Here is a 54028-nt window from a genome sequence, read left to right on the forward strand (position 1 = left end):
CGGGAATAGCTCAGTTGGTAGAGCACGACCTTGCCAAGGTCGGGGTCGCGAGTTCGAGTCTCGTTTCCCGCTCCAAAATTTGAATGACACACCACACCAGTCGCAGTTTTCAGGTTGCTACACAGTAGCTTGAATGACGATGATTAAGCGGGAATAGCTCAGTTGGTAGAGCACGACCTTGCCAAGGTCGGGGTCGCGAGTTCGAGTCTCGTTTCCCGCTCCAAATTTTCTTCCATCTCTTATTTATCCACAGTGCAATCCAGCGCCGGGGATGATTTTCGTTTGGTCTGCAGAAATACTGTGAACAGAGTTATCCACAGGTTGTCGTTTCGTCTCTGACGGCGTAAATGCTTCGCTTTGTAAATAATATCTTTATATCTAATTGAAATTTAACAATTAAATTTCATTTCGAAATGTTAATTCGATCACTTGACCTCGGTCTGCGCCTTGAAACGCAATGTGTTTTAGATTTTATTCACAGCCTGTGAATGAATCAGGCGTCGCGCGGCAGCCCTTTCTCTACCACCCTGACCAGACGTAATTTTTTCGGCAGCTGTACTTCAACGGCGTCGGCGCTCCGTTTTTTCAGCTGCTGGGCCATCGCCCACTCAATGTGTTCGTCGAGAAGCGGGTGCTCGCCCAGGCGACTCTCCAGCGCGCGAAGATGGGCTTCATCCCAGGGCGCATTACCCAGCGCGACGGCGATATTACGCAGCCAGCGCAGGTGACCAATGCGACGAATCGCCGACCCTTCGGTCACCTTCAGAAACCACGCTTCGCTCCAGGCGAACAGCTCCACCAGCGGCGGGGCATGCAGTGCCTGGCGCGGACTGAAATCCTCTTCATCGGTGAGCTGTGAGAAACGGTTCCACGGGCAGATGAGCTGGCAGTCGTCACAGCCATAGATCCGGTTGCCGATGAGCGGACGGAATTCCTCCGGGATCGCGCCTTCCAGTTCGATGGTGAGATAGGAGATGCAGCGGCGGGCGTCGACGGTATAGGGCTCGACGATGGCCCCGGTGGGGCAGATGGTCATGCAGGCGACGCAGCGTCCACACTCCTCCGCGACCGGGCTGTCGACCGGCAGGGGCAGGTCAATCAGCAGTTCGCCGAGGAAAAAGAAGGATCCGGCGTCGCGGCTTAAGATAAGTGAGTGCTTACCTGTCCATCCAAGGCCCGCTTTTTCTGCGATGGGCCGCTCCAGAATAGGCGCGGAATCGACAAAAGGTCTAAAATTGAGCGAAGCACACTGTTCCTGAATCTTCTCACCCAGTTTTTTCAGGCGATTACGTAGCAGCTTATGATAATCACGCCCAAGGGCATAACGGCTGACGTAACCCAGCGCGGGATCTTTCAGGGTGCGGGCAAAGGCGGCGTTGGCGGGCAGATAGTTCATCCGCACGCTGATGACGCGTAACGTACCGGGCAGCAGTTCGTGGGGGCGGGCGCGCATCATACCGTGACGGGCCATCCACTCCATTTCGCCGTGGTATTGTTTATCCAGCCATGCCTGCAGTTTGGGTTCACTGGCGCTAAGGTCGGTATCGGCGATACCGACCTGCTGGAACCCGAGCTCTGTGCCCCATTGTTTGATTTGTTGCGCTAACTGAACGAGATCGAGGGGCTGTGACATGATGGACCATACAATGACGAAAAACCCTGACAGTATACCATACAACATTTGGCCTGCGGAGGCGCTGCGCCTGGCCGAACGAGAGGCGGCGGACAGCCTGGGACTGACGCTGTTTGAACTGATGCAGCGCGCGGGCGAGGCGGCGTTCCAGCTGGCCAGCCGCGCTTTTCCTGACAGCGCGCACTGGCTGATCCTCTGCGGGCATGGCAACAACGGCGGCGACGGATATGTCGTCGCGCGTCTGGCCCAGGCCGCCGGGCGGCGGGTGACGCTGCTGGCGGTGGAGAGTGACAACCCGCTGCCGGAAGAGGCGCAGGCGGCGCGGGAGGCATGGCTTAACGCCGGCGGCGTGATCCATGCGGCCACTGTCCCCTGGCCAGACGATATCTCACTGATTATTGATGGCCTGCTTGGCACCGGGTTGCGCAGTGCGCCGCGCGAATCCATCGCGGCGCTCATCCACCAGGCGAACCACCATCCTGCGCCGGTGGTGGCTCTGGATATCCCTTCCGGCCTGAATGCGCAGACCGGCGCGACGCCGGGGGCGGTCATTCAGGCCGACCATACGCTGACGTTTATTGCGCTCAAGCCGGGGCTGCTGACCGGCAAGGCGCGGGATGTCGTCGGGCAGCTCCACCATCATGCGCTGGGGCTTGAGCGCTGGCTCGCCGGACAAAGTACTCCCCTGACGCGATTTTGCGCCGCCCACCTTGCCGACTGGCTGCCGCCGCGCCGGGCTACCTCCCATAAGGGCGATCACGGCAAGCTGGCGATCGTCGGCGGCGATCGCGGCACGGCAGGCGCGATTCGCATGTGCGGTGAAGCGGCTTTACGCGCCGGCGCAGGGCTGGTGCGAGTACTCACTCACCCTGAGAACGTGGCGCCCATTGTCACCGCCCGGCCGGAATTAATGGTGGATGAACTGACGCCGCAGACCCTGAAAGCCGCGCTGGAATGGGCGGATGTGGTGGCGATTGGCCCGGGCCTGGGGCAGAACGAGTGGGGACGCAGCGCCCTGCGCATGCTGGAAAGTGTTAACAAACCGATGGTCTGGGACGCAGACGCGCTGAACCTGCTGGCATTCAATCCCGATAAACGTCACAATCGCGTGCTGACGCCGCACCCCGGCGAAGCGGCCCGTCTGCTGAACGTCAGCGTGGCAGAAATTGAAAACGATCGCTTACTTTCTGCGCAGCGTCTGGTAAAACGGTATGGCGGCGTGGTCGTGCTGAAAGGCGCGGGCACGGTGGTGGCCAGTGAAAGCGGGGCGATGGGCATTATCGACGCCGGCAATGCCGGGATGGCCAGCGGCGGAATGGGCGATGTGCTCACTGGCATTATCGCCGCATTGTTAGGACAGCACCTGACGCCGTATGATGCTGCCTGTGCCGGGTGCGTCGCGCATGGCGATGCCGCCGACCGACTGGCCGCCCGCGAGGGCACCCGCGGCATGCTGGCGACCGATCTCTTTTCCACGCTCAGGCGTGTTGTTAACCCGGATGTGATTGACGTAGACCATGATTAACCGAGTGATTCCTTTACCCGATGAGCAGGCCACGCTGGCCCTGGGCGACCGTATTGCGCAGGCCTGTACCGGCGCCACCGTGATTTACCTGTATGGTGACTTAGGCGCGGGGAAAACCACCTTTAGCCGCGGCTTTTTACAGGCGCTCGGTCACCGCGGCAATGTCAAAAGCCCAACCTATACCCTGGTGGAGCCGTACACCCTCGACAAACTGATGGTGTATCACTTCGATCTCTACCGCCTGGCGGATCCTGAGGAGCTGGAATTTATGGGGATCCGCGATTATTTTGCCGACGATGCCATCTGCCTGGTGGAATGGCCGCAGCAAGGCGCAGGTGTCCTGCCTGACCCGGACGTTGAAATTCACCTTGATTACCAGGCACAAGGGCGTGAGGCGCGCATGACCGCGATCTCCTCACGGGGTGAATCTTTACTGGCGCGTTTAGCCATTTAGCCTGAAGGATGACGGGATGAAGTATCGCATAACCACCTGGCTTGCCGCTGCGCTGATGCTGTCGAGTCTTCACGCCACTGCGGCGAGTTTATCCGATATCCAGGTCTCCAACGGAGACCAGCAGGCCCGTATTACTCTTAGCTTTGTCGGTGAACCGGAGTATTCCTTTACCCCGCAGGGCAAACGACTGGTGGCGCTGGATATCAAGCAGACCGGCGTATTGCAGGGACTGCCGCTGAAATTTAGCGGCAGCAACCTGGTGAAGAGTATTCGCGCCGGTACGCCGCAGGATACGCAGACGCTGCGTCTGCTGGTGGATCTGACGGAAGATGGCAAAACCCGGGCGGTGAAGCAGCAGAACGGGGCGAATTACACGGTGGTCTTTACCATCAACGCCGACGTGCCGCCGCCACCGCCGCCGCCTCCTGTGGTGGTGAAACGGGCCGACCCGCCGCCGGTAATGCCTTCCCGGACGGCGACGGCGGGACGCAATCCGTTTAGCTCGTCGGGCCACGATCGGCAGACGGTGATGACCCCCTCTCAGCCGGCGATGACCAACAATCAGACCGTGACCCGTCCGGCGGCCCGCACGGTGTCGGCGCAGGATAAGGTGATTATCGCCATCGACGCCGGGCACGGCGGTCAGGATCCTGGCGCGATTGGTCCGAATGGCACCAAAGAGAAGAACGTGACTATCGCTATCGCGCGCAAGCTGCGGGCGCTGCTGAACGCCGATCCGCAGTTTAAACCGGTGCTGACCCGTGACGGGGATTACTTTATTTCGGTAATGGGGCGCTCGGATGTGGCGCGTAAGCAAAACGCCAACTTCCTCGTCTCAATCCATGCCGACGCCGCGCCAAACCGCGATGCCACCGGCGCCTCGGTATGGGTGCTCTCGAACCGTCGCGCCAACAGTGAAATGGCCGGCTGGCTGGAGCAGCATGAGAAGCAGTCTGAACTGCTCGGCGGCGCGGGCGATGTGCTGGCGAACAGCCAGGCCGATCCCTACCTGAGCCAGGCGGTGCTGGATCTGCAGTTCGGTCACTCCCAGCGCGTCGGCTACGATGTGGCGACCAACGTGCTCAGCCAGCTGCAGCGGATTGGCAATCTGCATAAGCGCCGTCCTGAGCATGCCAGCCTCGGCGTACTGCGCTCGCCGGACATTCCGTCGATCCTCGTGGAAACAGGCTTTATCAGTAACAACGGGGAAGAACGGCTGCTGGGGAGCGATGATTACCAGGAGCAGATTGCGGAGGCGATTTACAACGGTCTGCGCAACTACTTTATGCAGCATCCGCTGCAGTCGGCGCCTCGCGGCGAGGCGGCGCAGACCGCCAGCGCCGCAGCGCCAGGCGGGATGTTGATTAACTAAGGAGCAGGGGATGCCGATTCAGGTTCTGCCGCCGCAGCTCGCCAACCAGATTGCCGCCGGCGAAGTGGTGGAACGGCCCGCGTCGGTGGTGAAAGAGCTGGTTGAAAACAGCCTTGATGCGGGCGCCACGCGAATTGATATTGATATCGAACGCGGCGGCGCGAAGCTCATTCGCATTCGCGATAACGGCTGCGGCATCAAAAAAGACGAGCTGGCGCTGGCCCTGGCTCGCCACGCGACCAGCAAAATCGCCTCGCTCGACGATCTCGAAGCCATTATCAGCCTCGGCTTTCGCGGCGAAGCGCTGGCCAGTATTAGCTCGGTGGCGCGTCTGACGCTCACCTCGCGCACGGCGGAACAGCAGGAAGCCTGGCAGGCGTATGCCGAAGGCCGCGATCAGGCGGTGACGGTGAAGCCGGCGGCGCACCCGGTCGGCACCACCCTGGAAGTCCTCGATCTGTTCTACAATACCCCGGCGCGGCGCAAATTTATGCGTACCGAAAAGACTGAGTTCGGCCACATTGACGAGGTGGTCCGCCGCATTGCGCTGGCGCGCTTCGACGTCACCATCAACCTCAGCCATAACGGCAAGGTGATGCGCCAGTATCGGGCAGTCGCTCAGGATGGCCAACGGGAGCGGCGGCTGGGAACCATCTGTGGCGCCGCCTTTCTTGAACATGCCCTGGCGATTGAGTGGCAGCATGGCGATCTGACCCTGCGCGGCTGGGTCGCCGATCCGCTGCATACCACCCCTGCGCTGGCGGAAATTCAGTATTGCTATGTTAACGGGCGGATGATGCGCGACCGGCTGATCAACCACGCTATCCGCCAGGCCTGTGAAGACAAACTGGGGGCCGATCAGCAGCCGGCGTTTGTGCTGTATCTGGAGATCGATCCCCATCAGGTGGATGTGAACGTCCACCCGGCTAAGCATGAGGTGCGTTTCCATCAGTCGCGCCTGGTGCATGACTTTATCTACCAGGGCGTACTGAGCGTGCTGCAGCAGCAACTTGACGCGCCGCTGGCGGAAAAAGACGACCCGCCGGCGCCCCGTGCGATGCCGGAGAACCGGATCGCGGCGGGCGGCAACCAGTTTGCGCGGCCGTCGGAAGCGCGTGAACCGGCAACCCGTTTCAGCATCACGCCATCGCGTGAGTCTGCGGCCTCCAGCGGCAGGCCGGGCGGCGCGAGCTGGCCGCACGCGCAGCCGGGTTACCAGAAGCAGCAAGGGGCGCTTTATCGTCAGTTGCTCGACACGCCAACGGCGCCAAAGCCCGCGTTACAGACTCCGGCCACGGCGGAACTGGCCGGTCACAGCCAGAGCTTTGGCAGAGTGCTGACGATTGTGAGCCGCGACTGCGCGCTGCTGGAGCGCGAGGGCGGCCTGGCGCTGCTGTCGTTGACCGTTGCCGAGCGCTGGCTGCGCCAGGCGCAGTTAACCCCGGGAGCAGAGGCCGTCTGTGCCCAGCCGCTGTTGATCCCCCTGCGGTTAAAAGTGACGGAAGGGGAAAAACAGGCGCTGGCCGCCGCGCAGTCGGCGCTGACGCAGCTGGGGATCGATATGCATACCGATGCCCTGCACGTGACGGTGCGCGCGGTCCCTTTACCCTTAAGACAACAAAATTTACAAATCTTGATTCCTGAACTGATAGGCTACCTGGCGCAGCAAAACGCATTCGACGTCGGCAATATCGCCCAATGGATGGCGCGTAATCTGACGAGCGAACAGACGTCATGGAATATGGCGCAGGCGATTGCGCTGCTGGCGGACGTTGAGCGTCTTTGCCCGCAGCTGGTGAGAACGCCGCCGGGTGGCCTGTTACAACCTGTAGATCTCCATTCGGCGATGAATGCCCTGAAAGATGAATGATGTAACCGAGGCGAGCCTGCCCAAGGCAATTTTTTTAATGGGCCCGACGGCCTCCGGCAAAACCGCGCTGGCGATAGCCTTACGTAAAGTTTTGCCAGTAGAGTTGATTAGTGTTGATTCCGCCCTCATTTATCGGGGAATGGATATTGGCACCGCCAAACCGGATGCCGCAGAGCTGAGCGCCGCGCCGCACCGGCTGCTGGATATTTTGGATCCTGCAGAGGCCTATTCCGCGGCGGATTTTCGCCGCGATGCGCTGGCGGCGATGGCGGAAATTGTCGCCGCCGGGCGAATTCCGCTGTTAGTCGGCGGGACGATGTTGTATTTCAAAGCGTTGCTGGAAGGATTGTCGCCCTTACCGTCCGCTGACCCAGAGGTCAGAGCGCGGATTGAGCAACAGGCCGCAGAGCAGGGGTGGAACGCGTTACATCAGCAGTTACAGGAGATCGATCCCGTGGCGGCTGCGCGTATTCATCCAAATGATCCGCAAAGGCTTTCCCGGGCACTGGAAGTTTTTTTCATTTCGGGTAAAACTTTAACGGAACTGACGCAAACGTCAGGAGACGCTCTGCCATATCAGGTGCATCAGTTCGCCATCGCCCCGGCGAGCCGTGAACTGCTCCATCAACGCATAGAACAGCGTTTTCATCAGATGTTAGCTTCAGGTTTTGAAGCAGAAGTACGGGCGCTTTTTGCCCGCGGAGATTTGCATACGGATATGCCTTCCATCCGTTGTGTCGGATACCGCCAGATGTGGTCATATCTCAATGGCGAGATCCCATATGATGAAATGGTTTATCGAGGTGTTTGCGCCACGAGACAGTTAGCCAAACGTCAGGTCACCTGGCTGCGCGGTTGGGAAGGTGTGCACTGGTTAGACAGTGAACAACCTGAACAAGCGCTCAACAAAGTATTACAGGTTGTTGGTGCGAGCCAGAACTGAACGTGTACAATTAAACGGTATCGTGCGTAATTTTTTTTGAGAATCGTAAGGTTCTGAGTACAAAACAAGCATACATATAAGGAAAAGAGAGAATGGCTAAGGGGCAATCTTTACAAGATCCGTTCCTGAACGCTTTGCGTCGGGAACGCGTTCCGGTTTCTATTTATTTGGTGAATGGTATCAAGCTGCAAGGGCAAATTGAGTCTTTCGATCAGTTCGTGATCCTGTTGAAGAACACGGTCAGCCAGATGGTCTATAAGCACGCAATTTCTACTGTTGTCCCGTCTCGCCCGGTGTCTCACCACAGCAACAATGCTGGCGGCGGTTCCAGTAACTATCACCACGGTGGTAGCGCGCAGGGCTCTTCTGCGCCACAACAAGACAGCGACGACGCCGAATAAGGCTAGTGCTGTTTTTCCACGCCGGGGAGCCAGGTTTTCTGCGTTCCCCGCTGGTATTTTATAAGGGGTTTACGCTTGTTTGACCGTTATGACGCCGGTGAGCAGGCGGTACTGGTACACATCTATTTTTCGCAAGACAAAGATATGGAAGACCTCCAGGAGTTTGAAACTCTGGCCTCTTCCGCCGGTGTCGAAGCAATGCAGGTGATTACCGGTAGCCGTAAAGCACCGCACCCGAAGTATTTTGTTGGTGAAGGTAAGGCAGTCGAAATTGCGGAAGCCGTTAAAGCGACCGGCGCTTCGGTCGTGCTCTTCGATCATGCCCTGAGTCCGGCGCAAGAACGCAACCTGGAACGCCTGTGCGAATGCCGGGTTATCGATCGTACCGGTCTTATTTTAGATATTTTCGCTCAGCGCGCGCGCACCCATGAAGGGAAACTGCAGGTCGAGCTGGCGCAGCTGCGCCATATGGCGACCCGCCTTGTCCGCGGCTGGACCCACCTTGAAAGACAAAAGGGCGGGATCGGTTTGCGTGGCCCGGGTGAAACCCAGCTCGAAACTGACCGTCGTTTATTGCGTAACCGCATCATGCAGATCCTGTCGCGGCTGGAAAAAGTCGAAAAACAGCGTGAGCAGGGGCGGCGGTCGCGCGCGAAAGCCGATATTCCAACCGTGTCGCTGGTGGGCTACACCAACGCCGGAAAATCAACGCTCTTTAACCAGATCACCGCCGCCGAGGTCTATGCCGCGAACCAGCTGTTCGCGACCCTGGACCCGACGTTGCGCCGCATTGACGTCCCTGACGTCGGCGAAACGGTGCTGGCCGATACCGTCGGCTTTATTCGCCACCTGCCGCACGATCTGGTGGCCGCGTTTAAAGCGACGTTGCAGGAGACGCGTCAGGCGACGCTGCTGCTGCATGTGATTGACGCGGCGGATGTCCGCGTGCAGGAAAACATTGATGCGGTAAATACGGTTCTCGCTGAAATTGAGGCCGATGAGATCCCGGCGCTGCTGGTGATGAACAAAATCGACATGCTGGACGATTTTGAACCGCGCATCGATCGCGACGATGAAAATAAACCGATTCGGGTCTGGCTTTCCGCTCAGACCGGGGTTGGCGTACCACTGCTTTTTCAGGCGTTAACGGAGCGCCTTTCCGGTGAAGTGGCCCAGCATACGCTGCGCTTACCGCCGAAAGAAGGGCGACTGAGAAGCCGTTTCTATCAGCTTCAGGCGATAGAAAAAGAGTGGATGGAGGATGACGGCAGCGTGAGTCTGCAGGTGCGCATGCCGATCGTTGACTGGCGGCGCCTCTGTAAGCAAGAGCCAACGCTTGTTGACTATGTGGTTTGACCTTGCAGCTTGCCTGAAGATATTGACCCCTGTGGGGATATCAAAAACAAATATGGAGCATATACATGGCGTGGAATCAGCCCGGTAATAACGGACAGGACCGCGACCCGTGGGGGAGCAGCAAACCTGGCGGCAACTCTGAGGGAAATGGCAACAAAGGCGGTCGCGAGCAGGGGCCGCCGGATCTGGATGATATCTTCCGCAAGTTAAGTAAAAAACTTGGCGGGCTCGGCGGCGGCAAGGGCGGACTGGGCGGCGGCAATAGCGCGCAGGGACCTCGCGGACCGATGGGCGGGCGTATTGTCGGCATCGTTGCCGCGGCGGCAGTGATTATCTGGGCGGCCAGCGGTTTCTATACTATTAAAGAAGCCGAACGCGGCGTGGTCACCCGTTTTGGTAAGTTCAGCCATCTGGTTGAGCCGGGCCTGAACTGGAAGCCGACCTTTATCGATAACGTGCAGGCAGTAAACGTGGAGTCGGTACGTGAACTGGCGGCGTCCGGCGTCATGTTGACCTCTGACGAAAACGTGGTGCGCGTTGAGATGAACGTGCAGTACCGCGTCACCGATCCGGAGCGCTATCTGTTTAGCGTCACCAGCGCGGACGACAGCCTGCGTCAGGCCACCGACAGCGCGCTGCGCGGGGTGATCGGTAAATACACCATGGATCGCATTCTGACCGAAGGTCGTACCGTGATCCGTAGCGATACTCAGCGTGAGCTGGAAGAGACGATTCGCCCGTACAACATGGGCATCACTCTGCTGGACGTCAACTTCCAGACGGCACGTCCGCCGGAAGAGGTGAAAGCCGCGTTTGACGATGCCATTGCCGCGCGTGAGAACGAACAGCAGTACATTCGTGAAGCGGAGGCTTACACCAACGAAGTCCAGCCGCGCGCGAATGGTCAGGCGCAGCGTATCCTCGAAGAGGCACGCGCCTATAAGACCCAGACCGTCCTGGAAGCCCAGGGTGAAGTGGCTCGCTTTGCTAAGATCCTGCCGGAATACAAAGCCGCGCCGGAGATTACCCGCGAGCGTCTGTACATCGAAACGATGGAAAAAGTGCTGAGCCACACCCGTAAAGTGCTGGTTAATGACAGCAAAAACGGCAATCTGATGGTTCTGCCGCTGGACCAGATGCTGAAAGGCGCCGCTGCGCCGGCAGCAAAGAGCGATAGCAGTGACGCCAGCGATCTGCTGCGTCTGCCGCCTGCATCCAGCACTGGCAGCGCCAGCACCTCATCAACCTCGAGCTCAACCGGGGGTAGCATTATGGACCAACGCCGCGCTAACGCGCAGCGTAACGACTACCAGCGTCAGGGGGAATAACGATGCGTAAATCTGTTATCGCGATCATTGTCATCGTGCTGGTAGTGCTCTACATGTCAGTCTTTGTCGTGAAGGAGGGCGAGCGCGGTATCACGCTGCGTTTCGGTAAAGTTCTGCGCGACGACGAAAACAAGCCGCTGGTATACGCGCCAGGCCTGCACTTCAAGATCCCGTTTATCGAATCGGTGAAAATGCTGGATGCGCGTATTCAGACCATGGATAACCAGGCTGACCGTTTTGTCACCAAAGAGAAGAAAGACCTGATCGTCGACTCCTATATTAAATGGCGCATCAGCGACTTCAGCCGTTACTACCTGGCCACCGGCGGCGGCGACGTCTCCCAGGCAGAGGTGCTGCTGAAGCGTAAATTCTCGGACCGTCTGCGTTCTGAAATCGGCCGTCTGGATGTGAAAGACATCGTCACCGACTCCCGTGGCCGCCTGACGCTGGAAGTGCGTGATGCGCTGAACTCAGGGTCGGCCGGTACGGAAGACGAGGTTAGCACGCCGGCAGCTGACGACGCGATTGCCAAAGCGGCAGAGCGCGTGGAAGCTGAAACCAACGGCAAAGTGCAGGTGATCAACCCGAACAGTATGGCGGCGCTGGGTATTGAAGTCGTCGACGTGCGTATCAAGCAGATCAACCTGCCGGCGGAAGTGTCGGAAGCGATCTACAACCGTATGCGCGCGGAGCGTGAAGCGGTTGCTCGTCGCCACCGTTCACAGGGTCAGGAAGAGGCGGAAAAACTGCGCGCGACCGCGGACTATGAAGTCACCAAGACGCTGGCGGAAGCCGAGCGCCAGGGCCGTATCCTGCGTGGTGAAGGCGATGCGGAATCGGCAAAACTGTTTGCCGACGCGTTCAGCCAGGATCCGGGCTTCTATTCCTTTATTCGTAGCCTGCGCGCCTATGAGAAGAGCTTCCAGAGCAATCAGGATGTCATGGTCCTGAGCCCGGATAGCGATTTCTTCCGCTATATGCGTTCACCGGATTCGGTGCGTAAATAAGTCGAAGATGACAGTAACCTACAGTGGTTAATGCAAAAAGGCGCCTGAGACAGGCGCCTTTTTTTATGCTACGACGGCGTGAATTAGTTGCCGAGCAGCTTGTTCAGCAGGCCACCGATCACCGGCAGGCTCGCCAGCGTACTCTCGATGGTGCCGCCGATAGATGAGCCAACGCTTTCGCCCAGGGTTTTGCCCAGGTCCGGCGCCAGATCGGCCAGATTAATGGTGCCAAGCAGCGGCAGGTTGATGCTCAGGGCATCGGTGCCCATCGTCCATACGGCGGCGCCGACCTTACTACCTAAGGAGGCCAGGCCATCCTGTAACCAACCTGCGCCGCTCACATTTTCGATTTCAAATGCGGTTAATTCTCTCATGATAATCTTCCTGATTATGTAGACGTACCGGGTTGTAGTACGCGACGGCATAGTTACAGTTTAAAAAATATCCATCAATACAATTGGTTGTGAATTATGTTTCACTTTGCTGGTTCATAATGAAGCTGAAATACGGGACAATGTGAAATGAGTGAATGAATTCACTGTGCTGGCCGATGACGCCTGCGAAGGCGGCGATGATACTTTTCAATTAGGGTTGACGATGAACTCCACCATTTGGCTGGCGCTGGCGCTGGTTTTAGTACTCGAAGGGCTTGGCCCGCTACTTTATCCGCGCGCCTGGCGCAAGATGGTCGCCAGCCTGAGCCAGCTCCCGGATAATTTATTGCGGCGCTTTGGCGGCGGACTTGTGGTTGCCGGGATTGTGATCTACTACATGTTGAGGAAATCGATTGGCTGATCAAAAAGTGGTCGGATTTGCCTTATTTTGGATGCAAAAAGTGCTGTAACTCTGAAAAAGCGATGGTAGAATCCATTTTTAAGCAAACGGTGATTTTGAAAAATGGGTAACAACGTCGTCGTACTGGGCACCCAATGGGGTGACGAAGGTAAAGGGAAGATCGTCGATCTCCTGACAGAACGGGCTAAATATGTTGTGCGCTACCAGGGTGGTCACAACGCCGGCCATACTCTCGTAATCAACGGTGAAAAAACCGTTCTCCATCTTATTCCATCAGGCATTCTGCGTGAAAACGTCACCAGCATCATCGGTAACGGCGTCGTGCTGTCTCCGGCTGCGCTGATGAAAGAGATGAAGGGCCTGGAAGACCGTGGTATCCCGGTTCGCGAGCGTCTGCTGCTCTCTGAAGCCTGCCCGCTTATCCTTGACTATCACGTGGCGCTGGACGTGGCACGTGAAAAAGCGCGCGGCGCGAAGGCTATCGGCACCACCGGTCGCGGCATCGGCCCGGCTTACGAAGATAAAGTCGCTCGTCGCGGTCTGCGCGTTGGCGATCTGTTCGATAAAGCAACCTTCGCCGATAAACTGAAAGAAGTGATGGAATATCACAACTTCCAGCTGGTGAACTTCTACAAAGCAGAAGCCGTTGACTACCAGAAAGTGCTGGACGATGTGATGGCGATTGCCGACATCCTGACCGGCATGGTGGTGGACGTTTCCGACCTGCTGGATCAGGCGCGTAAACGTGGCGACTTCGTGATGTTCGAAGGCGCGCAGGGCACGCTGCTGGATATCGACCATGGTACTTATCCGTACGTAACCTCTTCCAACACCACCGCCGGTGGCGTGGCGACCGGCTCCGGCCTGGGCCCGCGTTATGTGGATTACGTTCTGGGTATCATCAAAGCTTACTCGACTCGCGTAGGCGCGGGTCCGTTCCCGACCGAGCTGTTTGATGAAACCGGCGAGTTCCTCTGCAAGCAGGGTAACGAATTCGGCGCCACCACCGGTCGTCGTCGTCGTACCGGCTGGCTGGACGCCGTCGCGGTTCGTCGCGCGGTGCAGATTAACTCCCTGTCCGGCTTCTGCCTGACTAAACTGGACGTCCTCGACGGCCTGAAAGAAGTGAAAATCTGCGTTGGCTACCGTATGCCGGATGGCCGCGAAGTGACCACCACTCCGCTGGCAGCCGACAACTGGGAAGGTATCGAGCCTATCTACGAAACCATGCCGGGCTGGTCTGAAACCACCTTCGGCGTGAAAGAGCGCAGCGGCCTGCCGCAGGCAGCGCTGAACTACATTCAGCGTATTGAAGAGCTGACCGGCGTTCCGGTTGATATCATCTCTACCGGTCCAGACCGTACCGAGACCATGATTCTGCGCGACCCGTTCGACGCATAATCACTCGCAAGGGGCGCCGTTCGGGCGCCCTTGTTTTTGCTGTTCGCCCGCCCCATTTTAAATAAATTAGCGGCCTGAGCGCTGGCTGGTTTATCATCAATAATAATGATGTCGCTCGACATACCCTGTTTTCTTTTCCCTGAGGTTTATGTGCAGTTAACGAGTTTCACCGATTACGGACTACGGGCGCTGATTTATATGGCGTCGCTGCCGGAAGGACGGATGACCAGTATCTCGGAAGTGACCGAGGTCTATGGCGTCTCCCGTAATCATATGGTTAAAATAATCAATCAGTTAAGTCGCATGGGCTACGTAACTGCCGTGCGGGGGAAGAACGGGGGCATTCGCCTCGGCAAACCAGCAGGACAGATCCGCGTCGGTGACGTGGTGCGCGACCTTGAACCCTTATCGCTGGTCAACTGCAGCAGCGAGTTTTGCCACATTACACCAGCCTGTCGTTTGAAACAGGCGCTAGCTGAAGCCGCGCAGAGTTTTCTCAAGGAACTGGATAACTATACGCTGGCTGATTTGGTTGAGAAGAATCAACCGCTTTATAAATTATTGCTGGTGGAGTGACGCCACTCTGCCGGAGATGACAACGGAGGAACCGATATGTCACAAGATCCATTCCAGGAACGCGAAGCTGAGAAGTACGCGAACCCAATCCCGAGCCGGGAATTTATCCTCGAACATTTAACCAAACGGGAAAAGCCTGCCAGCCGCGATGAGCTGGCCATCGAGTTAAATATCGAGGGCGAAGAGCAAACCGAAGCGCTGCGCCGCCGCCTGCGCGCGATGGAGCGCGACGGTCAACTGGTCTTCACCCGCCGTCAGTGCTATGCGCTGCCGGAGCGCCTTGATCTCCTCAAAGGAACCGTTATCGGCCACCGTGATGGCTATGGTTTCCTGCGCGTTGAAGGGCGCAAAGACGATCTCTATCTGTCGTCAGAGCAGATGAAAACCTGTATTCATGGCGACCAGGTGCTGGCCCAACCGCTGGGCGCGGACCGCAAGGGCCGCCGCGAAGCGCGCATTGTCCGCGTCCTGGTGCCGAAAACCAGCCAGATTGTTGGCCGCTACTTTACCGACGCTGGCGTCGGTTTCGTCGTCCCGGACGACAGTCGCCTGAGCTTCGATATCCTGATCCCGCCGGAAGAGATTATGGGCGCGCGGATGGGCTACGTGGTGGTGGTCGAGCTGACCCAGCGCCCGACCCGTCGCACCAAAGCCGTGGGGAAAATCGTCGAAGTGCTGGGCGACAACATGGGTACCGGCATGGCCGTCGATATGGCGCTGCGCACCCATGAAATTCCATACGTCTGGCCGCCGGCGGTAGAAAACCAGGTTTCCGGCCTGAAAGAGCAGGTGCCGGAAGAGGCGAAAGCCGGGCGCGTCGATCTGCGCTCCCTGCCGCTGGTCACCATTGACGGCGAAGATGCCCGCGACTTCGATGACGCGGTGTACTGCGAGAAGAAACGCGGCGGCGGCTGGCGCCTGTGGGTAGCCATTGCCGACGTCAGCTACTACGTGCGTCCGGGGACGCCGCTGGACGCTGAAGCGCGCAGCCGCGGAACCTCGGTCTACTTCCCGTCGCAGGTGGTGCCGATGCTGCCGGAAGTGCTGTCTAACGGTCTGTGCTCGCTGAACCCGCAGGTCGATCGCCTGTGCATGGTGTGCGAGATGACGATTTCGTCAAAAGGCCGTCTGACCGGTTATAAATTCTATGAAGCGGTGATGAGTTCACATGCTCGCCTGACCTATACCAAGGTGTGGCATATGCTGCAGGGCGACCAGGAGCTGCGTGAGCACTACGCGCCGCTGGTGAAGCATATTGAAGAACTGCATAACCTCTACAAGGTGCTGGATGGCGCCCGCGAAGAGCGCGGCGGTATCTCATTTGAAAGTGAAGAAGCTAAATTCATCTTCAACGCCGAGCGCCGTATCGAGCGTATCGAACAGACCCAGCGTAACGATGCGCACAAGCTGATTGAAGAGTGCATGATCCTGGCGAACATCTCCGCTGCGCGCTTCGTTGAGAAGGCGCAGGAGCCGGCGCTGTTCCGTATTCACGATAAGCCGAGCACCGAGGCGATTACCGCGTTCCGCAGCGTGCTGGCGGAGCTGGGTCTGGAACTGCCGGGCGGCAACAAGCCGGAGCCGCGCGATTACGCCGAACTGCTGACCTCCATCGCCGATCGCCCGGATGCGGAAATGCTGCAGACGATGCTCCTGCGGTCGATGAAGCAGGCGGTCTACGATCCGGAAAACCGCGGCCACTTTGGCCTCGCGCTGCAGTCCTATGCCCACTTCACCTCGCCGATCCGTCGTTACCCGGATCTGTCGCTGCACCGCGCCATCAAATATCTGCTGGCTAAAGAGCAGGGGCATAAAGGCAATAGCACGGAGACCGGCGGCTGGCACTACAGCATGGAAGAGATGCTGCAGCTGGGCGAGCACTGCTCGATGACCGAACGTCGCGCCGATGAAGCGACGCGCGAAGTCTCCGACTGGCTGAAGTGTGACTTCATGCAGGATCAGGTAGGCAATATCTTCTCCGGGGTTATCGCCAGCGTGACCGGCTTTGGCTTCTTTGTTCGTCTCAACGATCTGTTTATCGACGGCCTGGTGCATGTTTCCTCCCTGGATAACGACTACTATCGTTTCGACCAGGTGGGGCAGCGTCTGATCGGCGAGTCCGGCGGGCAGACCTATCGCCTGGGCGACCGCGTGGAAGTCCGTGTGGAAGCGGTCAACATGGACGAGCGTAAAATCGACTTTACCCTGATCTCCAGCGAGCGCGCGCCGCGTAATGTCGGCAAAACCGCCCGTGAGAAAGCGAAAAAGAGCACCTCCGGCAAACCGGGCGGCCGTCGTCGTCAGGTTGGTAAGCAGGTGAACTTCGAGCCGGACAGCGCGTTCCGCAAAGAAAAAGACCAGGCGAAAGCGAAGCCGAAAGGCGAGAAGAAAGCGAAAAAACCGTCGGCGAAAACGCAGAAAATCGCCGCCGCGACCAAAGCCAAGCGCGCGGCAAAGAAGAAGAGCGCCGAGTGATTGACCACCCTTCACTCTGAAGTCTGCTGACGCAGGACGGGGTGAAGGGCGGATAACAGAACCTAAAACGAGTACATCAATGAGTGAAATGATTTACGGCATCCATGCGGTGCAGGCACTGCTGGAGCGCGCACCTGAGCGTTTTCAGGAAGTTTATATTCTGAAAGGCCGTGAGGATAAGCGCCTGCTGCCGCTGATCCACGCGCTGGAGGCGCAGGGCGTGGTGATTCAGCTGGCCAACCGCCAGTTCCTCGATGAGAAGAGCGAAGGCGCGGTACACCAGGGGATCATTGCCCGCGTGAAGCCGGGGCGTCAGTATCAGGAGAACGATCTGCCGGATCTACTGGCGCAGCTCGATCAGCCGTTCCTGTTGATCCTTGACGGCGTGACCGATCCGCATAACCTCGGCGCCTGCCTGCGCAGCGCCGATGCTGCCGGCGTGCACGCGGTGATTGTGCCGAAAGATCGTTCCGCGCAGCTGAATGCGACGGCGAAGAAAGTGGCCTGCGGCGCGGCGGAGAACGTCCCGCTGATCCGCGTCACCAACCTGGCGCGCACCATGCGCCTGCTGCAGGAGGAGAACGTCTGGATCGTCGGAACCGCAGGTGAAGCCGACCATACGCTGTTCCAGAGCAAAATGACCGGGCCGATGGCGCTGGTGATGGGCGCGGAAGGTGAAGGTATGCGCCGCCTGACCCGCGAGCACTGTGATGAGCTGATCAGCATCCCGATGGCGGGCAGCGTTTCCTCGCTGAACGTCTCGGTGGCCACTGGCATCTGCCTGTTTGAGGCGGTACGCCAGCGCAGCTAAGCTGATCCGCTGACGGAACTGAAAAGCCATCCTCCGGGATGGCTTTTTTGTGACCGCTCTCGCGGGCGAGTATCTCCCTGGATAACCATACTTATGGTTATCGCCATTGATGGAGGGAGACACGATGCACTGGCAAACGCACACCGTTTTTAATCAACCGACCCCGCTGAATAACAGCAATCTGTTCCTGTCTGATACCGCCCTACGTGAAGCGGTGGTCCGTGAAGGCGCCGGCTGGGATGGCGATCTGCTCGCCAGCATTGGCCAGCAGCTGGGGACCGCAGAATCGCTGGAGCTGGGACGCCTGGCCAACAGCAACCCGCCGGAGCTGCTGCGCTATGACGCCACCGGCGCCCGACTGGACGACGTTCGCTTCCACCCCGCCTGGCACCTGCTGATGCAGGGGCTGTGCGCGAACCGGGTGCATAATCTCGCCTGGCAGGAGGAGGCCCGTGAAGGCGCGTTTGTCGCGCGCGCCGCTCGCTTTCTGCTCCACGCCCAGGTAGAGGCCGGAACGCTGTGCCCGATTACCATGACCTTCGCCGCGACGCCTCTGCTGCAGCACGCCCTGCCTGCGCCTTTTGGCGACTGGCTGTCGCCGCTGCTGAGCGACCGTTACGATCCCCACCTCGCGCCGGGCGGCCAGAAGCGCGGCCTGCTGATTGGCATGGGGATGACCGAGAAGCAAGGGGGCTCCGATGTGCTGAGCAATACCACCCGCGCGGAGAAAACGGCCGAAGGGTTTTACCGGCTGGTGGGACACAAATGGTTCTTCTCGGTGCCGCAGAGCGATGCCCACCTGGTGCTGGCCCAGGCGCCTGCGGGCTTGTCGTGCTTCTTTGTGCCGCGCCTGCTGCCCGACGGACAGCGCAACGGCGTGCGGCTGGAGCGCTTAAAAGAGAAGCTCGGCAACCGCTCCAACGCCAGTAGCGAAGTGGAGTTTTATGACGCCTGCGGCTGGCTGGTGGGCGATGAGGGCGACGGCGTGCGGCAGATCCTCAGGATGGGCGGCCTGACCCGCTTTGACTGCGCGCTGGGTAGCCATGCCCTGATGCGCCGGGCCTTCTCGGTGGCGCTGTATCATGCGTTACAGCGCCAGGCGTTCGGTAAAAATCTGGTCGATCAACCGATGATGCGCCAGCTGCTGGGGCAAATGGCGCTCCGTCTTGAAGGACAAACCGCGTTCCTGTTTCGTCTGGCGCGGGCCTGGGACTGTCGGGATGATGCCCGGGAAAGCGCCTGGGCGCGTCTGTTTACGCCTGCGGCCAAGTTTGCCATCTGCAAGGCCGGCATCCCGTTCGTCGCTGAGGCGATGGAAGTCCTGGGAGGGATCGGCTATTGCGAGGAGAGTGAGCTACCGCGGTTGTATCGCGAGATGCCGGTCAACAGCATCTGGGAAGGCTCCGGCAATATTATGTGCCTCGATGTGATGCGGGTGCTGAGCAAGCAGCCGGCGGCGATGGAGCTGCTGGCCGCGGAGTGTGCGGAGGTGAAAGGACAGAACCGCCATCTCGACCGCGCATGGCGTCAGCTGCAGCAATTGCTGAAACGACCCGCAGAAGAGCAGGGCAGAGAGATTGCCCGGCTGGTCTATCGTCTGGGGGCGGGAGCGCAGATGTTGCGTTTCGCTTCGCCGCCGCTGGCCGAAGCCTGGTGCCGGATGATGCTCGACACGCGCGGCGGCATACGTCTTGACGCGCCGACCCTCGACGACCTGCTGCTGCGGGCCATGGGGCGGGGGCGCCAGGCGCCTCAGGCGTAGAGAATGGCCTGCACGCGCCAGCTGTCCGGCTGTTGTTCCTCGTACATCTGAATAATGCGATACCAGGAGGCGCCTTGCTCGTCCGCTTTGCGGGCAATGGCGTGCTCCACATCCTGTTGGCTGCCGGAAAGATTAGCGACGGAGATCAGACCGATTTCATTCAGGCCGGTGACGCAATCCGCGCTGGCGAATTCGGCTGACTGCGCGGAGGTGTTGGCCGTCGCAGTGGTTAACAGCAGGCTGGATAGGGTAAAAGATCGTTTCATCGTCAGCTCCATTTCACGTAGTCCCAAGGGCAGTCCGTTGCTAACGTCCTGCCAGGTGGCTGGCCGAACGTTATTATGCACAGGAGAACGTGAATGGACGCAAAGCTGTGTAAAGCAGATTTAAAGACGCCGTCTCGTCATCGACGATAGAGGATCGCCTGCGAATACCACTGGCCGGGTACCATGGTGTCATCGATCATAATGATGACGTAGTAATCGGCTTTGGCCGCTTCTGCTTTGGCCTTCAGCGCCGCTTCGACATCCATCGGCGAACCGTACATCAGTACGCTCACCGTGGCCATTTTCTGCAGGCCAGCCGTCTGGTTGCGCTGGATCTCCTGCGGATGGTCGGTGGCGGGCGGCGGGGCTTCCGGCGTTCCCTGCAGAGCGCTACACCCGCTGAGGACGATAGCCAGTAACCACGGACAAAACCTGCGCATAACCATATCTCGTTTCCTGATAGTGATAGTGTAGTGGTAGCCTTAACAAGATTTCCGGGGAATGTTCCCGAACTGTTATCTCTGACGCGATTTTCGAATGAAAATGTTGTGAAAGCGTAACCGGGTTCTCAACATTATGAATCGTAGCAAACGGGGTTGCCTGGTGAATGCATTTTCCCATGCCGCCTAACCACAATAGAGAAGGGAGACGATAAATGATTGCACTCGAAATGCGCAACCTCGGCGGTGGCGAAATTTTGCATGCCTGCCCGCAGGAGAGTCTGGATAAGCCACTGCCCTGTATCGTCTTTTATCATGGCTTTACCTCGTCAAAACTGGTTTACAGCTACTTTGCGGTGGCGCTGGCCCAGGCGGGTTTCCGGGTGATTATGCCGGACGCGCCGGAGCATGGCGCGCGCTATCACGGTGATGATACCGGGCGGATGCAGCGCTTCTGGCCGATCCTGCAGCAGAATTTCAGAGAGTTTCCCGCGCTGCGCGAGGCGATTATCACCGAAGGCTGGCTGGAAGGAGAGCGACTGGCGGTGGCGGGGGCGTCGATGGGGGGAATGACGGCCCTGGGTATCATGACGCATCATCCCGAGTTGAACAGCGTCGCCTGCCTGATGGGGTCGGGCTATTTTCGTTCGCTGTCGCAAACCCTGTTTCCCTCGCCTGGCTTTGATGGCGACAGCCTCAGCGAGTGGGATGTCAGTCATCAGCTGGCGTCGCTCGCCCGGCGGCCGCTGCTGCTCTGGCATGGCGATGCCGACGACGTGGTGCCGCCGGCAGAGACCTTCCGGCTTGAGCAGGCGCTCAGGCAGGGCGATCTTGCCGCCAGGCTGACCTGCGTCTGGCAGAAAGGCGTCCGCCATCGCATCACCCCGGAGGCGCTGGCCACGACGGTCGCCTTTTTCCAGCAGCATCTTTAAACGCGGATCACGCTGACGCCCTGGTCCTCAAGCTGCTTGAGGATCGCGGCATCGGCCTGTTTGCCGGTGATCACTACGTCAATTTGCCCGGCCTGGCTGAATAACATCCCGGCGCGCTCGCCGATCTTGCTACTGTCGACCAGCACCGCCAGCTTGCCGACCACGCTGAGCATTTTCTGCTCGGCCATGGCGGTCAACATATCGGTTTTGTATAACCCCTCGGCGGTTAACCCCTTGCCGCTGGTAAACATCCAGTGCCCGGCATAGAGGCTGTTTTCGCTGCCGTGGGGGCTGAGGGTGATGGCGTGGCTGCGGTTGTACTGCCCGCCCATGATAATCACGCTGTCGTGTTCCTGGTCGATCAGGTAGTTGGCCAGCGGCAGATAGTTAGTGATGATCTGCACCGGTTTGCCGCACAGTTCACGCCCCAGCAGAAAGGCGGTGGAACCGCAGTTGATGACGATGCTCTCACCCGGGGCGATCAGCTGCGAAGCGGCGCGCGCAATACGCACTTTTTCATCCAGATTCTGCGCCTGGTGGATGTTCATCGGCGTCCAGCGGGGGCGCTGCTCGCTAATGGCTTCCGCGCCATTGCGTACCTTTTTCAGTTTGCCGCTTTCATCCAGCTTGTTGATATCACGTCGGGCCGTTGCGGGTGAGATCCCGAGCCGCGACATCACCTGCTCTACGGTAACAAACCCCGTTTGGGCGAGCAGATCCAGCAGAATTTGGTGCCTTTGCGCTTCCGTCATGAGCGAATCCGATTAAAAGTGAACGGCAAAGATGATATTTGAAATCATGTGAAAATACTAACCCTCAGGCGGGGTATTTCCGGCAGGCAGGGCCTGCCGGAGGCGGTTTACAGGAAGGATTTGAACGGCAGATCCGGCTCGATGGTGAAGCAGTCGTCGAAGCCGCGCGGGTAGTGATATTCGAAATTGTCTTTATCCAGCGGCCAGGTAAATTTGCCGCCGACCTGCCAGATAAACGGCTTGAAGCCGTACTTCAGACGATCTTTTTTCATCTCCCACAGGACGCGGATCTCCTGCGGATCGGCCTGAAAGTTCGACCAGATATCATGGTGGAACGGGATCACCACCTTCGCGCTGAGCGACTCTGCCATGCGCAGGATATCGGCGCTGGTCATTTTGTCGGTGATCCCGCGCGGGTTCTCGCCATACGAGCCGAGGGCGACGTCAATCTGATGCTCGTTGCCATGCTTCGCGTAGTAGTTGGAGTAGTGGGAATCGCCGCTGTGGTACAGGTTGCCGCCCGGTGTTTTAAACAGATAGTTGACCGCGCGCTGGTCCATCCCGTCCGGCAGCACGCCGGCGGCTTTTTGATCCGCCGGGAGGGTGATCAGCGCGGTACGGTCGAATGCGTCGAGCGCGTGGATCTCGATGTCCTTAATTTTCACGACATCGCCGGGCTTCATGACGATACAGCGCGCTTTCGGCACGCCCCAGCCGATCCACATATCGACGCAGGTTTTCGGGCCGATAAATGGCACATTGGCCGGGCAGTTCTGCATGACGGCGGCGGCGACGTTGACGTCAATATGATCGTTGTGATCGTGGGTCGCAAGGACCGCGTCAATCTGGCGAATGGCGAACGGATCGAGCACGAACGGGGTGGTGCGCAGATTGGGCTGGAGCTTCTTCACCCCTGCCATCCGCTGCATCTGATGGCCGGTTTTCATCAGCGGATTGCCGTGGCTCTGCTTGCCGGTGCCGCACCAGAAATCGACGCAGACGTTGGCGCCGCCTTCGGATTTCAACCAGATGCCGGTACAGCCCAGCCACCACATGGCGAAGGTGCCGGGCGCAACCTGCTCCTGCTCAATCTCTTCATTCAGCCAGCTGCCCCATTCCGGAAAGGTGTTCAGGATCCAGGATTCACGGGTGATGGTCTGTACTTTACTCATCGCGGTCTTCCTCATGCATTTTCAAAAGTAATCAGTATTTGATTGGTTTTGATTTATGTTGTCACTGTCCTTCCAGGATTGCAATCATGTTTTCCATTGGTTTTGCGAGCTGACGCGCATATTCTCCCGCCTTTTCCGCAGCTTACGCGCCTTGATTTAATTTTTATCTCTATGATTTGAAATGTTTATTTGTGTTTCGATATAAATGAATAGAAATAACCTGAGTGAAGGAAAGGTTTATTGCGGCGTGCGTCACATTTAATCAAATTCAATCTTGTTGTGATTATTTTTGATTATTAGAGTGGGCAACGAGAAATGCTGAGCGTAAGGCGCGTTCAGCGCCTTCACCATCGGGAGTGTGTTATGGCAATCCTCTACAACATCTTTACCGTTTTCTTTAATCAGGTGATGACCAATGCCCCGCTGCTGTTGGGTATCGTGACCTGCCTGGGCTATATCCTGCTGCGTAAAAGCGTCAGCGTGATTATCAAAGGCACCATCAAAACCATTATCGGTTTCATGCTGTTACAAGCCGGCTCCGGCATCCTCACCAGCACCTTTAAACCGGTGGTGGCGAAAATGTCAGAGGTGTACGGCATTAACGGCGCCATCTCTGACACCTATGCCTCGATGATGGCGACCATCGACCGGATGGGCGAGGCCTATAGCTGGGTGGGCTACGCGGTGCTGCTGGCGCTGGCCCTAAACATCTGTTACGTCCTGCTGCGCCGGATTACCGGCATCCGCACCATCATGCTGACGGGCCATATCATGTTTCAGCAGGCGGGGCTGATTGCGGTCTCGTTGTTTATCTTCGGCTACTCCATGTGGACCACCATCATCTGCACGGCGGTGCTGGTGTCACTCTACTGGGGCATTACCTCCAATATGATGTACAAGCCTACTCAGCTGGTCACCGACGGCTGCGGCTTCTCTATCGGGCACCAGCAGCAGTTCGCCTCGTGGATAGCCTACAAAGTGGCGCCCTGGCTGGGGAAAAAAGAGGAGAGCGTCGAAGACCTCAAGCTACCTGGCTGGCTGAACATCTTCCACGACAACATCGTTTCCACCGCGATTGTGATGACCGTCTTCTTTGGTGCGATCCTGCTCTCTTTCGGCATTGACGTGGTGCAGGCGATGGCGGGTAAAACCCACTGGACGGTCTATATCCTGCAAACCGGTTTCTCCTTCGCGGTGGCGATTTTCATCATCACTCAGGGCGTGCGGATGTTCGTCGCCGAGCTGTCCGAAGCCTTCAACGGTATCTCGCAGCGCCTGATCCCTGGGGCGGTGCTGGCGATCGACTGCGCCGCCATCTATAGCTTCGCGCCGAATGCGGTGGTGTGGGGCTTTATGTGGGGCACCATCGGTCAGTTGATTGCCGTCGGCATTCTGGTCGGCGTCGGCTCCCCGATTCTGATTATTCCAGGCTTTATCCCGATGTTCTTCTCCAACGCGACGATTGGCGTCTTTGCCAACCACTTTGGCGGCTGGCGCGCGGCGCTCAAGATCTGCCTGGTGATGGGCATGATTGAAATTTTCGGTTGCGTATGGGCAGTGAAGCTCACCGGCATGAGCGCCTGGATGGGAATGGCGGACTGGTCGATTCTGGCGCCGCCGATGATGCAGGGCTTCGCCACCGTCGGACTGGCGTTTATGGCCGTCATCATCCTGATTGCACTGGCTTATATGTTCTTCGCCGGCCGCGCGCTGCGTGCCGAGGAAGACGCGGAAAAACAACTGGCAGAGGCCTCTGCCCAATAAGGAGTTCTGATTATGACCGTACGTATTCTGGCTGTGTGTGGTAACGGGCAAGGCAGTTCCATGATCATGAAAATGAAGGTGGACCAGTTCCTGACGCAATCCAACATCGACCACACGGTAAATAGCTGCGCGGTAGGTGAATACAAAAGCGAGCTGAACGGCGCGGATATCATCATCGCTTCAACCCATATCGCGGGGGAGATTACCGTCTCCGGTAATAAACATGTGGTGGGCGTGCGTAACATGCTTTCGCCGGCGGATTTCGGTCCCAAGCTGCTGGAGGTGATTAAAACTCACTTCCCGCAGGACGTGAAATAAGGAGCGGCCATGAAACTCCATGAATCGCTGGCGCAGAACCACTCCATCCGCCTGCAGGCGGAAGCGGAAACCTGGCAGGAGGCGGTAAAAATCGGCGTCGATCTGCTGGTGGCCGCCGACGTCGTGGAACCGCGCTATTACCAGGCCATTCTCGACGGCGTGGCCGAGCACGGCCCCTATTTTGTGATCGCCCCCGGGCTGGCGATGCCGCACGGGCGGCCGGAAGAGGGCGTCAGGAAAACCGGTTTTGCGCTGGTGACCCTGAAAAAACCGCTGATTTTCAACCATGAAGATAACGACCCGGTCGACATTCTGATCACCATGGCGGCGGTTGACGCCACCACCCACCAGGAGGTGGGGATCATGCAGATCGTTAACCTGTTTGATGATGAAGCCAATTTCGACCGTTTACGCGCCTGCCGCAGCGAGCAGGAAGTGCTGGATTTAATTAAAAACGCCACCGCGGCGGCTGTTTAAAAGGAACACTATCATGTCATTACCTATGTTGCAGGTCGCACTGGACAACCAAACGCTGGCCAGCGCCTACGAGTCCACCCGTCTGATCGCCGAAGAGGTGGATATCATTGAAGTCGGCACTATCCTTTGCGTCGGGGAAGGCGTGCGCGCGGTGCGCGATCTGAAAGCGCTGTATCCGCATAAAATCGTGCTGGCGGACGCCAAAATCGCCGACGCCGGCAAGATCCTGTCGCGGATGTGCTTTGAAGCCAACGCCGACTGGGTCACGGTGATCTGCTGCGCCGATATCAACACCGCCAAAGGGGCGCTGGATGTCGCCAAAGAGTTCAACGGCGATGTGCAAATTGAGCTAACCGGCTTCTGGACCTGGGAGCAGGCGCAGGCATGGCGCGAGGCGGGCATTCAGCAGGTAGTTTACCACCGCAGCCGCGACGCGCAGGCGGCGGGCGTGGCGTGGAGCGAGGCGGATATCAGCGCGATTAAGCGTCTGTCCGATATGGGCTTCAAAGTAACCGTCACCGGCGGCCTGGCGCTGGAAGACCTGCCGCTGTTCGCCGGCATCCCCATCCACGTCTTTATTGCCGGGCGTAGCATCCGCGATGCCGCTTCACCGGTGGAAGCGGCGCGCCAGTTTAAACGCTCTATCGCCCAGCTGTGGGGTTAAGGAGCGGCTATGTTGGCGAAACAAATTCCGCTCGGCATCTATGAAAAAGCGCTCCCCGCCGGGGAGTGCTGGCTGGAGCGGCTGCAGCTGGCGAAAGCGCTAGGCTTTGATTTTGTGGAAATGTCTCTCGATGAAACGGACGCTCGTCTTGCGCGGCTGGACTGGAGCCCGGAGCAGCGTCTGGCGCTGGTCAAGGCGGTGGCCGAAACCGGCGTCCGGGTGCCATCAATGTGCCTGAGCGCCCATCGCCGTTTTCCTCTGGGTAGCGAAGACGACGCGGTGCGTCGTCAGGGGCTGGAAATCATGCGCAAAGCCATCCAGCTGGCGCAGGATGTCGGGATCCGGGTGATCCAGCTGGCAGGTTACGACGTCTATTACCAGCAGGCGAACGATGAGACGCGGCGTCGCTTTCGCGATGGTCTGAAAGAGAGCGTCGAACTGGCCAGCCGGGCCCAGGTAACCCTGGCGATGGAAATTATGGACTACCCGCTGATGAACTCGATCAGCAAAGCGCTGGGCTACGCCCATTACCTGAATAATCCGTGGTTCCAGCTTTATCCCGACATCGGCAATCTGTCGGCGTGGGATAACGACGTCCAGATGGAGCTGCAGGCCGGCATGGGGCACATCGTGGCGGTGCACGTCAAAGATACCCGGCCCGGCGTCTTTAAAAACGTGCCGTTCGGCGAAGGGGTCGTCGATTTTGAACGCTGCTTCGAAACTCTCAAACAGACCGGCTACTGCGGCCCGTATCTGATTGAGATGTGGAGCGAAACCAGCGCGGATCCGCTAGCGGAAGTGGCGAAGGCGCGCGACTGGGTGAAAGCGCGGATGGTCCGCGCCGGACTGATGGAGGCGGCGTAATGCAACAACTGAAACAGCAGGTGTTCGAGGCCAACAGGGATCTGCCCCGATACGGCCTGGTGACCTTCACCTGGGGCAATGTCAGCGCGATTGACCGGCAGCGCGGGCTGGTGGTGATCAAACCCAGCGGCGTGGCCTACGACGCCATGACCGTCGATGACATGACGGTGGTCGATCTGCAGGGCAACGTGGTGGAAGGGCGCTGGCGTCCCTCCTCTGATACCGCTACCCATCTGGCGCTCTATCGCCGTTATCCCGGCCTTGGCGGGGTGGTGCATACCCATTCGACGCACGCTACCGCCTGGGCGCAGGCGGGGCTGGCGATCCCGGCGCTCGGCACCACCCATGCGGACTACTTTTTCGGTGATATCCCTTGCACCCGGGCGCTTAGCGCGCAGGAGGTGGATGAGGCCTACGAGCTGAACACCGGGAAGGTGATTATCGAAACCCTGGGCGAGGCAAACCCGTTGCATACGCCGGCGATCGTCGTCTATCAGCACGGGCCGTTCTCCTGGGGGAAAGACGCCCACGAGGCGGTGCACAATGCGGTTGTGATGGAAGAGGTGGCACGCATGGCGTGGATTGCCCGCGGCATTAATCCGCGGCTGCAGCCGATTGACAGCTGGCTGATGGAAAAACATTTTCTGCGTAAACACGGGCCGAACGCCTACTACGGGCAGAAGTAAACGACGCGCTCCGGGGCTTTCACCGTCACGGTGAAGCAACTGGTCTGGCCCCGGAGCCGTTTTTTAGCCCTGACGATAAGCCGACGGCATAGCGCGCATGCCGATGAGCGTGACCACGCAAATTATCGCGCCAGCGTAAAACGTCGAAGCGGCGCCGAAGGTTTCCCACAGCACGCCTGCGCCGGTACTGGCCAGCAACAGCGCCAGACCGCTCATCAGGTTGAACATACCGAACGCCGTGCCGCGTAGCGCCGGCGGCGCCGTATGGGCGACCATCGCCGCCAGCAGCCCCTGGGTCATCCCCATGTGAATTCCCCACAGCGCGACCCCGACCAGCAGCGTGCTCCAGTGGGCGCTGAGGGCCAGCACGATATCGGCGAGGATCAGCACCAGCAGTCCCCACTGCAGCAGTTTGCTGTGGCTCATGCTGTCAGAGAGCTTGCCGAACGGGTAGGCCGTAACGCTGTAGACCAGGTTCATCGCCACCATCACCAGCGGAATGGTAAACAGCGGGATCTCCATCTGCTGGGCGCGCAGCACCAGAAAGGCTTCGCTGAAGCGGGCGAGGGTGAAGATGCTGCCGATGGCGACCACCCACCAGTAGGCGGCGGAGAGCTTTTGCAGATTTTCGCGCTTCAGCGGATTACTGCGTTGATGGTCGATGGCGGATTTTGGCTCCTGCAGGCCAAAACCCAGCAGGAGAATAGAGAGCACGGCGGGAATAACCGCCACCCAGAATATAGCGTGAAAATCGTTGGCCCACATAAACATCAGCAGCACCGCCAGCAGCGGGCCGAGAAAGGCGCCAACGGTATCCAGCGCCTGACGTAGCCCGTAGGCGGCGCCGCGGATCTCCGGTGGGGTGACGTCGGCGACCAGCGCGTCGCGCGGCGCGCCGCGAATGCCTTTGCCTACGCGGTCGATCATGCGGGCGCTAAACACCACGCCGGCGGTCGGGGCGATGGCAAACAGCGGCTTGCTGAGCGCGCCCAGGCCGTAGCCCAGCAGCGCCAGCCCTTTGCGCTTACCGACGTAGTCGCTGATCGCGCCGGAGAAGATTTTCAGGATCAGGGCGGTGGCTTCCGCCAGCCCCTCGATAAGACCGATGATAATCACGCTGGCGCCGAGGGTGGTGGCCATAAACAGCGGTAAGAGACTGTGGATCATCTCGGACGACACATCCATCAGCAGGCTGACGCCGCCGAGTACCCAAACGCCTTTGGGGATGCGGCCTAAGGTGGCGAAACGCGGAACCATCCATTACTCCTGATTATCAAAAAATAGACTGATGATTAAATCAGGTTGCGATGACGCTGATAAGTTGATTTATAAAATTATTCTCAATTGCGTTTAGCCACTGGCCTTGCTTCGCCCCTCGCGAGGAGAGGCGAAGAATGGGCCCGACATTAGCGGTAAATCACCGCGCTGGCGCGAAGCGGGCCGTTGGTTTCTGGTTCGTGCATCAGGATGGGCTGAAAATATTTCGCCCCCTGCGCATCGCTCAACTGGCTAAGGGCCTGTTCGGCCTCGTGCTCAGTGGCCATATTGTGATTGATATAGATAACGCCGAGGCTCTGCACATCGTCCATGTTGCGGGCCTGTCGTTCGGTGATTTGGATAGCTGCCAACGCGTTGGCGCTGAAGAAAAGCGCAGCCATCATGGCGATGATTTTCAGTTTCATATACTACGCTCCTGACTGACAGTCCTGACGCTGACTCGGGGCTCTCCTGTGGTCATTGGGTTTCTGATTTAAGTGTAATCGCTGATTGAACGGCGTATCGCGACCTTTTCTGATGCAGTTGTTCAAAAAAATGCCGCTTCCTTTGCTGGTTAATTTTAAATCACCCACTTAGCGCCACTTGGCGCTTAGTGCGAATTATTTGTGCAAATGCGCTTGTGTTCCTGGGGGGCCGCCATTAGAATGACGCGTCAATTTTTCAGCCGCCCTTTAACACGTTCCTTGCCTCCATGGGCCGCGGCTGACCCAGACAGGAGGCTGAATAATCCGTAAGGAGCAATTCGATGCGTCATTACGAAATCGTTTTTATGGTCCATCCTGACCAGAGCGAACAGGTTCCGGGCATGATCGAACGTTACACTGGTGCAATCACTGCAGCAGCAGGTACGATCCACCGTCTGGAAGACTGGGGCCGCCGTCAGCTGGCTTATCCGATCAACAAACTGCACAAAGCTCACTACGTTCTGCTGAACGTTGAAGCGCCGCAGGAAGCGATCGATGAGCTGGAAACTAACTTCCGCTTCAACGACGCCGTTATCCGCAGCATGGTAATGCGTACTAAGCACGCTGTTACCGAAGCATCTCCGATGGTTAAAGCGAAAGACGAGCGCCGTGAGCGTCGCGAAGATTTCGCCAACGAAACCGCAGATGATTCTGAAGCTGGGGATTCTGAAGAGTAATCCTGATGACCAACCGTCTGGAGCTGTCCGGCATTATTTGCAGGACTCCACTTCGTAAGGTCAGCCCGTCAGGAATTCCTCACTGCCAGTTCGTGCTTGAGCATCGTTCAGTGCAGGAGGAAGCCGGTTTTCACCGGCAGGCATGGTGTCAAATGCCCGTTATTATTAGCGGTCACGAGAACCAGGCCATTACTCACAGTATAACGGTCGGTAGCGCAGTAACCGTTCGAGGGTTCATCTCTTGCCATAAGGCAAAGAACGGCTTGAGCAAAATGGTTCTGCATGCCGAGCAGATTGAATTGATAGATTCTGGAGACTAGCCATATGGCACGTTATTTCCGTCGTCGCAAGTTCTGCCGTTTCACCGCGGAAGGCGTTCAAGAGATCGACTATAAAGATATCGCTACGCTGAAAAACTACATCACCGAAAGCGGTAAGATTGTCCCGAGCCGTATCACCGGTACCCGTGCAAAATACCAGCGTCAGCTGGCTCGCGCTATCAAACGCGCTCGCTACCTGTCCCTGCTGCCGTACACTGATCGTCATCAGTAATCGGTCACGGTCCATTAATACGACTTTGAGAGGATAAGGTAATGCAAGTTATTCTGCTTGATAAAGTAGCAAACCTGGGTAGCCTGGGTGATCAGGTTAACGTTAAAGCGGGCTATGCTCGTAACTTCCTGGTCCCGCAGGGTAAAGCTGTTCCTGCTACCAAGAAAAACGTTGAATTCTTCGAAGCACGTCGCGCTGAACTGGAAGCCAAACTGGCTGACGTTCTGGCAGCTGCTGAAGCTCGTGCTGCGCAGATCAACGCCCTGGAATCCGTAACCATCGCGTCTAAAGCTGGCGACGAAGGTAAACTGTTCGGTTCCATCGGTACTCGCGACATCGCTGACGCTGTCACTGCAGCAGGCGTTAAAGTTGCTAAGAGCGAAGTTCGCCTGCCGAACGGCGTTCTGCGTAACGTTGGCGAGCACGAAGTGGACTTCCAGGTTCACAGCGAAGTTTTCGCTAAAGTTATCATCAACGTGGTTGCTGAGTAATCGGCCTCTGACGTTCTGGTAACAACAAATCGCCGGCCTTGTGCCGGCGTTTTGCTTTTTAGCGCCTTTCATTTTGCGGCGGCGTAACGCTCGCTGTCGTCTTCGCTGCTAGCGCGCACGCACAAAGCTGCCGTTCGACTGGCGGGTAAACAGCACCTGCTGGCCGTTGCCGGTATCAATAGTGAGCCCGGTGACCACGCCGTTGGCGTTCTGCCGAATCTGCACCGTCTGTCCGCTCTGCAACGTGCTTAATGGTTTACCTGCGCCTTCAACCTGCGCCATGGCGTAAACGTCGGTGGCCGGCAGCCCATGATCGCGGAACAGCTGGGCCAGGGTTTTGCCTGACTCGATGCGATAGGTCCGCCATTGCTGCTCAATGCCCGGCGCGGACTGCTGCGATGAGGATTGATAGGGCTGGGAGGCGGCGGGCTGCTGCGTCTGCGCCTGATCCGGCTGCTCATCCTGAATCGGCTCCGGGGCGACCGGCGCCATCTGGTCGGCATCGCTCACGGTAGGCGTATTGGTGATCGGCGGCAGGGGAACGGCCTGATTGCCGCCAGCTTGCGGCTGGGACTGCGACTGCAGATTCAGGTTTGCTTCACGGCTGGTGGACGCCGGGTTTTGGCTATCGTCTGAGGGAAGCAGAATGCCGATAATCACCAACAGGAAGCCAGCGATAATTCCCCGGCGGTGCATCGGGGGCAGTGGGTCCAGGAGGCGAAAATGATCCGGGGCGTGCCAGATTTTCGCCAGGGTAGATGTCAGTTCAAAGCGCCCGGGCATGGCTTTCCTCCTGCTCCGCATATTTTTATCCTGCCTATGAGTATAGATGGCTAACGTCCTGATGACCGGAACAAAGTGAAGTTAACCTGATGCCGCCTATTGTTTCTTTTTCGCTGAGATTTGTCATCATCCGCCGACAAAGTTTTACCCATTTCGCTATGGCTGTTATGCTTCCGGACGCTTTTCTCTTGATGTTTATCACCCAAAAAAGGAACAAAGATGGCAACCCCAACTTTTGACACTATCGAAGCGCAGGCAAGTTACGGTATCGGCTTGCAGGTTGGACAACAGCTGAGCGAATCCGGCCTGCAGGGGCTGCTGCCGGAAGCGTTGGTGGCGGGTATCGCCGATGCGCTGGAAGGTAACCAGCCGCAGGTGCCGGTAGAAGCCGTCCACCGTGCGCTGCGTGAAATCCACGAGCGCGCCGACGCCGTGCGTCGCGAGCGTTTCCAGGCGATGGCCGCTGACGGCCAGAAATACCTTGATGAAAACCGCGAGAAAGAGGGTGTGAACAGCACCGAGTCCGGTCTGCAGTTCCGCGTGCTGACCCAGGGCGAAGGTCCGATCCCGGCCCGTACCGACCGCGTACGCGTGCACTACACCGGTAAACTGATCGACGGCACCGTCTTCGACAGCTCCGTCGCTCGCGGCGAACCGGCAGAGTTCCCGGTGACCGGCGTAATCGGCGGCTGGATTGAAGCGCTGACCCTGATGCCGGTAGGTTCCAAATGGGAACTGACCATCCCGCACAACCTCGCCTACGGCGAGCGCGGCGCTGGCGCGTCGATCCCTCCGTTCAGCACCCTGATCTTCGAAGTTGAACTGCTGGATATTATCTAAACAGCAGAGGCTTCCTCTTCCCCGGCGGCGGGGGAAGCCACAAAAATAGCGTAAAATCCTTAAGTTAAAAATTAATTGGAATTATGTTTTGCATTCATCGCGTATGGGTGTATTTTTGTGAGCTATTTCGCGTTAGATGAGTGATATAACACTCACTTTAAACATAAAATTAACATTATATCTAAATCATAGTATTCATCCCTCCGATTCTTACCTAATATCGACTAGCCCTTGCTGGGGTTAATGACAGACGACAGGCCATCAGAGCCTGAACAACACAGATAGGTACAACAGGAAGAAATCACATGGTAGATCAGGTTAAAGTCGCTGCTGTCGAGCAGGAGCCGACTGAACAATCGCTACGGCGAAATCTCACAAACCGACATATTCAGCTGATTGCAATTGGCGGGGCGATCGGCACTGGATTATTTATGGGTTCTGGCAAAACCATCAGCCTTGCCGGGCCATCCATTATTTTTGTTTATATGATTATCGGTTTTATGCTGTTTTTCGTTATGCGAGCCATGGGCGAATTACTGCTGTCGAACCTCGAATATAAATCCTTCAGCGACTTTGCGGCCGATCTGCTGGGCCCCTGGGCGGGCTACTTTACCGGCTGGACCTATTGGTTCTGCTGGGTGGTGACGGGGATGGCGGACGTGGTGGCGATCACCGCCTACGCGCAGTTCTGGTTTCCCGGACTCTCCGACTGGGTCGCGTCGCTGGCGGTGATCCTGCTGCTGCTGGGCCTGAACCTTGCCACCGTCAAAATGTTTGGCGAAATGGAGTTCTGGTTCGCGATGATCAAAATCGTCGCCATCGTGGCGCTGATCGTGGTCGGCCTGGTGATGGTCATGATGCATTTCAAATCGCCGACCGGCGTCGAAGCCTCTTTCGCGCATCTGTGGAATGACGGCGGCTGGTTCCCGAAAGGGCTGAGCGGCTTCTTCGCCGGCTTCCAGATTGCGGTATTCGCCTTCGTGGGGATTGAGCTGGTCGGTACCACCGCGGCCGAAACCAAAGACCCGGAAAAATCCCTGCCGCGGGCGATTAACTCCATCCCGCTGCGTATCATTATGTTCTACGTCTTCGCGCTGATTGTGATTATGTCGGTGACGCCGTGGAGCTCTGTGGTGCCGAGCAAGAGCCCGTTCGTTGAGCTGTTCGTGCTGGTCGGTCTGCCGGCAGCGGCGAGCCTGATTAACTTCGTGGTGCTGACTTCCGCAGCCTCATCGGCCAACAGCGGTGTCTTCTCCACCAGCCGTATGCTGTTCGGTCTGGCGCAGGATGGTCAGGCGCCGAAGATGTTCGCCAAGCTGTCGAAGCGTGCGGTGCCGGCGAAGGGCTTAACCTTCTCCTGCATGTGCCTGCTGGGCGGTGTGGTGATGCTGATGGTCAACCCGAGCGTGATCGCCGCGTTCACCATGATCACCACGGTGTCGGCGATCCTGTTCATGTTCGTCTGGACCATTATCCTTTGCTCTTATCTGGTCTACCGTAAAAAGCGTCCGCAGCTGCACGAGAAGTCCAAATATAAGATGCCGCTGGGCAAATTAATGTGCTGGGTGTGCATGGCCTTCTTCGTCTTCGTACTGGTGCTGTTGACCCTCGAAGATGACACCCGTGAAGCGCTGATGGTCACCCCGCTGTGGTTCGTTCTGCTGGGTGCGGGCTGGCTGTTTGCCGGCAAAAAGCGTCTGGCGAAATAAAAGAGCATTTTAACGTTGCTTGCAACGGACCGTCATAAAAAAGGCCACCCGGAGTGGCCAAATAAGACGGACAATGTCGAGGGCGCCTGCGGGCGCCTTTTTCGTTATTCTCCTGCGAGGGCACGCGGGAACAGCACGTTATTTTCCAGGCTGATGTGCTCCATCAGATCGTCAATCATCTCGTTGATACCGTTATACATCGCTTTCCAGGTGGTGCACGCTTCCGGCGGCGGCGTCACGTTATGGGTGATATGTTTGATCACCTCCAGCAGTTCACCCGCTTCGTCATGCTCGCTTTCCATCACGCTGATGGGGCCCCCGGCCTGGGCGCCCATCCCCTGTTTGATCATCGGGAACAGGATCTGCTCCTCTTTCATCATGTGGCTGGAGAGCTCCTGCTGCAGCATGGTCAGGTACTTCGTCAGCCCTTTCGGCACGTTCGGTTTATCGGCATGGACCCGTTCCACCTTGGTGGCCTGCAGGATCAGCTCCGGCAGCTGTTCGCGGTGCCGATCATGATAGCGAACGATGATATGGTCGATAATCTCCGCGAGAGGCGCCGCGCGCCAGTCGTGGGTGACGGGCTGCTCGGCCAGTTTCGCCAGCTCGGCTTCGATCACCGCGACATCCAGCGCTTTACGCGATGCGGCGCGCGCCAGCGTCTGTTTGCCGCCGCAGCAGTAGTCCATATCGTATTGACGGAACAGGGCGGAGGCGCGCGGGATGGTCAGCGCCAGCTCGCCTAAAGGTTGGTCACGGAAAGCCATAGCAGTTACCTCGTCATCAGGAATATAAGATGCATTTTAAATGCATCTTTGTGGCGAGGGAATACCCCTTAAGGAGGCCTGGCTACTTTTTTTCGTCCGTCAGCGGTTGCAACGTCGGTTTGTCCGGCCTGGCGCGTACGGCGGAGACCACGCCGAGCACCAGCATCAGGATACCGCTCAGGGTCAGCAGCGGTGGTAAACTTTGCCGCAACAGAAAGGTATACAGTAGCCCGGCCAGGGTTTCGAAAACGATAAGCGGCCCGAGGATCACCGTCGGCAACCGTTGACTGGCAATATTCCAGCACAGCGCGCCGACCCATGAGCAGAGCACCGCGATGGCCAGCATCAGCATAATGAACACCGCCGGGCGCGGGCCGAAGGGCAGGGGGAACCCGGCCTGCTGACCGTGCAGCCAGGCGCAGGCGGCGAGATAACCGGCCAGCGAAACCGGAAGCGTCACCAGCGCCTGAGCGGTAGCCCACATCATCGGCGGTTGATGCGGATTCTCCCGCAGCCAGCGGGCGTTGCGCAGCGCATACCAGGCCCAGCAGACCACCGACCCCAGCGCCAGCGCAATGCCGGAGCCGTAGCGCCACGGACTAAAATCAGGCAACCCCTGGCGCAGTTCCGCGACGTTAACGCAGATCAGTCCGACGGCGATGCAGACCAGCGCCGGAAACAGGCGCCGCCACGGCAGCTTTCCGTCGCGCTGGCTGTAGAGCAGATTGGCGAAGACCGGCAATACCACCGGCAGCGTGCCGATAATCATGGTGGAGACCGGCGCCCCGGTGCGCTGAATGGCGCTGGCCAGACAGACGTAATAGATAAGATTTCCCATCATCGTCAGACCCAGCGCGGTCCACCAGTCGTTCCGGCTCAGCTGGCGCAAACGCGCGCGCCCGAGCCATGCCAGCGGCAGGGCGATCAGACCCAGCGCCAGATAGCGTCCCATCGACTGGAGCATCGCCGGATACTCGGGCACCAGCAAAGGCCCGACAAAGATTAATCCCCACATCAGCCCCGCCAGCAGGGCGTACAACACACCACTAATCATCATTGCATCCATTGTCATCACTGTTGTCTGCAGTGTAGAAGGAGGGCGGGCGGGAATATTGTATGAGATTGCGCATCAGCGCCTGGCGACCTGCTTCTGATAGCGTACCGGCGTAATGCCGTAACGCTGGGTGAAGGCGCGGGTCAGGTGAGACTGGTCGGTAAGGCCGACGGCTATCGCCACTTCGGCGGCGGGCATGCCGTGGGTGAGAAACGCCTTGGCGCGCCACAGGCGGATGGCCATCAACATCTGATGGGGCGTCACATGATAGTGGGCTTTAAACTGGCGCTGAAAGTGGTACGGGCTAAGCGCCGCCACCTGAGCCAGCTCGTCGAGGGTGATGGGGCGCATATAGTTATCGTGCAGGTAGTCGCGCACGCGGTCGAAGCGATGTCCTGTCTCGCCCTGCGCCGAGGCATGGTGGGCCAGAGGGCGGAAGGTGTCGATGAGGTCGAGCAGCATTCCCTGCTGGGCCAGCGCATCGTCGCTGTGCCACAGGCCATAAATTAGCTGGCCAATCCGCCGGGACCGCAGGGGATCCTCGCGGACCACCTCGCTGAACCACCAGTCGCGCACCCCGGTGATGGCTTCCAGACGGTCCGGCTCCAGATAAATCATCCGGTAGCGCCAGCCGTCGGCGGTTTCCGCTTCGCCGGTGTGCAGCTCGTCGGGATTCATGGTGACAATAGCGTTCGCGGCGGCGATATGCTGGCTGCCACGGTAGCGAAAGCGCTCGGCGCCTTGCTCAATCACGCCGATGCCGAAGGCTTCGTGAGTATGGGGTTCAAAGGCGTAGCGAGAGATATGGGCGTGGTAAAGCTCCACCCCGGGAAGCTGTTCGAGATGGCGAAAGCGCGCACGATCTTTTTCATCACTAAATTGGGGTGGTACGCCCTGCATGCCTGCCTCCCGACGGTTGATCTCTTCAATATGAGAGAGGAACCGCCGGGACGCAACCGCAAAAGCTGAGAGGGACGGTTACAGCATGCCTTTCACGCTTTCGGCAAGGGAAGTGGTCGGACGGCCAATCAATGTACTCAGGGTGTGGCTGTCGTCAAACAGCCCGCCTTTCGAGGCGCCGACGTCGGAGTCCGCCAGCATATCCGCCAGACCCGCCGGCAGGCCGACGCTTTTCAGCGCGGCGGCGAAGTCGGCTTCGCTGAGGTTCTGATAGACCACGTTTTTCCCGCTGTGCGTGCTCAGCTCGGCAGCCAGGTCGCTCAGCGTCCAGGCGTTATCGCCCGCCAGTTCGTAAACTTTCCCTGCATGGCCTTCACCGGCGATAACGCGGGCGGCCGCGGCGGCATAATCCGCGCGGGTAGCGGAGGCAATTTTACCTTCGCCGGCGGCGCCGATAAACACGCCGTGCTCCAGCGCCGGCGGCGCGCTGGCCAGATAGTTTTCGGTATACCAGCCATTGCGCAGCAGGGCGTAAGCGATGCCAGAGTCGGCCAGCATCTGCTCGGTTTCAATATGCTCTGCGGCCAGGCCCAGCGGCGAAGTGTCGGCGTGCAGCAGGCTGGTATAGGCGATGAATGTCACCCCAGCGGCTTTGGCGGCGTTGATGACGTTGCGGTGCTGTACGGCACGCTGGCCGACTTCGCTGGAGGAGATTAACAGCAGTTTATTCACGCCCTGCAGCGCGGCGGTCAATGCCGCTTCGTCGCTATAGTCGGCCTGGCGGACGACGACGCCCTGCTGGCTGAGCGCCTGGGCTTTGGCCGGGTTGCGGACAATCGCCACAATCTGGCTGGCAGGAACGGTTTTAAGCAGGTCTTGCAGAACGTAGTGGCCAAGCTGGCCGGTGGCACCGGTAAGGGCGATCATGGGGCTTCTCCTTCGTGTTTATTGGCAGTTGTGGTAAGCTAACACCTTAACTAACTTTTAGTAAGTACGTACAAAAAGGTAAGTATGAAAATGGCCGAACCGACGCTGAGCGATAAACTGCGCAACGGCAATCTGTTTGCGGAACAGTGCCCGTCGCGCGATGTGCTTAAACATGTCACCAGCCGTTGGGGCGTGTTGATTCTGGTGGCGCTGCGCGAGGGGACCCATCGCTTCAGCGATCTGCGGCGCAAAATGGGCGGGGTCAGCGAAAAGATGCTGGCGCAGTCGCTGCAGGCCCTGGAGCAGGATGGTTTTATCGACCGCGTCTCTTATCCGGTGGTGCCGCCGCACGTTGAATATAGCCTGACGCCGCTCGGTCTGCAGGTGAGCGATAAGGTGGCCGCCCTGGCGGACTGGATCGAGGTTAATCTGCCCGCGGTGCTGGCGAGCCACGGGGAGTGAAAATGTATCACTCCCTGTAGCCCCGCCACCGGGGAGATGTACCCGGATAGCGGCTGGCGCCTTATCCGGGCTACCCGTCAGCTCCGGTTTGTAGCCCCGGTAAGCGCAGCGCCACCGGGGAACAGGCATTACTGACTCAAATCCAGCTGATAAATGGCGAAGCCGATATCATCGGCGGCCACCTGGCGCATCGGATACTGGGCTTTCTCTTTGATAAACGCCGCGGCTTTGTCGCCAGGCGAGGTCTCAAAACGAATATCCAGCGGTGTCTTACTGTGGATCGGCGCCAGGCGCCAGTTGTTATCCGCCGCCGGATGGATCGCGCCATCCTTCTTCGATTGCGCGCCAATCCACGCCGCCAGCACCGAACGGTTTTCATCCGGTGAGGCAAAGGCGATATGGCTTTCGCCGGTGCCGGCGAATTTACCGCCGTAAGCGCGATAGTTATTGGTGGCGACCAGGAAAGTGGCCTGCGGATCGACAGGTTTGCCATTGAAGGTCAGGCCCTTGATGCGCTCTGCCTGCGGATGGATCATCTGGCACTCGCCGTCGTAGCGGGCCGGCTGGCTGACGTCGATCTGGTAGTTCACCCCGTCAATCACGTCGAAGTTATAGGTGCGGAAGCCGTCCCAGTTGATCAGCGACTGCGGCTTGCTGCTGGCCGGGTCTATCTGGTTAAACTGCCCGGCGGAGCACTCCAGCCACTCCTTGACCTCCTTCCCGCTGACCTTCATCACCACCAGGGTGTTGGGGTAGAGATAGAGGTCGGCGGCGTTGCGGAAGGTGAGCTGGCCTTTTTCCACTTCCACGAAGCTCGCCGGATCGTTTTTACGCCCGCCGACTTTAAACGGCGCGGCGGCGGAGAGCACCGGCAGTTTCGCCAGGTCCGGGTCGCCCTGAATGTAGTGTTCGACGTAGGCTTTTTGCGCCATGTTGACCACCTGCACCGTCGGGTCGTCCTGCACCAGCGCCAGATAGCTGTACATGTTGTCGGCGGACTTGCCGATCGGCTGACTGACGAACTCGCGAGTGGCGTCGTGATCGGCTTTCAGCACCGCCACCAGCTTGCCGTCTTCCGCCGCCAGCGATTTCTTCGCCACCGCGTCGTAGATTGGCCGCGCTTCCGCTTTACTCTGAGTCACCTGCCATTTTCCGCTGTCGTTGTTCAGCACCAGATCGACCACCCCGAGGTGATCGCCCCACATTCCCGGCATTACCGCCGGCACGCCGTTCAGCGTCCCTCTGGCGATATCCGCGCCTTTAATGTTGGCGAAGTCTTTGCCGGGGAACACCGCGTGGGCGTGGCCGAACATGATGGCGTCAATGCCGGGCACCTGGCTTAAGTAGTAGACCGAGTTCTCGGCCATCGCCTGATACGGGTCGGCGGAGAGGCCGGAGTGCGCGACCACCACGACCACGTCAGCGCCTTTCGCCCGCATCTCCGGGATATATTTGCGCGCGGTTTCGGTAATGTCGTTGACCGTCACTTTGCCGCTAAGATTGGCTTTATCCCAGGTCATGATCTGCGGCGGCACAAAGCCGATATAGCCGATGCGCAGGGTATGGGATTGACCGTCGCTGTCCTGAACCGGGGTGTCCTGGATCAGGTAGGGGGTGAACAGCGGTTTGCCGGTTTTGGCATCGATGATATTGGCGTTCACGTAGGGGAATTTCGCCCCGGCCAGCGCTCTGTGCAGGAAGTCGAGGCCGTAGTTGAATTCATGGTTGCCCAGGTTGCCGACGGCATAATTCAGGGTGTTCATCGCCTTATACACCGGATGAACATCGCCCTCTTTTAGCCCCTTAGCGGCCATGTAGTCGCCCAGCGGGCTCCCCTGGATCACATCCCCGTTATCCACCAGTACGCTGTTTTTCGCTTCTGCCCGCGCCTGTTCGATCAGGGTGGCGGTACGCACCAGGCCGAATTTCTCCGTGGCGGCATCTTTGTAATAGTCAAAGTCCATCATATTGCTGTGCAGATCGGTGGTTTCCATGATCCGCAGGTCGACCGTTGCGGCGCTGACGCTGGCGGCGATCAGCGTGGCCAGGAGCGTTGCGCTAAACTTAATCATCAGAGGCGTCCTTTTTTTATGAGCGATAGCACAGAAGAAAATGTATTTATATTCTGTTGCTTACAGAAATGTGAATCTTGCCAGAAAAGTGGGCAGCGAAACCGCCATCGTTATCACAGATAGCGGAACTTGCGGTGATGCGATATAAATAAAACAACGAGTTAACGCCACTGTAACCAGACGAGGTGGAGAATGTTAGAACAAGTATGTCAGCTTGCACGGAACGCGGGCGATGCCATCATGGAAGTTTACGATGGAAACCAACCGATCAACGTCGCCAGCAAGAAAGATGATTCTCCGGTCACGGCGGCGGATATCGCGGCGCATAAAGTCATTGTCAGCGGCCTGCAGGCGCTGGATGCCACCATTCCTGTTTTGTCGGAAGAGGACCCGCCGGCCTGGGAAGTGCGTCAGCACTGGCAGCGCTACTGGCTGGTCGACCCGCTGGACGGCACCAAAGAATTTATTAAGCGTAACGGCGAGTTCACCGTCAATATCGCGCTGATTGAAAACGGCAAGCCGACGCTGGGCGTGGTCTACGCGCCGGTGATGAAGGTGATGTACAGCGCGGAAAAAGGCAAAGCCTGGAAAGAAGAGTGCGGCGTGCGCAAGCAGATCCAGGTCCGAGATGCCCGTCCGCCGCTGGTGGTGATCAGCCGCTCCCATGGCAACGATCCGGAGCTGCAGGAGTACCTTGAGCAGCTGGGCGAGCACCAGACCACCTCTATCGGCTCCTCGCTGAAGTTCTGCCTGGTGGCGGAAGGTCAGGCCCAGCTCTATCCGCGCTTCGGGCCGACCAGCACCTGGGACACCGCCGCCGGCCATGCGGTCGCGGTCGCCGCCGGGGCGCATGTTCACGACTGGCAGGGGAAAACCCTCGACTACACGCCGCGTGAATCCTTCCTCAACCCCGGCTTCCGGGTCTCTATTTATTAAGCAGCTTACGCAGCAGGTCGATCACCTGCTGCACCTCCTGCTGGGTGAGCGCGCCGTCTTTGGCCCACTGTACGCGCCCGCTCTTATCCAGCACCACAATCGCGGAGCTCTTCTCGTCCAGCTGCCAGGCTTTCCGCACCAGCCCGTTGCTGTCGACGATAAATTGCGACCACGGGAAGAGCTGTTTATTACTCTCGATACTGTTGCGCACGAACATGCCGGTGCCCGGGATGGCATCGTCGGTATTGACAATGGTGGTGGTCTGATAGCGATCGTGTGGGAAGCTCGCCGCTTTAATCGCCTCGATCAGGTTGGCATTTTTCTCTTTTGCTGACGAGCGTCCAGCGATGTGCTGGATGACTCGCACTTTTCCCACCAGCTGCGAGCTATTCCAGTTTTTATAGCTAAACTTATCATTATCCAGAATAAGTTCGCCCCGATCCGCGACGCCGACCGGCGCCACGCGCTGGCCGTCGACAAAGTTATGCGCTGAGGCCAGCAGCGGGAAGAGGAGTAACGAGGCGGCCAGTATGCTACGTAGGGTCATGCGGAATCCTTAATCATTTTTGTGCAGGTGATCCGACCACTTGGTCTCGTTTAATGATAAGTGCGATTGGCGACGATTACCCGCAATGAGGATGCCAGTTTGCGTGTTGACGCACAAATTAGTCGAAAAACGGCGACTTATACTTACTTCATCGTATGTCCGAAACGAAAATTCTGAATTATTGTCATCAAACGGTAAATAAACTTATACACACTGGGTCCCTCTGAGATTCTGGACTATAGTTTTAGGGCATTAAAATTTGCGCTCCCGATACGTGGGCTAACTGTGGCACCACAGGAGCGTAACCCTGGCAGGAGAGAAGAATGAAAATTTTCCAACGCTACAATCCGCTGCAAGTGGCGAAGTACGTGAAGATCCTGTTTCGTGGACGGTTGTACATCAAGGACGTTGGCGCATTTGAATTTGATAAGGGCAAAATCCTTATCCCGAAGGTCAAGGACAAGCTGCATCTGTCAGTGATGTCCGAAGTCAATCGTCAGGTGTTGCGTCTGCAAACTGAGATGGCATAACCTGACACGTAGCAGTACGTAGTAGGTAAAAGACGGCTCCCGATGGGGGCCGTTGATGTTTTCAGCCCTTCATCTCCGCATAGCGTTTGCGATACTCCCCCGGTGGAATGCCGTTATGTTTACGGAACAAGCGGGTGAAATAGACCGGATCGCTGTAACCCACCGATAAGGCAATCTTGTTAAGCGGGAGTGTGGTGCTCTGAATGAGCCACCTGGCGCGGTTGATGCGCTGAGCTTCCCGCCAAGCGTAAACCGTCTGCCCCAGCTCATTTTTGAAAAGGTGCGCCAGACGTGAAGGAGAGATAAATACCATCGCCGCCAGGGTCTCGATTTTTACCTCTTGCGCGATATGGGCGTTAAGGTAGTCGCAGACGGCGTTAATTCGCGGATCGTGGGCGTGGCGGTTGCTGATGGGCTGTTGCTGAAAACAGCGGAGGATCAACCTTTCCAGGGCGTTCATCGCCAGCGCTTCCGACAGCGGCGCGGAGGCCGAGTGGTGGCGTATCACTTCATGGAACAGATCGCGCAGGTGCTGGAGCTGGTCGGGGTCAGCAACGGTCGTTTTGCCGATGCCGTGTGTGGTTTGGTCCCATTTTAGCCAGTCTATCCAGTAGGGGCGGGGAATAAAGTAGATCCAGAGATGGTCCCAATACTCGCTGTGTTCGTCTCTGCCGTAATGATGAGGCACGCCGGGGGGAAACAGCAGCAGATCGTTTTCCCGACACAGAAGAAAGCCATCGCCCGCTTTCGCCCGCGCCTGGCCACGCAGGGTCAGATTGATGATGTAACCTTTCATCCCCTGCGGACGATTAATGTAGTAGTCCAGTTTGGAGCCGCGGGTTATCGGCGTGAAGCCCGCGACAACCCAGGCATTGAAGGTAAAGGTTTTCATCAATGGCGAGAAATTAAGTAGCTCATTGATATCAAGTTCCATTCTCTCTCCCACCTGAGCGTCGCAGCGTCATTACCTTTCGATGATAGTAAATTCCCATGCCCTGAGGCGCAACGGCTGGCCGCTGCGCACTGTTTCCCCGCTCAGCAGGTCGTTCCCCGCCGTTTCGCTACCGAAATCGAGCGTCTCGCCAGAGTAATTGAACAGGAAGTGGATGGTTTTCCCGGCGCGATTACGCATCTTTTTGACCACTAATGGGTAGCGATAGGCGGAAGTGCGCGAGCGCAATGCGAGATCGGCAGTGAGTACATCAAACAGCTGGCTAATCAATCGCTTCTGCGGCAGGAAGCCAACGTACATCGATCGTCCCCGGCCATAATCCGCTTCGGTGGCGGCCGCGTACTCGCCCCATGCCGGATGTTGATAGCGCAGCAGGGTGCGGGTCCCGGCATCGGGCGTCAGCAGCTCCATCCACAGCTCCGCCTGATTGTCGTTGCGGCAATCAATATCCGCGCAGCATGAGCTTACCGTTATCCCTTCCGGCAGGGTGAACTGGCTGTAGCTGACGCCGCAGCTCTGCCGCAGGATCCCAGGCTGCGCGCTGCGGCGCACTTTGACGTTTTCATCGCTAAAGCCCGATTTAAAGCCGATAAGCGCTCTGCCGCCCTCGGCGATATAGTGGTTGATACGCGCCAGCAGGCCATCATCGGCAGCGTACAGTCCGGGAACGATCAGCACCCGGTAGCGAGAGGTCTCCTCGTTGACGTCGTGGATGATATCGAGGCTGATATTGTGGTCATACAGCGCATCGTGGAAGCGGCGGAAAATATCGTTATAAATATTGCCCTCGGCGTCGCCGGGGCGGAACTGGTTAAGGGCGTCCATTGCCTCATTGCTTATCAGCAGCGCAACGTCGTTTTCGGCCTTCAGCTCCGCCAGCTGCGGCGACAGGCGGGCAAAGTCAGCCCCGATAGTGGTGGCCTCCTGCCAGGTCGGATTACGCGAGAAGTCGTGGCTGAGCAGCCCCTTCCAGTAGGTTTCGAAGGCGTTATGAATCGAATGCCAATGCCAGTAGGAGACCATGGCGGCGCCGGAGGCGACATGGCTGAACGCCTGCAGGCGCAGCTGGCCCGGGAAGGGAGTCCACTGGGCGAAACCCTGCGCCTGCGTTTCCAGCACGAAGTAGTTCTGGCCCGGCTTAAGCGAGCGGGTGATGGCGCCGCCGAAGGCGATTTCCCGCCCGGTCAGGTGCGCCTGGCTCGGGTGATAGATATCAACACCGGCGATATCCAGTGCCTGCGCTGCCGCAAAATGGTCGACCCGCGGCTGCACGCCGTAAGAGTAACCGCGCCATTCAAAATCGAAGTTGTGGGTGACGAACTGGTGCGGCTGGGCGTACTCGCGCACGATCTCCGCCTGCCAGGCCAGATACTCGGTGACCTGCTGGCGCTGATAACGGAAAAAGGCGCAGGCGAGGCTGGCGTTGATGGTATTTTCCACCGGCGGAAAATCCTGCCAGCGGTCAATGCGGTTGCTCCAGTAATCCAGACCGAAATCGTGATTTAGCTGCCGGAGGTCAGGATATTTCTCCTGCAGGCTGCGCACAAAGCCCTCCTGCATATAGCGGCCGATATTGTCGTAATGCTTGGTTTCGTTATCCAGTTGCCAGCCGATAATTGCCGGATGGTGCTGCACATGCGCCATCAGCGTGCGGATAATTTTTTCGGCATAGCGGCGAAAGGTCGGGTTGACGATATCCATGATCTGCCGTGGGCCATACTTTTGCTGCCCTGTGACGGTGGTGACCAGAATATCGGGATGTTTCGCCGCCAGCCAGGCCGGGACCGCGTAGGTCGGCGTCCCGACGATGACCGCGATGCCGGCCTCATGCATCGCCGCCAGCACCCGGTCGATATGGTAGAAATTGTACTGGCCCTCTTCGGGCTCCAGCGTACTCCATGTGGACTCGGCGATACGCACTACGTTAATGCCGGTTTCGCGCATTAAGGCAATATCCTTGGCCAGCCGATCTTCCGGCATATATTCATCGTAATACGCCACGCCATAAAATAACTGAGACATGCAGACTACCTCCTGACATTAATTCGCGGGCACAGGTTGTGAAGAGAACACGCGCGCTTTATCCAGCGTGATAAACGAAATGAGCGTGAAGCACAGGGCGATACTTCCCAGCACGATATAGCTGCTGGTAAAGCCCATTCTCTGGTACATATGGCCGATGCCGGTGGAGAGGAAAATAGAGCTAAAGCTTTTTGAAAACTGAAAACCAATTAAGTAAACCGTCGCTGAAAGCAGGGGGTTAAAGTTAGCGGTAATATATTTAAGCGCCGCGACGAGTAACACCGAGCTTTCAAATCCATGGAGAAGTTTAATCAGGCTGATGGATATCGGGCCAATAGCCCACGCGGAACCGATAATGCGCAAGCTCATAATCAGCCCGCAGTATAACAGCGCATTTTTGGGGCCGATTTTATTCACAAACCACGGCGCAAAGAACATGACGACGGCATCAAGGAAAATCTGCCCTGTCGTTAAATAACCGAAGACTTCTGCGCCCCGGGCTTTACTCTCAAAAAAGTGGCTGTAGTAGATAGCGAACTGCTGGTCATAGGTTTCATAGACCGCGCCCACGCCAATCACATAGAGCGCGAAGAACCAGAATTTTTTAATTTTCAGCAGCGAGGCGGCATCGCGGAGGGTGACCGGAGACGTTTTGCCAGACAGTAGCCCCTGCTGCTGATGGGTGCTGATCTGCATTTTCCAGACAATCACCAGCAGGCAGACACCTGCCGCGCTGGCCAGCCAGAAAATCATGTTCTGATCGATGCCGTAGAGCTTTCCTGCCGCAAAGGTGCCGATCGCGGCGCCGATGCCGCCAAACATCCTCGCCCGACCAAATTCGAAGCCGGAGGCGCGGCTGACCTTATCGATGTAGGCTTCGCAAATCCCGCAGCCTGCGCCGTAGGCCATGCCAATATAGAGGCCGCCAGCCAGTGCGCCGAGGAACACATTTATTTTTAACAGAGGCGCGAAGACATAGATCCAGTATGGGGCGAATAAGGTGATAATGATCGCCAGCATCCACATCAAATTCTTACGATACACCAGCTTATCCGATATAAAACCGAATAATGGCTGAACGCAGACGGCCACAATGGCGGTGAAAGAATAAACCAGACCGACGTCCGTGTAGTTAATACCGATGGTTTCCGTTAACCACAGTGATAAATAGGGGTAGCAGCATCCCCAGCCTATAAAGAAAAACAGGAAAAACAGACAGCTGATAAAGTAATTTTTATTCGACGTTATCATGGTAACCCTCGCTTCCTTTATTCAGGAATATGATCGTGTAGACGCGAGCAACGTTACCTTTTTGCGCACGGGGGAGTCATGAACGTTTCGCTATGGAGCAGTAATAATCTGCTATCGGCAGAGGGGCGTGAGCCGCTTCACATTCGGGCAATAAAAAGGGCGGATGATCATCCGCCCTTAAGAGAGAGAAAAGATGACGCTCAGGCGTTCTGGCTTTCCGCCGCTTCCGACTGCTTGGGCACCAGCACCGTTGGCTTGTTATCGATGCGGGTCACCAGCAGCTGGTCGATACGGTAGTTGTCGATATCCACGACCTCGAACTTATAGCCGGAGAACTTCACCGCGTCGGTGCGCTTGGGGATTTTACGCAGCATAAACATCATAAAGCCGCCGATGGTCTCGTAGTTCCCGGACTGCGGAAACTCGTCGATATCCAGCACGCGCATCACGTCATCAATCGGCGTACCGCCATCGATCAGCCACGAGTTTTCATCGCGAGCGACGATCTGCTCTTCCAGCCCCTGGCCGACGAGGTCGCCCATCAAAGTCGTCATCACGTCGTTAAGGGTGATGATCCCGACCACCAGCGCATATTCATTCATGATCACCGCGAAGTCTTCCCCGGCGGTTTTGAAACTTTCCAGCGCTTCGGAGAGGGTCAGGGTATCCGGGACGATCAGCGTGTTGCGGATCTGCACGCCGCCGGTCAGCACCAGGCTCTGGTTCGCCAGTACGCGGTTCAGCAGATCTTTGGAATCGACGTAGCCGATAATATGGTCGATATCTTCATTACAGACGAGGAACTTCGAGTGCGGATGCTCGGCCACTTTATTCTTCAGGCTCTGCTCGTCTTCATGTAAATCAAACCAAATGACGCTTTCACGCGGGGTCATGGAGGAAGGAACGGTGCGGGACTCCAGCTCGAACACGTTCTCAATCAGCTCATGCTCCTGCTTGCGCAGCACCCCGGCCAGCGCGCCGGCCTCGACCACGGCATAGATATCGTCGGAGGTGATATCGTCTTTCCGCACCATCGGCAGTTTGAAGATGCGGAAGATCATATTAGCCATGCCGTTAAACAACCACACCAGCGGGCGGAAGACTAACAGGCAGAAGCGCATCGGGTTGATGATGCGCAGGGCCACGGTTTCGGGCGCAATCATACCGATGCGTTTCGGAGTCAGGTCAGCAAACAGGATGAACAAGCTGGTGACCAGGGTAAAAGAGATGATGAAGCTCAGCTGCTCGGAGAGCTCCGGTGACATATACCCGCTGAGCAGGCTATAAAACGCCGGGGAGAAGGCCGCGTCGCCCACGATACCGCCCAGAATGGCGACGGCGTTAAGGCCAATCTGCACAACGGTAAAGAAGGTGCCCGGGTTCTCCTGCATCTTCAGCACCCGCTGTGCGTTGACGTTGCCTTCATCGGCCAGCAGTTTCAGTTTGATTTTACGTGAGGCGGCCAGTGAGATTTCCGATATCGAAAAAAAGGCACTGACGGCTATCAGACAGAGTATTACTAAAATACTGTTTAACATATCTTTTCTGACCGTTGAGGTCAGATCCTCGGAAGGGAAGTTGATCGAACTAAAAGGAAGCTACTTGAACACCCGCCCACAGGCGCGGGCTGGCAATTTCAGAGGCTAGTATAGCGTAACAGTCGGTAAAATCGCCAGAGTATTGATTAATCATTGTTAATTACGCGGGTATCTCACCTCCGCACCTCATCGTAAAAGCGTACATATGATGATAAGAGAATGAATAGTTATTTACAGCAGGAAGCGTGCTGATGATCTGGCGAAAGGTGAGGTCTACTCTGGTAATAGAGGGCGCGCATGGATCACAAAAATGCGCAGTGCCTGATGAAAAAACCTGAAAATTTGTGAGGACAATAGCAAGGGTATTTTTAGCGGGTTGACCATTTATATTCGGAAATTGAATCATACCGGCCAATGAAAACGATATAGCAAACGTTCTCACATTAATTTTATAAATATATTAGTGCCGTCATATTATTTTCCGTTTCATTGAATAATGATCAATTTTAGGGATGAAATATGCATAAAAAAATCGGTTTTATCGTATGTTGCGCGCTTGGGATACCTACAGTCAGTCACGCCCTGACTTTTGATGTCAGAGGTGGATATCGGGCAGGGAGTCACTCCTACGAATCTCGCTATAAAGTCAGTCAGGGGTGGCAAAACGGCTGGTGGGCGAGTATGGAGATGGATAATAAAAACAATAAAAATAACCACCAGGGAAAAAATGGTACCGATAAAGCCGATGGGTCCCACTCCTTTGGCGACAGTACGGTCGATTACAATGAAATAGAGGTCAACTATAGTTGGCCATTCGCCGAAAAATGGACGTTGCAACCAGGCGGGATCTATCACTGGAGCAGCAAAGGTACCCAACTGCGGCCTTATCTGCGCGTTAATGTTAAAGCCACGCCAGACCTCACCTTTGGCCTGCGTTACCGCTATGACTACAACACTTACGAAACGGTCAATAGCGCCGGCGAGTCGCATCGGGACAGCGTCAATCGCCTGGATATCTATGTTAACTATAAATTTAACGCGCAATGGAGCGCCTTATATCAAGGCACCGTTTATCGACACGTTAATGACGATTATAAATACAGGAATGACAAATCGTCGGCGACAGAAAATGCCTTTACGCTACGCTATAAATGGAATGACTGGTTCAGTCCCTATATCGAATATGATTATCTCGGGAAACAGGGTTACCATGACGGCCAAAATAAAATTTCAGAGTCCCGTTATCGAATTGGAATGACGTTTACGCTTTAATCTCACCCTGACGCGCAAGAAATAATATTGGTTGCTTCCCCTGGCCCAGTCACGCCTTTGGGCCAGGATTGCGCGCCGTTTAGCGATATGGTCGCGTGGAGGCGCGGGGGATCAGCGTGGGCAGAGAATAGCGCTGGGGATTTTCCGCGTGATTGCTTAGCAGCAGCTCAACGGCATGGCTGGCAAGCTGATCGAGGGGCGTTTTCACCGACGTTAAGGGTATCGGCAGGCGGCTGACCAAAGGAATGTCGTTATAGCCTACCAACGACACGTCGTTGCCAATCTGCAGGCCAAGCCGGTGCGCGGCGGCCATCACCCCGATAGCCAGGTCATCATTGACGGCGAAAATAGCGCTGGGGCGGGAAGGGCTATTCAGTATTTCATAACCGGCGTTTTCACCAGCCACAATGGTAAAGTCGGAATCTCGCCACCAGTGGGGATTCACCTCTGCCTGCGCTTCCTGCATGGCGCGCAGGAAACCTTTTTGCCGGTTTAACGTACTCGATGAGAAATTCGGGCCGGCAATGATGCCGATTTCCCGGTGGCCTAAATCCAGTAAGTGGCGGGTCGCCAGATAGCCCCCCAGTTCGTCATCACCCACCGCTGACGGGCTAATGCCATCGGTCCTTAATGCTAAAACATGGTTGATCTGTTTTTCCCGCAGCTGCTGGGGCAGGCGGTCACCCAGCCGACAAGTGGAAAGGATCAGGCCGTCCACCCGACGATCAAGCAGAGATTGCGTGGCTCGCTCTTCGGTTTCCGGATCGTTGCCGCAGGTTGCTACCACCGTGAAATAACCCTGACGCGCGGCGGCCTGAGAGACCGCTTCATAGAACATCGCCGTGACGGTATCGGTCAATCTCGGGACCAGAACGCCTATCGTGCCCGTATCGCCACGGCGCAAACTGGACGCCACGTAGTCTCGTCGATAGCCCAACTGCTTCGCCGCTTCACGTATTTTCTCAGCGGAGGGGCTACGGGAAGGGGGAAGGCGTTCATCCAGCACGCGCGAAACAGTTGAAACACTCACACCTGCGGCGCGGGCCACATCCTGCATCGTGATTGTTCTTCCGTTTTGTTCTGAAGATGACTGATTTCCCATGGCCCATTCCCTGTTTAAATTCAGCTGAGATTGTATTCGTAGTTATTTCTTCCACGCAACTTAATTGGCGCGAGCGGTGGTAAGTAACAATGTGGGAAATAGATCACGTAATGCAGATTGATAAACATTTAAGCCGCTCATTTTTGTGATTCCAACTGCATTTATTAGCAGAGTCCCCTTGATCTTGGGAGGTAAAGGGAAGACATTTCAATTGACTTGCAATCGTTCCTGCAATCGATTTCAAGAAAGAAGGTTTATCATCTTTATCTATTGTGATTTGAAAGGAGTTAACATGAAAGCACTTGATTTGCGTGGTATTGTTCCAGCCCCCGTTACCCCTTTTACCCGTGATGGCCGCATCGATCATCAAGCGATCAAACGCTTAGGTTCCTGGCTTGGCAGCGTGAAAGGGGTGAAAGGCCTGGTGGTGCTGGGACACGCCGGGGAAGGTACCTTCCTGACTCAGCAGGAGCAGGCCGACGTCATCCGTAGTTTTGTTGACTCGACCGATGGCCGTGTGCCAGTGATCGCCGGTATTACTGGCGAAGGGACGGAAGTGGCGGCGCTGGAAGCGCAGCGCGCCGTCGAAGCTGGCGCCTCGGCGGGTCTGCTGTATCCCTCACACGGCTGGCTGCGTTTTGGCTATCAAAAAGGCGCTCCGCAGGATCGCTATCGCGTAGTATACGAAGAGAGCGGCTTACCCCTTATTCTCTTCCAGTATCCGGATGTCACTAAAGCCACGTATAACCTCGAAACGATGCTGGATATTTCCGCGCAACCCGGGGTCTTTGCGATGAAAAATGGTGTGCGTAATATGCGCCGCTGGGATACGGAAATTCCGGTTATTCGCCGCGAACGCCCTGATTTACAGATCCTCAGCTGTCATGATGAATATCTGCTGCATACCGCCTTTGATATTGATGGTTTCCTTGTGGGGTATGGCAATATTGCTCCGGAACTCCTGCTGGAACTGCTGGAAGCTGGTAAAGCGCAGGATTATGTGAAGGCTAAAGCGGTTCACGATCGCCTGCTACCAGTTACTAAGGCCGTTTATCATCGCGGATCGCATATGGAAGGTACCGTGGCGTTGAAACATGCCCTGGTTGAACGTGGCATTCTGGAACATGCGACCGTTCGTTCACCTCTGCTGCCGCTTGAACCGGGCGCAGAAGAAGAGATCAAAGCGGCTATCCGTGCTGCAGGAATTAAAAAAGCGGTTATTTAATTTATTATTTGAATACCGAGCCCGTATTCATTATGAATACGGGTTGATTTTAATACAGATAATCAGGTTTTATTCAGTATATCAGTGTGGCCGTATAATCTTTTATAAAGATACTATAATGAGGCTGTCATGAGTAATTTAGAAAAAACATCTACCGCTGTACCCGCACAAATAGAAATACTGCCCTTCTCTCAATTAATTCGCCGTATTGGTCCGGGAATTGTTCTCACCGGCGTAGTGGTCGGTCCCGGCGCCATCACCACCGCGTCGATGTTAGGGGCGGACTATGGCTATTCCCTGCTATGGCTGCTGATCCCCATTGCCTTTATGGGGATCACCTTCATGTTGACGACCTATCGTATCTCCATGCTCACCGGGATGCCGTCGATAGAAGCTATCCGTCATTATTATGGCAAAGTCGCCGCAGGCTTTGTCGGCGTCGCCACTTTTTTAGCTTGCCTTTTTTTTACCATGGGGAATATCTCGGGGACCGGAGCGGGCATGAACCTGGTTTTCGGCATCGACTGGAAGCTCGGCGCGCTAATAATGATTGCGGTGATGATCTATTGCTATTTTTCTAAAGGTGTTTATTCCAAAGTCGAGAAGGGGATCACCATTTGTATTGTGGCAATGATTTTTGCCTTTTATATCACGCTGGTGGGAACAGGAGGACCGGACTGGAAAGCCAGTGGCGAAGGATTAACGCACTGGATCTTTCCCGCGGGCAGTTTAGTCGCGGCGTTGGGCTTTATTAGCACCAATGCCTCTCTGACGACCGGGATATACGGTACCTATCTTGGTAAAGAGAAAAAATGGAAGAAAGATGACCTTTTTAATGGCGTGATGGTGGCCGATACCGTCGCCCATATCATCGGCGTACTGCTGATCAGCGGGGCGATTATTCTGGTGGGGGCCATCGTCCTTTTTCCCCAAGGGATATCGATTAATACGCCTGCGCAACTGGCGGATTTGTTGACGCCAAGCATGGGGCGTGCCGCGAAATACATTATGGGGGTGGCGTTATTGGGGGCGGGTTTCTCATCATTGCTGGGAAACACTCAGCGTGGGGTTGTTCTGCTTAATTCGGGGTTCAATAAGTCTACTGCGTTGGAAAGTAAAGCGGTGCAGTGGGGATCCATGGTGGTGCTGGTGGTTGCGGGGTTAATTTGCTTTAGCTTCGGCGGCTCTCCGGTGCAGTTAATTTACTTAGCGAATGTCGCAACGGCGGTGTCGACGCCTGTCGCGGGTCTGTTTATCTGCCTGCTGCTGTGGCGAAAGGATATTAATAAAGGATATAAGACGCCAAGGTTATTACAAATATGTATGGTGATCAGCTATCTCTTTTGTTTGTTACTCACTCTCGTCGCCTTGATTAACACCTTACCTAAATTTATATCCTCTCTTTCTACCATGTTTTGAGGTGGAGTATGACTGATGCCGTCCTGTTAGGTGAAGGCTTCACCCTGATGTGCCTCGGCATGGGGTTCGTGCTGGCGTTTCTGTTTCTGCTGATTTTCGCCATCCGGGGGATGTCCGCCGCCGTCAACCGCTTCTTTCCCGAACCGGCTGCGGCGCCGAAAGCGACGCCACTGCCCGCCGTTGCGCCCGCCGGCGACTTCGCCCGCTTAACGCC

The 54028-nt window shown here is 57.2% G+C and carries 55 protein-coding genes and 1 tRNA gene; 36 read left to right on the plus strand and 20 right to left on the minus strand.

The window, feature by feature from the left end; all coding sequences use genetic code 11:
- Nucleotides 1–147: 147 nt before the first annotated feature.
- Nucleotides 148–223: transfer RNA gene (locus L2I46_RS24635), tRNA-Gly, on the plus strand.
- 270 nt (nucleotides 224–493) lie between these two features.
- Here L2I46_RS24635 and queG read toward each other — a convergent pair.
- Nucleotides 494–1633: a tRNA epoxyqueuosine(34) reductase QueG gene (gene queG / locus L2I46_RS24640; RefSeq protein WP_032454627.1), complete on the minus strand. Its 1140-nt coding sequence runs from the start codon at nucleotides 1631–1633 to the stop codon at nucleotides 494–496.
- Nucleotides 1634–1646: 13 nt separating this feature from the next.
- Between queG and nnr the strand changes: the two genes are divergently transcribed.
- The 9 genes from nnr to hflC all read left to right on the plus strand — a co-directional run bounded on the left by nnr (nucleotide 1647) and on the right by hflC (nucleotide 11889).
- Nucleotides 1647–3158 (plus strand): bifunctional ADP-dependent NAD(P)H-hydrate dehydratase/NAD(P)H-hydrate epimerase, encoded by a 1512-nt coding sequence (gene nnr, locus L2I46_RS24645; RefSeq protein ID WP_236948291.1) that lies wholly within the window; start codon nucleotides 1647–1649, stop codon nucleotides 3156–3158.
- Complete coding sequence (gene tsaE / locus L2I46_RS24650) at nucleotides 3151–3612, plus strand: tRNA (adenosine(37)-N6)-threonylcarbamoyltransferase complex ATPase subunit type 1 TsaE (RefSeq protein ID WP_032454629.1); 462 nt, start codon at nucleotides 3151–3153, stop codon at nucleotides 3610–3612. The genes nnr and tsaE overlap by 8 nt, the downstream gene beginning before the upstream one ends.
- Nucleotides 3613–3628: 16 nt before the next feature.
- On the plus strand, nucleotides 3629–4984 hold the full coding sequence (gene amiB / locus L2I46_RS24655) for an N-acetylmuramoyl-L-alanine amidase AmiB (RefSeq protein WP_236948292.1): 1356 nt from the start codon (nucleotides 3629–3631) through the stop codon (nucleotides 4982–4984).
- A 10-nt stretch (nucleotides 4985–4994) separates the two neighbouring features.
- Nucleotides 4995–6854, plus strand: a complete 1860-nt coding sequence (gene mutL, locus L2I46_RS24660) for a DNA mismatch repair endonuclease MutL (protein WP_049014177.1) — start codon at nucleotides 4995–4997, stop codon at nucleotides 6852–6854.
- Nucleotides 6847–7797: a tRNA (adenosine(37)-N6)-dimethylallyltransferase MiaA gene (gene miaA / locus L2I46_RS24665; RefSeq protein WP_004206442.1), complete on the plus strand. Its 951-nt coding sequence runs from the start codon at nucleotides 6847–6849 to the stop codon at nucleotides 7795–7797. Before mutL ends, miaA begins: the two co-directional genes overlap by 8 nt.
- Nucleotides 7798–7889: 92 nt before the next feature.
- A complete protein-coding gene (gene hfq, locus L2I46_RS24670) occupies nucleotides 7890–8198 on the plus strand; it encodes an RNA chaperone Hfq (protein WP_002885659.1) in 309 nt (102 codons plus the stop codon).
- A 75-nt stretch (nucleotides 8199–8273) separates the two neighbouring features.
- A complete protein-coding gene (gene hflX / locus L2I46_RS24675) occupies nucleotides 8274–9554 on the plus strand; it encodes a ribosome rescue GTPase HflX (RefSeq protein ID WP_004146725.1) in 1281 nt (426 codons plus the stop codon).
- 65 nt (nucleotides 9555–9619) lie between these two features.
- The gene (gene hflK, locus L2I46_RS24680) at nucleotides 9620–10882 is read left to right on the plus strand and encodes an FtsH protease activity modulator HflK (RefSeq protein ID WP_004206443.1); all 1263 of its coding nucleotides are present in this window, start codon (nucleotides 9620–9622) and stop codon (nucleotides 10880–10882) included.
- Between the two features lie 2 nt (nucleotides 10883–10884).
- The gene (gene hflC / locus L2I46_RS24685) at nucleotides 10885–11889 is read left to right on the plus strand and encodes a protease modulator HflC (protein ID WP_004192484.1); all 1005 of its coding nucleotides are present in this window, start codon (nucleotides 10885–10887) and stop codon (nucleotides 11887–11889) included.
- Between the two features lie 83 nt (nucleotides 11890–11972).
- Here the strand turns inward: hflC and L2I46_RS24690 are convergent, their stop codons facing one another.
- The gene (locus L2I46_RS24690) at nucleotides 11973–12263 is read right to left on the minus strand and encodes a hypothetical protein (RefSeq protein ID WP_023291715.1); all 291 of its coding nucleotides are present in this window, start codon (nucleotides 12261–12263) and stop codon (nucleotides 11973–11975) included.
- 223 nt (nucleotides 12264–12486) lie between these two features.
- Between L2I46_RS24690 and L2I46_RS24695 the strand changes: the two genes are divergently transcribed.
- From L2I46_RS24695 to L2I46_RS24720, 6 genes are all read left to right on the plus strand, one after another.
- Entirely contained in the window at nucleotides 12487–12684 is a 198-nt protein-coding gene (locus tag L2I46_RS24695; RefSeq protein ID WP_002885664.1) for a DUF2065 domain-containing protein, read from the plus strand.
- 102 nt (nucleotides 12685–12786) lie between these two features.
- On the plus strand, nucleotides 12787–14085 hold the full coding sequence (locus L2I46_RS24700; protein ID WP_012543110.1) for an adenylosuccinate synthase: 1299 nt from the start codon (nucleotides 12787–12789) through the stop codon (nucleotides 14083–14085).
- Between the two features lie 150 nt (nucleotides 14086–14235).
- A complete protein-coding gene (nsrR, locus tag L2I46_RS24705) occupies nucleotides 14236–14661 on the plus strand; it encodes a nitric oxide-sensing transcriptional repressor NsrR (protein WP_002885667.1) in 426 nt (141 codons plus the stop codon).
- 36 nt (nucleotides 14662–14697) lie between these two features.
- Nucleotides 14698–17136, plus strand: a complete 2439-nt coding sequence (gene rnr, locus L2I46_RS24710) for a ribonuclease R (RefSeq protein ID WP_023291716.1) — start codon at nucleotides 14698–14700, stop codon at nucleotides 17134–17136.
- 79 nt (nucleotides 17137–17215) lie between these two features.
- A complete protein-coding gene (gene rlmB, locus L2I46_RS24715) occupies nucleotides 17216–17947 on the plus strand; it encodes a 23S rRNA (guanosine(2251)-2'-O)-methyltransferase RlmB (RefSeq protein WP_002885669.1) in 732 nt (243 codons plus the stop codon).
- Between the two features lie 124 nt (nucleotides 17948–18071).
- Complete coding sequence (locus tag L2I46_RS24720; RefSeq protein WP_101862388.1) at nucleotides 18072–19709, plus strand: isovaleryl-CoA dehydrogenase; 1638 nt, start codon at nucleotides 18072–18074, stop codon at nucleotides 19707–19709.
- On the opposite strand, the gene yjfN is transcribed toward L2I46_RS24720, so the two are convergent.
- The gene (yjfN, locus tag L2I46_RS24725; protein ID WP_004206450.1) at nucleotides 19700–19975 is read right to left on the minus strand and encodes a DUF1471 family protease activator YjfN; all 276 of its coding nucleotides are present in this window, start codon (nucleotides 19973–19975) and stop codon (nucleotides 19700–19702) included. The genes L2I46_RS24720 and yjfN overlap by 10 nt on opposite strands.
- Before the next feature lie 137 nt (nucleotides 19976–20112).
- The gene (gene bsmA, locus L2I46_RS24730; RefSeq protein WP_023291718.1) at nucleotides 20113–20421 is read right to left on the minus strand and encodes a biofilm peroxide resistance protein BsmA; all 309 of its coding nucleotides are present in this window, start codon (nucleotides 20419–20421) and stop codon (nucleotides 20113–20115) included.
- A 209-nt stretch (nucleotides 20422–20630) separates the two neighbouring features.
- Between bsmA and yjfP the strand changes: the two genes are divergently transcribed.
- A complete protein-coding gene (gene yjfP, locus L2I46_RS24735) occupies nucleotides 20631–21347 on the plus strand; it encodes an esterase (protein ID WP_236948293.1) in 717 nt (238 codons plus the stop codon).
- Here yjfP and ulaR read toward each other — a convergent pair.
- Both ulaR and ulaG read right to left on the minus strand, forming a co-directional pair.
- Nucleotides 21344–22099 carry an HTH-type transcriptional regulator UlaR gene (ulaR, locus tag L2I46_RS24740; RefSeq protein ID WP_004206453.1) on the minus strand — a complete coding sequence of 252 codons (756 nt, stop codon included), beginning with the start codon at nucleotides 22097–22099 and terminating at the stop codon, nucleotides 21344–21346. The genes yjfP and ulaR overlap by 4 nt on opposite strands.
- Before the next feature lie 107 nt (nucleotides 22100–22206).
- Nucleotides 22207–23271 carry an L-ascorbate 6-phosphate lactonase gene (ulaG, locus tag L2I46_RS24745; RefSeq protein ID WP_236948294.1) on the minus strand — a complete coding sequence of 355 codons (1065 nt, stop codon included), beginning with the start codon at nucleotides 23269–23271 and terminating at the stop codon, nucleotides 22207–22209.
- Nucleotides 23272–23634: 363 nt separating this feature from the next.
- Between ulaG and ulaA the strand changes: the two genes are divergently transcribed.
- The 6 genes from ulaA to L2I46_RS24775 are packed head-to-tail and all read left to right on the plus strand — an operon-like array spanning nucleotide 23635 to nucleotide 28044.
- Nucleotides 23635–25035 (plus strand): PTS ascorbate transporter subunit IIC, encoded by a 1401-nt coding sequence (gene ulaA / locus L2I46_RS24750; RefSeq protein WP_023291722.1) that lies wholly within the window; start codon nucleotides 23635–23637, stop codon nucleotides 25033–25035.
- A gap of 12 nt (nucleotides 25036–25047) precedes the next feature.
- On the plus strand, nucleotides 25048–25353 hold the full coding sequence (gene ulaB / locus L2I46_RS24755; protein WP_023291723.1) for a PTS ascorbate transporter subunit IIB: 306 nt from the start codon (nucleotides 25048–25050) through the stop codon (nucleotides 25351–25353).
- A 9-nt stretch (nucleotides 25354–25362) separates the two neighbouring features.
- Complete coding sequence (gene ulaC / locus L2I46_RS24760; RefSeq protein ID WP_023319570.1) at nucleotides 25363–25830, plus strand: PTS ascorbate transporter subunit IIA; 468 nt, start codon at nucleotides 25363–25365, stop codon at nucleotides 25828–25830.
- A gap of 13 nt (nucleotides 25831–25843) precedes the next feature.
- Entirely contained in the window at nucleotides 25844–26494 is a 651-nt protein-coding gene (gene ulaD / locus L2I46_RS24765; protein ID WP_023291725.1) for a 3-keto-L-gulonate-6-phosphate decarboxylase UlaD, read from the plus strand.
- 9 nt (nucleotides 26495–26503) lie between these two features.
- The gene (locus L2I46_RS24770) at nucleotides 26504–27358 is read left to right on the plus strand and encodes an L-ribulose-5-phosphate 3-epimerase (RefSeq protein WP_048336491.1); all 855 of its coding nucleotides are present in this window, start codon (nucleotides 26504–26506) and stop codon (nucleotides 27356–27358) included.
- Nucleotides 27358–28044, plus strand: a complete 687-nt coding sequence (locus tag L2I46_RS24775) for an L-ribulose-5-phosphate 4-epimerase (RefSeq protein WP_085551705.1) — start codon at nucleotides 27358–27360, stop codon at nucleotides 28042–28044. The genes L2I46_RS24770 and L2I46_RS24775 overlap by 1 nt, the downstream gene beginning before the upstream one ends.
- Nucleotides 28045–28107: 63 nt before the next feature.
- On the opposite strand, the gene L2I46_RS24780 is transcribed toward L2I46_RS24775, so the two are convergent.
- The gene (locus L2I46_RS24780) at nucleotides 28108–29301 is read right to left on the minus strand and encodes an MFS transporter (protein WP_072421240.1); all 1194 of its coding nucleotides are present in this window, start codon (nucleotides 29299–29301) and stop codon (nucleotides 28108–28110) included.
- 149 nt (nucleotides 29302–29450) lie between these two features.
- Entirely contained in the window at nucleotides 29451–29726 is a 276-nt protein-coding gene (locus L2I46_RS24785) for a DUF1471 domain-containing protein (RefSeq protein ID WP_004206463.1), read from the minus strand.
- Nucleotides 29727–30067: 341 nt separating this feature from the next.
- Between L2I46_RS24785 and rpsF the strand changes: the two genes are divergently transcribed.
- Genes rpsF through rplI form a run of 4 tightly spaced genes read left to right on the plus strand, consistent with a single transcriptional unit; the run spans nucleotide 30068 to nucleotide 31506 of the window.
- Nucleotides 30068–30463 (plus strand): 30S ribosomal protein S6, encoded by a 396-nt coding sequence (gene rpsF / locus L2I46_RS24790; protein WP_008807174.1) that lies wholly within the window; start codon nucleotides 30068–30070, stop codon nucleotides 30461–30463.
- A 5-nt stretch (nucleotides 30464–30468) separates the two neighbouring features.
- Nucleotides 30469–30783 carry a primosomal replication protein N gene (priB, locus tag L2I46_RS24795; protein WP_002885722.1) on the plus strand — a complete coding sequence of 105 codons (315 nt, stop codon included), beginning with the start codon at nucleotides 30469–30471 and terminating at the stop codon, nucleotides 30781–30783.
- A 4-nt stretch (nucleotides 30784–30787) separates the two neighbouring features.
- Complete coding sequence (gene rpsR, locus L2I46_RS24800; RefSeq protein WP_000135199.1) at nucleotides 30788–31015, plus strand: 30S ribosomal protein S18; 228 nt, start codon at nucleotides 30788–30790, stop codon at nucleotides 31013–31015.
- A gap of 41 nt (nucleotides 31016–31056) precedes the next feature.
- Nucleotides 31057–31506 (plus strand): 50S ribosomal protein L9, encoded by a 450-nt coding sequence (gene rplI, locus L2I46_RS24805; RefSeq protein ID WP_004206464.1) that lies wholly within the window; start codon nucleotides 31057–31059, stop codon nucleotides 31504–31506.
- 108 nt (nucleotides 31507–31614) lie between these two features.
- On the opposite strand, the gene L2I46_RS24810 is transcribed toward rplI, so the two are convergent.
- Nucleotides 31615–32289 carry a LysM-like peptidoglycan-binding domain-containing protein gene (locus L2I46_RS24810; RefSeq protein WP_023291729.1) on the minus strand — a complete coding sequence of 225 codons (675 nt, stop codon included), beginning with the start codon at nucleotides 32287–32289 and terminating at the stop codon, nucleotides 31615–31617.
- Between the two features lie 219 nt (nucleotides 32290–32508).
- Here L2I46_RS24810 and fklB point away from each other — a divergent pair, with 219 nt between their 5' ends.
- Nucleotides 32509–33129 carry an FKBP-type peptidyl-prolyl cis-trans isomerase gene (gene fklB, locus L2I46_RS24815; RefSeq protein ID WP_002886687.1) on the plus strand — a complete coding sequence of 207 codons (621 nt, stop codon included), beginning with the start codon at nucleotides 32509–32511 and terminating at the stop codon, nucleotides 33127–33129.
- Nucleotides 33130–33434: 305 nt separating this feature from the next.
- The gene (gene cycA, locus L2I46_RS24820) at nucleotides 33435–34838 is read left to right on the plus strand and encodes a D-serine/D-alanine/glycine transporter (RefSeq protein WP_023291730.1); all 1404 of its coding nucleotides are present in this window, start codon (nucleotides 33435–33437) and stop codon (nucleotides 34836–34838) included.
- Between the two features lie 104 nt (nucleotides 34839–34942).
- Here cycA and ytfE read toward each other — a convergent pair whose 3' ends face one another.
- From ytfE to L2I46_RS24840, 4 genes are all read right to left on the minus strand, one after another.
- Nucleotides 34943–35605, minus strand: coding sequence for an iron-sulfur cluster repair protein YtfE (ytfE, locus tag L2I46_RS24825; protein ID WP_032454637.1), 663 nt, complete (start codon nucleotides 35603–35605; stop codon nucleotides 34943–34945).
- A gap of 82 nt (nucleotides 35606–35687) precedes the next feature.
- On the minus strand, nucleotides 35688–36659 hold the full coding sequence (locus L2I46_RS24830) for a DMT family transporter (RefSeq protein ID WP_151819874.1): 972 nt from the start codon (nucleotides 36657–36659) through the stop codon (nucleotides 35688–35690).
- Between the two features lie 75 nt (nucleotides 36660–36734).
- Nucleotides 36735–37559, minus strand: a complete 825-nt coding sequence (locus L2I46_RS24835; RefSeq protein ID WP_023291733.1) for an AraC family transcriptional regulator — start codon at nucleotides 37557–37559, stop codon at nucleotides 36735–36737.
- A 78-nt stretch (nucleotides 37560–37637) separates the two neighbouring features.
- Nucleotides 37638–38486: an SDR family oxidoreductase gene (locus L2I46_RS24840; RefSeq protein WP_023291734.1), complete on the minus strand. Its 849-nt coding sequence runs from the start codon at nucleotides 38484–38486 to the stop codon at nucleotides 37638–37640.
- 90 nt (nucleotides 38487–38576) lie between these two features.
- On the opposite strand from L2I46_RS24840, the gene L2I46_RS24845 reads away from it, so the two are divergent.
- A complete protein-coding gene (locus tag L2I46_RS24845; protein ID WP_032429258.1) occupies nucleotides 38577–38948 on the plus strand; it encodes a winged helix-turn-helix transcriptional regulator in 372 nt (123 codons plus the stop codon).
- A gap of 128 nt (nucleotides 38949–39076) precedes the next feature.
- Here the strand turns inward: L2I46_RS24845 and cpdB are convergent, their stop codons facing one another.
- Nucleotides 39077–41020: a 2',3'-cyclic-nucleotide 2'-phosphodiesterase gene (gene cpdB, locus L2I46_RS24850; protein WP_101862391.1), complete on the minus strand. Its 1944-nt coding sequence runs from the start codon at nucleotides 41018–41020 to the stop codon at nucleotides 39077–39079.
- Between the two features lie 192 nt (nucleotides 41021–41212).
- Between cpdB and cysQ the strand changes: the two genes are divergently transcribed.
- Complete coding sequence (cysQ, locus tag L2I46_RS24855; RefSeq protein WP_023291737.1) at nucleotides 41213–41956, plus strand: 3'(2'),5'-bisphosphate nucleotidase CysQ; 744 nt, start codon at nucleotides 41213–41215, stop codon at nucleotides 41954–41956.
- On the opposite strand, the gene L2I46_RS24860 is transcribed toward cysQ, so the two are convergent.
- Complete coding sequence (locus L2I46_RS24860) at nucleotides 41946–42503, minus strand: YtfJ family protein (RefSeq protein ID WP_023291738.1); 558 nt, start codon at nucleotides 42501–42503, stop codon at nucleotides 41946–41948. The genes cysQ and L2I46_RS24860 overlap by 11 nt on opposite strands.
- A 323-nt stretch (nucleotides 42504–42826) precedes the next feature.
- On the opposite strand from L2I46_RS24860, the gene L2I46_RS24865 reads away from it, so the two are divergent.
- The gene (locus tag L2I46_RS24865) at nucleotides 42827–43033 is read left to right on the plus strand and encodes a DUF1107 domain-containing protein (RefSeq protein ID WP_002886707.1); all 207 of its coding nucleotides are present in this window, start codon (nucleotides 42827–42829) and stop codon (nucleotides 43031–43033) included.
- Nucleotides 43034–43094: 61 nt separating this feature from the next.
- Here the strand turns inward: L2I46_RS24865 and araC are convergent, their stop codons facing one another.
- From araC to L2I46_RS24885, 4 genes are all read right to left on the minus strand, one after another.
- Nucleotides 43095–43967 (minus strand): arabinose operon transcriptional regulator AraC, encoded by an 873-nt coding sequence (gene araC / locus L2I46_RS24870; protein WP_023291739.1) that lies wholly within the window; start codon nucleotides 43965–43967, stop codon nucleotides 43095–43097.
- A 30-nt stretch (nucleotides 43968–43997) separates the two neighbouring features.
- On the minus strand, nucleotides 43998–46007 hold the full coding sequence (locus L2I46_RS24875; RefSeq protein WP_085551698.1) for a beta-galactosidase: 2010 nt from the start codon (nucleotides 46005–46007) through the stop codon (nucleotides 43998–44000).
- Between the two features lie 18 nt (nucleotides 46008–46025).
- Nucleotides 46026–47258: an oligosaccharide MFS transporter gene (locus tag L2I46_RS24880; RefSeq protein ID WP_032454642.1), complete on the minus strand. Its 1233-nt coding sequence runs from the start codon at nucleotides 47256–47258 to the stop codon at nucleotides 46026–46028.
- Nucleotides 47259–47458: 200 nt separating this feature from the next.
- Nucleotides 47459–48796: a hemolysin family protein gene (locus L2I46_RS24885; RefSeq protein ID WP_023291742.1), complete on the minus strand. Its 1338-nt coding sequence runs from the start codon at nucleotides 48794–48796 to the stop codon at nucleotides 47459–47461.
- Nucleotides 48797–49315: 519 nt separating this feature from the next.
- Here L2I46_RS24885 and L2I46_RS24890 point away from each other — a divergent pair.
- On the plus strand, nucleotides 49316–50068 hold the full coding sequence (locus L2I46_RS24890; protein WP_102002712.1) for an oligogalacturonate-specific porin KdgM family protein: 753 nt from the start codon (nucleotides 49316–49318) through the stop codon (nucleotides 50066–50068).
- A 79-nt stretch (nucleotides 50069–50147) separates the two neighbouring features.
- Here L2I46_RS24890 and L2I46_RS24895 read toward each other — a convergent pair whose 3' ends face one another.
- Complete coding sequence (locus tag L2I46_RS24895; RefSeq protein ID WP_032454644.1) at nucleotides 50148–51170, minus strand: LacI family DNA-binding transcriptional regulator; 1023 nt, start codon at nucleotides 51168–51170, stop codon at nucleotides 50148–50150.
- A 292-nt stretch (nucleotides 51171–51462) separates the two neighbouring features.
- On the opposite strand from L2I46_RS24895, the gene L2I46_RS24900 reads away from it, so the two are divergent.
- The 3 genes from L2I46_RS24900 to L2I46_RS24910 all read left to right on the plus strand — a co-directional run.
- A complete protein-coding gene (locus tag L2I46_RS24900; protein ID WP_032454645.1) occupies nucleotides 51463–52395 on the plus strand; it encodes a dihydrodipicolinate synthase family protein in 933 nt (310 codons plus the stop codon).
- Between the two features lie 129 nt (nucleotides 52396–52524).
- Nucleotides 52525–53814, plus strand: coding sequence for an Nramp family divalent metal transporter (locus L2I46_RS24905; protein WP_032454646.1), 1290 nt, complete (start codon nucleotides 52525–52527; stop codon nucleotides 53812–53814).
- Nucleotides 53815–53822: 8 nt separating this feature from the next.
- Nucleotides 53823–54028: oxaloacetate decarboxylase subunit gamma (locus L2I46_RS24910; RefSeq protein WP_236948295.1), on the plus strand; the 206-nt coding region annotated here is incomplete at its 3' end.

Origin of the sequence: Klebsiella sp. 2019SCSN059, assembly GCF_021739525.1 — a bacterium.
GTDB lineage: Bacteria > Pseudomonadota > Gammaproteobacteria > Enterobacterales > Enterobacteriaceae > Klebsiella > Klebsiella quasipneumoniae.

Bases quoted from the DNA above. Each gene is read 5' to 3' on its own strand.
- rpsR (WP_000135199.1), top strand. From the start codon at position 30,788: ATGGCACGTTATTTCCGTCGTCGCAAGTTCTGCCGTTTCACCGCGGAA.
- L2I46_RS24690 (WP_023291715.1), bottom strand. From the start codon at position 12,263: ATGAGAGAATTAACCGCATTTGAAATCGAAAATGTGAGCGGCGCAGGT.
- L2I46_RS24780 (WP_072421240.1), bottom strand. From the start codon at position 29,301: ATGGTTCCGCGTTTCGCCACCTTAGGCCGCATCCCCAAAGGCGTTTGG.
- L2I46_RS24895 (WP_032454644.1), bottom strand. From the start codon at position 51,170: ATGGGAAATCAGTCATCTTCAGAACAAAACGGAAGAACAATCACGATG.
- yjfN (WP_004206450.1), bottom strand. From the start codon at position 19,975: ATGAAACGATCTTTTACCCTATCCAGCCTGCTGTTAACCACTGCGACG.
- cycA (WP_023291730.1), top strand. From the start codon at position 33,435: ATGGTAGATCAGGTTAAAGTCGCTGCTGTCGAGCAGGAGCCGACTGAA.
- L2I46_RS24840 (WP_023291734.1), bottom strand. From the start codon at position 38,486: ATGATCGCCCTTACCGGTGCCACCGGCCAGCTTGGCCACTACGTTCTG.
- L2I46_RS24830 (WP_151819874.1), bottom strand. From the start codon at position 36,659: ATGATTAGTGGTGTGTTGTACGCCCTGCTGGCGGGGCTGATGTGGGGA.
- nnr (WP_236948291.1), top strand. From the start codon at position 1,647: ATGACGAAAAACCCTGACAGTATACCATACAACATTTGGCCTGCGGAG.
- fklB (WP_002886687.1), top strand. From the start codon at position 32,509: ATGGCAACCCCAACTTTTGACACTATCGAAGCGCAGGCAAGTTACGGT.
- ulaB (WP_023291723.1), top strand. From the start codon at position 25,048: ATGACCGTACGTATTCTGGCTGTGTGTGGTAACGGGCAAGGCAGTTCC.
- rlmB (WP_002885669.1), top strand. From the start codon at position 17,216: ATGAGTGAAATGATTTACGGCATCCATGCGGTGCAGGCACTGCTGGAG.
- ulaD (WP_023291725.1), top strand. From the start codon at position 25,844: ATGTCATTACCTATGTTGCAGGTCGCACTGGACAACCAAACGCTGGCC.
- L2I46_RS24775 (WP_085551705.1), top strand. From the start codon at position 27,358: ATGCAACAACTGAAACAGCAGGTGTTCGAGGCCAACAGGGATCTGCCC.
- yjfP (WP_236948293.1), top strand. From the start codon at position 20,631: ATGATTGCACTCGAAATGCGCAACCTCGGCGGTGGCGAAATTTTGCAT.
- L2I46_RS24890 (WP_102002712.1), top strand. From the start codon at position 49,316: ATGCATAAAAAAATCGGTTTTATCGTATGTTGCGCGCTTGGGATACCT.
- cysQ (WP_023291737.1), top strand. From the start codon at position 41,213: ATGTTAGAACAAGTATGTCAGCTTGCACGGAACGCGGGCGATGCCATC.
- rnr (WP_023291716.1), top strand. From the start codon at position 14,698: ATGTCACAAGATCCATTCCAGGAACGCGAAGCTGAGAAGTACGCGAAC.
- L2I46_RS24845 (WP_032429258.1), top strand. From the start codon at position 38,577: ATGGCCGAACCGACGCTGAGCGATAAACTGCGCAACGGCAATCTGTTT.
- L2I46_RS24695 (WP_002885664.1), top strand. From the start codon at position 12,487: ATGAACTCCACCATTTGGCTGGCGCTGGCGCTGGTTTTAGTACTCGAA.
- rpsF (WP_008807174.1), top strand. From the start codon at position 30,068: ATGCGTCATTACGAAATCGTTTTTATGGTCCATCCTGACCAGAGCGAA.
- L2I46_RS24885 (WP_023291742.1), bottom strand. From the start codon at position 48,796: ATGTTAAACAGTATTTTAGTAATACTCTGTCTGATAGCCGTCAGTGCC.
- L2I46_RS24900 (WP_032454645.1), top strand. From the start codon at position 51,463: ATGAAAGCACTTGATTTGCGTGGTATTGTTCCAGCCCCCGTTACCCCT.
- L2I46_RS24865 (WP_002886707.1), top strand. From the start codon at position 42,827: ATGAAAATTTTCCAACGCTACAATCCGCTGCAAGTGGCGAAGTACGTG.
- bsmA (WP_023291718.1), bottom strand. From the start codon at position 20,421: ATGGTTATGCGCAGGTTTTGTCCGTGGTTACTGGCTATCGTCCTCAGC.
- araC (WP_023291739.1), bottom strand. From the start codon at position 43,967: ATGGAACTTGATATCAATGAGCTACTTAATTTCTCGCCATTGATGAAA.
- cpdB (WP_101862391.1), bottom strand. From the start codon at position 41,020: ATGATTAAGTTTAGCGCAACGCTCCTGGCCACGCTGATCGCCGCCAGC.
- ulaR (WP_004206453.1), bottom strand. From the start codon at position 22,099: ATGACGGAAGCGCAAAGGCACCAAATTCTGCTGGATCTGCTCGCCCAA.
- L2I46_RS24720 (WP_101862388.1), top strand. From the start codon at position 18,072: ATGCACTGGCAAACGCACACCGTTTTTAATCAACCGACCCCGCTGAAT.
- L2I46_RS24810 (WP_023291729.1), bottom strand. From the start codon at position 32,289: ATGCCCGGGCGCTTTGAACTGACATCTACCCTGGCGAAAATCTGGCAC.
- ulaC (WP_023319570.1), top strand. From the start codon at position 25,363: ATGAAACTCCATGAATCGCTGGCGCAGAACCACTCCATCCGCCTGCAG.
- mutL (WP_049014177.1), top strand. From the start codon at position 4,995: ATGCCGATTCAGGTTCTGCCGCCGCAGCTCGCCAACCAGATTGCCGCC.
- priB (WP_002885722.1), top strand. From the start codon at position 30,469: ATGACCAACCGTCTGGAGCTGTCCGGCATTATTTGCAGGACTCCACTT.
- hflC (WP_004192484.1), top strand. From the start codon at position 10,885: ATGCGTAAATCTGTTATCGCGATCATTGTCATCGTGCTGGTAGTGCTC.
- miaA (WP_004206442.1), top strand. From the start codon at position 6,847: ATGAATGATGTAACCGAGGCGAGCCTGCCCAAGGCAATTTTTTTAATG.
- tsaE (WP_032454629.1), top strand. From the start codon at position 3,151: ATGATTAACCGAGTGATTCCTTTACCCGATGAGCAGGCCACGCTGGCC.
- ulaA (WP_023291722.1), top strand. From the start codon at position 23,635: ATGGCAATCCTCTACAACATCTTTACCGTTTTCTTTAATCAGGTGATG.
- L2I46_RS24700 (WP_012543110.1), top strand. From the start codon at position 12,787: ATGGGTAACAACGTCGTCGTACTGGGCACCCAATGGGGTGACGAAGGT.
- queG (WP_032454627.1), bottom strand. From the start codon at position 1,633: ATGTCACAGCCCCTCGATCTCGTTCAGTTAGCGCAACAAATCAAACAA.
- L2I46_RS24785 (WP_004206463.1), bottom strand. From the start codon at position 29,726: ATGAAACTGAAAATCATCGCCATGATGGCTGCGCTTTTCTTCAGCGCC.
- ytfE (WP_032454637.1), bottom strand. From the start codon at position 35,605: ATGGCTTTCCGTGACCAACCTTTAGGCGAGCTGGCGCTGACCATCCCG.
- ulaG (WP_236948294.1), bottom strand. From the start codon at position 23,271: ATGAGTAAAGTACAGACCATCACCCGTGAATCCTGGATCCTGAACACC.
- L2I46_RS24905 (WP_032454646.1), top strand. From the start codon at position 52,525: ATGAGTAATTTAGAAAAAACATCTACCGCTGTACCCGCACAAATAGAA.
- L2I46_RS24770 (WP_048336491.1), top strand. From the start codon at position 26,504: ATGTTGGCGAAACAAATTCCGCTCGGCATCTATGAAAAAGCGCTCCCC.
- amiB (WP_236948292.1), top strand. From the start codon at position 3,629: ATGAAGTATCGCATAACCACCTGGCTTGCCGCTGCGCTGATGCTGTCG.
- hfq (WP_002885659.1), top strand. From the start codon at position 7,890: ATGGCTAAGGGGCAATCTTTACAAGATCCGTTCCTGAACGCTTTGCGT.
- L2I46_RS24880 (WP_032454642.1), bottom strand. From the start codon at position 47,258: ATGATAACGTCGAATAAAAATTACTTTATCAGCTGTCTGTTTTTCCTG.
- rplI (WP_004206464.1), top strand. From the start codon at position 31,057: ATGCAAGTTATTCTGCTTGATAAAGTAGCAAACCTGGGTAGCCTGGGT.
- L2I46_RS24875 (WP_085551698.1), bottom strand. From the start codon at position 46,007: ATGTCTCAGTTATTTTATGGCGTGGCGTATTACGATGAATATATGCCG.
- L2I46_RS24860 (WP_023291738.1), bottom strand. From the start codon at position 42,503: ATGACCCTACGTAGCATACTGGCCGCCTCGTTACTCCTCTTCCCGCTG.
- L2I46_RS24835 (WP_023291733.1), bottom strand. From the start codon at position 37,559: ATGCAGGGCGTACCACCCCAATTTAGTGATGAAAAAGATCGTGCGCGC.
- hflK (WP_004206443.1), top strand. From the start codon at position 9,620: ATGGCGTGGAATCAGCCCGGTAATAACGGACAGGACCGCGACCCGTGG.